The following is a 57,671-nucleotide window of genomic DNA, read 5'->3' as shown; positions in this document are numbered from 1 at the left end:
CGCCTGGTGCGCGGTGAGCCCGACCATCGAGATGCTCGTCGCGGCGCGCCTGGTTCAGGGGTTGACCGGCGCGGTCGGCATCGTCATCGCCCAGGCCGCCGGCCGGGATCTGTATTCCGGCGCCCGGCTGCTGCGCTACTACGGCCGGCTGACGATCCTCGGCGGCCTGGCCGCTATCGTCGGCCCGGTCATCGGTGGACAGCTGGCGACGGTCACCGACTGGCGGGGCACCTTCGTGTTCCTGGCCGTCGTGGGTGTGGTCATCCTCGTCGCGAGTGCCGTTGTGCTGCGTGAGACGCTGCCGTCCGGCAGCCGGCGAACCGGTGGCGTGGCCGACACCGGGCGAGTGTTCCGCCGGTTGCTGGCCGACCGGGTGTTCCTCGGCGCAGTCCTCGTCACGGGGTTCGTCAACGCCGCACTGTTCGCCTATCTCAGCGGCGCCACCTTCGTGCTCCAGGGCATCTACGGCCTGTCACCGCAGGGCTATTCGTACGCTTTCGGTCTGAACTCGTTGGGATTCATGGTCTTCGGCTTCCTCGCCGGACGCACCGCGGAGCGGTGGTCCGTCCGGGGCACCCTGGTCGCCGGTCTGATCATGGTGGTGGCCGGCGCCGGTGGGGTGTTGCTCACCGCCGCTGCGGATCTGCCCCTGACCGCGATGGTCGTCTCACTGCTCATGATGGTCAGTGGGGTGGCGGTCGCGACACCGCCGTCGACTTCCCTTGCACTGGAAAACTATCCCGACGTCGCCGGTTCGGCCGCCTCACTGCTCGGGCTGGCCCGCTTCGCATTCGGCGGCCTCACCGCACCCCTCGTCGGCCTCGCCGGTCCGGGGACCGCGGTGCCGCTGGGCGTCGTCACCGTCACCGCGGCCCTGCTCGGGGTCGGCGGCTACGTCCTGCTCCGCCGACCGGCAGCCGACGTGCCGGAACGCGCTGCGTTCACCTGACCCTTCAGCCTGCCCGGCGTCACCGCGATCCTCAGCCCGGGACTACAACCCTGTGCCGTCCCGCGACACCTGAGCGCGTACCGAGACGCACTCGAACAACCCACCTATGGAGGCCCGGTGAACACGCGCAGCCGTCGCCGGGACGTTTTCATCTTCGGGCTGGTCATCGTCATTCTCGCGGTGACGACATACCTGGACCCGCCGTACGCGTAACCGCCGGCCTATCGAGCAGGTCGGTGATCGGCACCCGAGGGCGCGACGTGAGGCGTAGGAGAATTGGAAAGCTCGGCCGCGAAAGAGTCTCGGTTGGTGCACACCAGTGTCGACTCTTTGCCTGAGCGTCACCCCGACTGACGTCAGATCCACCGCTTGTACTGCTCCACCGGCATCAACTTCGGGAAGAACTCACGTCGCAGATCCTTGATCAACGATGCATAGTTCGAGTCTTCAGTCTTTGCGGCGATGTCCAAACAGTGGAACGCGGCATTCAACGGATCAGGCTTCACCGCTGTGGAAACAACGTGCATCCCCCGTAGAGCGGCAGATACCTCGGCATTCTCGACATCATTGCCGGTGACGGTCGTGTCGATAGCCGGATCGTCGTCGAATGCCTGCCGCAGTGCCTGGGACTCGTGTTCCCCGAAAGGGTGCGGTAATGGCTCGTCCCGATCCAAGGCGGCCAGTGCCGGGCGAATCCATTCGATCTCTGCGATGCCTGCAGTGGTATATACCCGGCGTGCTGCCCAGGCCGCGATGCGACGCAGTTTCGGGGACCGAGCACGGGTGATCGCATCGGCCAGGGGGCGGTCGAGACCGGCGATGCCCATCGCGTAGTAGTTGGCGCGGAGCTTGTCCGATGGCGGCCGCCCACCCCATCGGATGGCTTCGTCCTTCGCCCACTGGGCCATCCGGTCGTATCCGTACTTGACATAGAGAGTGGCGTCGCCAGCCGGATCGGGATCCCACCAGTTGCGCTCGGGATGGGTGACGATGCTCTGGTCCCACGCGGCATCGCACTTGTGCAACCGCGCCATCTCTCGCGGTTGCGTCGTCTGCCAAACCTGAACCAGGTAGTCTTCCGTCGGTTCGGTGACGGATTGCCCGGTGTAGGAATCACGTCCGCGGCCGAAAACCCGGAATCGATGCGGACCTCGTTTGATCGGCAGTTTCCGGAAGTCCGGAGCTTTCATTCCTTCCAGGGTGAGCACGTGTGCCGAGGCGGTGAACTCGACTGTGGCTTCCTCAATGACGCCCCATCCTTCGATACCGACCGGGGCCTCGGGTTCGCTGTCGAGGACATCGACGGTCAACCGGACCGGTCCCGAGGCGATGCCGGTCATAACCGTAGCGAAATTCGGGCCAACTTCGATGACGCTGCCGGTTTCCTCCGGCAGGTACGTTTCTCCGGTGGGTGTGCCGAGCACGAATTGGTGGTGGTCCGCGATGACGATTCCGTGTTGGATCACGACGAGACCGTATCGCGGGTGGTGACGCCCACGATTCAGGCGAGGTGTACTCGTTGCACCGTATTTCGTGACGATGGATCGACCAGCCACATCCCACCTGCGACGATCCACATTCGTCCTTCGCCGTCGTACGACACCTCCGGGTACGGCGAGAAGACAGCCAGACGGCACTTCAATGCAAAGGTGACCGGGTCGAGCACCGACAGCAGGCAGTGCCAATCACTGAGGGGGTTCGGTTCGACACTCAGGTCACCCCCGGGATGCACGACCCATACCCACGGCCCGGCCGTTCCGCCCACAGATCCCCTGATCGGAACACTCTCGACCTCACCGGCTGTCAGATCCGGCCGGATCGGTACCTGTCGTCCTCGCGGGTCGACCAATCGTCGCGGATCGTTCCCGACGAAGAACGTGCCCGTCAGCCGGGTGAGCGGGGGGCCGAGTCGGGTGTGCCCGTCCGCATCGATGACGAACAGCCTCGAGAAGTCGCCGTCGGTATCGGTGTCCGTTCCGGGGTGCAGCACACCCATAAATCCGTCTCTGCCAGGGTCCACGGCGCCAATCCGGCCGTCGAGCGGCTCGAGCTCCTGATGCCGTCCACCGGGCCACTGCAGGCTCACCGAGGTGTGCTCGCCGGTGCGTCGCCATGACAGCAACACTCCGTTGTATGCGGCAGAGCCGATGATTGGTTGCTCGTCGATCCGGACGACGGATCCGTCGAGACTGCAGCGGAAGATTCCGTCCCGTCCGACCACCCAACATCCATCGTCGTCGGCATGTACCCAGCGGGGGCGGTGTGCACGCCCGGCCAGAATCGCACCCGGAAAGCGGTATTCGCGCACAGTGCTCGGTTCTCGCAGTCGGATCACGGTGGGCAGTTCGCGATCGACCACCCACACATCACGGTCATGGGCGGACACTGCGGCCGGGACGATGGTCGGCCGTACCGGTGGTGGCGGCACATCGTCGAGATCGAGGTCGACCAGCACCCCGCATTCGCGAACCGCGTCCTCCGCGGGTGACTCGGCTGCCGTCGGGTTGGTGTCGTCGCGGAACACTCCGGTCGCCGCCTCCACTTCCCGGAATGTCCGGGTGCCGGGGATCGGGATCCACCGTGGGTGACGTTTCGGTTCGGTGGGAGGTTGTTCGAGCATCTGGTAACTGTCGGAGACCACTCGTGCTCGAAGGATCCGGCCCGTGGCGGAGCCGGTGGTGGCATAGCCGAGATCCCCGAACAACCGGCCGGTCAGTCGCTGCCTGCCGACCGTGGGGCGTCGGCTGTACCAGGTGGCCGTCCACCCGTCACCGCGTAGGAACAGTCGCCATTCCCACCACCGTTCCTCATCGGGAAATGCCGGCGAGGGAGCGGGTTGTCGTAGCGGGACACCGTCGTCGAGTGGTTCGACGTCGACCTCGACGGTGACGATGCTCGGATCTCCTGCGTCCGGTGGTGTCTCGGCGAACAGCAAGCAGTACTGTCCGATCTCCCCGACTTCAGGTGGCGCGACCTCTCCATCGCAGATCGCCAGCTCTGTCACCAGCACCGACAGCGTCCGGTGCGGACGGACGGGCCCACGTGATGTCGGCATGCGGCCAGTGTGCCATCACACCCAGGGCCCGGACCGCAACGAACGAGGCGCTTCGGATCGAACTCCCTGAGCCGCAACAGCTCACTACCCCTCCACGTCGTCCTCAGTGGCAGGTTCCGCGTGTCCGGCAGGGTCGAAAATTCTCCCACTACTGAGTGTTGTCACCTACCAGTACTCAGTGTTACTTTGTACCGGTAGTCAGCGACACCAGGTACCGGGAGAGAGTGATGGGTAAGCAGGCGACCGAGATGCTCAAGGGAGTCCTCGAGGGCATCGTGCTCGCGATCCTCGCGACACGGCCCGCCTACGGGTACGAGATCACCACACAGTTACGCGAGCAGGGCTTCACGGACATCGCGGAGGGCACCGTCTACGCCCTACTCGTCCGGGTCGAGCAGCGAGACCTCGTCGACGTGGAAAAGGTTCCATCCGAGAAGGGCCCGCCGCGCAAGGTGTACACCCTCAACGCGCGGGGGCGAGACCAACTCAGCGAATTCTGGAGGAACTGGAGCTTCCTCGCAGAACGTATCGAACAGCTGCACGAAGGAGAGAAGTGATCATGGCCGCCAGATGGATCGAATTCCTCACCGGATCACTCGAGCAGAAGAAGCAGTTCAGGCGGTACAAGGCCCGGATCGAGAAGCTGCCGGAACCCTACGCAAGCACCGCGAAGGCCTTCCAGCGGTACCTCACCTACTACGGTGGCCTCACCGACGGCGGCACCCTCGTGACGATGCTCGGCGACTCCGCCGACCTGTGGGAGCGCGCCGCGGCCGACGGAACTCCGCTCCGGGAGATCGTCGGCGAAGACCCCGTCGAGTTCGCCGAGACGTTCGCGCAGGCCTACACCGGCGCGCAGTGGATCGACAAGGAGCGTGCTCGATTCACCAAGGCGATCGAGGACGCCGAACGTAAGGAGCAGCGATGACCACCGCGATCAGCGTCAAGGGCGTCGAGAAGTCGTACGAGCAGTTGCACGTGTTGCGCGGCGTCGACTTCGAGGTCGAGGCGGGCAGCATCTTCGCGTTGCTCGGCTCGAACGGCGCCGGCAAGACCACGCTCGTGAAGATCCTCGCCACGCTGCTGAAATCGGACGCCGGGCAAGCCGCCGTCGCCGGCTTCGACGTTGTCGACGACGCCGCCGACGTACGCGAATCGATCAGCCTCACCGGCCAGTTCGCCGCCGTGGACGAGATTCTCAGCGGCCGGGAAAACCTCGTGCTGATTGCCAAACTGCGCCATCTACCCGATCCGCGGGTGGTGGCCGACCAGCTGCTCGAGCGCTTCTCACTGACAGCAGCCGGGGACCGAAGGGTCTCGACGTACTCGGGAGGCATGCGCCGGCGCCTCGACATCGCGATGAGCCTCATCGGCAACCCGCCGATCGTGTTCCTCGACGAACCCACCACCGGGCTCGATCCGCAAGCGCGCATGGAGGTGTGGCAGGTCGTTCGAGACCTCGCCGCACGCGGCACGACCGTCCTCCTGACCACGCAGTACCTGGAGGAGGCCGAGCAGCTCGCCGACCGGATTGCGATCCTGCACGAGGGCCGGATCATCGTCGACGGCACCCTCCCCGAACTCAAGCGCCTGCTTCCCCCCTCGAAGGTGGAATACGTCGAGAAGCAGCCCACCCTCGAAGAGGTCTTCCTCAGCATCGTCGGTGGCGGCGCCGGCGTCGAAAATCCCAGTGCCACAGATGGAAAGGAACCGAAATGACCACCCATGTCGTCGCCGACACCGCGGCCCTCACCGGACGATCCCTGCGCCACATCACCCGCAGCCCCGACACCATCATCACGACCGCGGTCACGCCGGTGGCCATCATGTTGCTGTTCGTGTTCGTCCTCGGCGGCGCCATCGACACCGGCGCCGGAACGGGCACAGCCGCGTACGTGAGCTACCTGCTGCCCGGCATCCTGCTCATCACCGTCGCCTCGGGTGTTGCGTACACCTCGGTGCGACTGTTCAACGACCTGCAGGGCGGCATCGTGGAACGATTCCAGTCGATGCCGATCTCCCGGTCCTCGGTGTTGTGGTCACACGTCCTGACCTCACTGGTCGCCAACCTGACCGCACTGGCCATCGTCGTCGGGTTCGCCGTCCTCATGGGGTTCCGTTCCGGGGCAAACATCCTCGAATGGCTCACGGTCGCCGCAATCCTCACCCTGTTCACGCTGGCGCTGACCTGGCTCGCGGTCATCGCCGGCCTGTCGGCGAGCACCGTCGACGGCGCGGGGGCATTTGCCTACCCGCTCATCTTCCTGCCGTTCGTCAGCTCCGCCTTCGTGCCCACCGAGTCGATGCCGGGCCCGGTGCGGGCATTCGCCGACAACCAGCCCGTGACGTCGATCGTGAACGCGGTCCGCGACCTGCTCACAGGCCAGCCAGTGGCCGGCGACCTGTGGGTGGCCCTCGCCTGGTGTGCCGGCATCCTGGTCGCCTCGTACACCGCAGCGGTCATGATCTACCGACGCAAATTCTCCTGACCTTCATCACGGCGGAACAGTTGCAGCACGCCCCCCTGACCCTCTCCACCTGACGCCGCAACTCTCCAGACGGCTCGACCAGCCCAGATCGACGATCGAATCGCCGCGCTGCCCGCGGTCCAGAGAGCGGATCCGCATCTTCCGCCGCCCGCGCGCGAGGTGTTCTCGCACTCACTCAGCCTGCTCGAGGCGGAAAGGACGTGGCTCGCAGCGCGAGTCCGGGTACCCGATGACGGAGAAGACTGATTTCAAGAGGACCCTCGACGCCTATCAGGCACGACGGGGCAAGTTCCGCCTGGTCGACGTACCGACGATGCAATACCTCATGATCGATGGCCGTGGCGACCCCAATACCTCGCCCGACTTCGACCGGGCAGTCCGCGCTCTGTACCCCGTGGCGTACAAGCTGAAGTTCGCCAGCAAGCGCGATCTGGACCAGGACTACGTCGTTCCGCCACTCGAGGGATTGTGGTGGGCGGACGACATGGATGCGTTTACCGCGGCGCGGGACAAATCACGATGGGACTGGACCATGATGATAATGACGCCGGACTGGATCGACCACGCGATGTTCGCCTCGGCCGTCGAACGCGCCGGGGCCGGGAATCGCCCCCAGGGCCTCGACGACGTCCGCCTCGAGACGCTTCGCGAAGGCCGATGCGTGCAGACACTGCACGTCGGACCCTTCGACGACGAAGCTGACGTACTCGCGCAACTTCACGAAGAGTTCGTCCCGGACAACGAATTGCGCCTGACCGGAAAGCATCACGAGATCTATCTCACCGACTTCCGCAGGACCGCGCCCGACCGACTGCGCACCATACTCCGACAGCCGGTCGCCCCAATCCTCTGACACCGAACGAGAGCACGATCTCGTCGAGTCCGGTCAGCCGGCGCTGCCGCCGGTGCCACTCCGGCATCGGTCGGCGATGAACCGGAGGCGGCGCTTCCGGCCTGCACGTGGGAGGAGGTCGCCTGACGCTCGTTCGTCCACAACGATTCGGCAATAACTTGTGCGGCGTCGCGATGAGTTTCGCCCTCCGGGGCAGTCTGATCTGCATGGGCAAACTCATCTATGGCTTCAACGTGTCGGTGGACGGGTACATCGCCGATGCGCAAGGAAACATCGACTGGAGCGATCCGAGCGAAGAACTGCACCAGTACTGGAACGACTTCGAGCGGGAGACCGCCCTGTCGTTCTACGGGCGGCGGCTCTACGAACTGATGGCCGCGTACTGGCCGACTGCCGACAAGGCCCCGGACGCCACCCCTCTGATCGTCGACTTCGCCCGCATCTGGCGCGACATGCCCAAGGTCGTGTTCTCGCACACCCTGGAGTCCGTCGAGTGGAACTCCCGCCTGGAACGCGGTGACCCGGTCGAGGTGGTGACGAAGCTGAAAGCCGAAACCGACGGGACGCTGGAGGTGGCCGGCGCGACGCTGGCCGCACCGATCGTGCAGGCGGGACTGGTAGACGAATACCGGCTCGTGGTCGCCCCCACCGCCGTGGGTGGCGGCACCCCGTTCTTCCCGACACTGCCGTCATGGATCTCGCTGCGACTGTTGGAGAACCGCACCTTCCCGGGTGGCACGGTCCTGCTGCGCTACGAGGCGAAACACGACTGATCGGCCATACACCGCCAGGCGAGGTGCGGATGCACTACGCGATACACGACTCGAGCGGCCCGCAATTACTGCTGCTGGACGGCGGCCGCGCGGAGTTACGAGAACGCTCTGGCGAAGTCGTTCTTCCAGAGCCTGAAAGACCGCTACGCCAGTCCGATCGGCGAGCCTCGGCGGGCCGGTGGACGCGAGGTCAGCGGGCGAGGGTCAGATGTTCACGAGCGTCGAGTCCGCCGGCGCCTCGGCACTCGGCCGATCCATCGCCGTGGCGATCCGCAGCACGACGAGGCCGGCGGCTGTGACGACTGCACCCATCCAGATCGGGGAGGTGAAGCCCAGGCCGGCTGCGATGGTCAGTCCGCCGAGCCAGGCACCGAGGGCGTTGCCCACGTTGAAGGCGGCGATGTTGGCGCCGGAGGCCATGGTGGGGGCGGCGGAGGCGTAGTTCATGATTCGCATCTGCAGGCCGGGAACTGTCGCAAAACCGAAGGCGCCCATGAGGAACAGCGAGACGATCGTCATGGTCCGGTTGTCGGCGGTGGCGGCGAAGACGACCAGGGCGGCGGTCACCAGGACGAGGATCCAGGTCAGCGCCGGGGTGAGGGCTCGGTCGGCTGCCTTGCCGCCCAGGTAGTTTCCGACGAACAGGCCGGAGCCGAAGACGATGAGCAGCCACGGCACGCTGGACGTGGCGAAACCGCTGACCTCGGTCAGGGTGAAGGCGATGTAGGTGAAGGCGCCGAACATGCCGCCGTAGCCGAGGACGGTCAGCGCGATCGAGAACCAGACCTGCTTGTTGCGGAACGCGTGGAGCTCGCCGCGCAGGCCGCCGTTCGTGGCGGCAGGGGGAGTGGCCGGCACCAGAGCGGTGATGCCGACGAGCGCCGCCACGCCGATTGCGGTGATCGCCCAGAAGGTCGAGCGCCACCCCAGTTGCTGACCGAGCAGGGTGCCGAACGGAACTCCGAGGACGTTGGCGATGGTGAGGCCGGCGAACATGATGGCGATGGCGCCGGCGCGCTTGGAGGGTGCGACCATGTCCGCAGCCACGACCGATCCGATGCCGAAGAACGCGCCGTGGCACAGGGCCGCGACGATGCGTCCGCCCATCATGACCTCGTACGACGGAGCGAGGGCCGACAGCAGGTTGCCGACGATGAACAGCACCATCAGGGACAGCAGGGCCCGTTTCCGGTCGAAGCGGGTGAGGGCGGCGGTGAGCAGGATCGCGCCGAGGGCGACCGAGAGCGCGTACCCGGAGATGAGGTAGCCGGCGACGGACTCGCTCACGGCGAAGTCCGCAGCGACCTCCGGTAGTAATCCCATGATCACGAATTCGGTGAGGCCGATCCCGAATCCGCCCATGGCGAGGGCGATGAGGCCTGAAGGCACGTCGAGTTCCTTTCGAAGGTCTGCGCGTCAGCGCATAGAGCGCGTGTGCAGTAGTTGCAGACGCCTTATAAATAGTTGCACGCGCTCTATACATGCGCAAGCGGGTAGTATCGGGGAGGGCAGGAAGCAAGGAGGCGACGTGGGCATTGCGGACGACGCGGTGGAGATCCGCGCGCAAGGTTGGCGCACGCTGGCCGCACTGCACGGGGCACTCGACACCGAGCTCGAACGTGCCCTCCAGCAGCAGCACCAGCTCTCGGTGGTCGAGTACACCGTGCTCGACGCGCTGAGCCGGCAGGACGGCTGGCACATGCGGATGGCGCAGCTCGCCCGTGCGGCCGCGTTGAGCAGCAGTGCGACGACCCGGCTCGTCAATCGTCTCGAGAAGCGCGGGTTGCTCACGCGGATCCTGTGCGAGGACGATCGCCGCGGCATCTACACCGAACTGACCGCCGCCGGGCGCGAACTGCTCGACAGTGCGCGTCCGACGCACGATGCCACGCTCGAAGCCGCCCTCGGCGAGGCGTGCGAGATCCCGGAGCTGGCGCCGTTGGTGCGCGCATTGCACGAGCTGCCGCCGAGTCCGCGCTGATCCCGGTGCTGTAGACCCGGCACTGGGGATCCGTGCCGGTGCGCGTCGCCGGATCGAGTACACGTGTTCGGGCGCGGCAGAGAAGATTTCGGGACGGCAAAGCAGACGGAGACCCTTCGGGTCCCTGACTCGTCGGCCCCTTCCCCAAGCAAACCCACGGACCATACCCCGATACCGCGTCTCGGCCAGCACGTGTGGCCGCCTGCCGAAAAGGCAAGCGGCTGAGCTGGACCCGGTCGGACGTGTCGACCCGTGCTCGATCGGGTGCCCGGTGCCGTTCACCGGGACGAAGGATGCCGGATGCGGTTGGTTAGCGTCGGACCCGCACGGAAAACGACGTGACCGCGTGCGCCTCGGTCACCGGAACGGCCCTCGCACGCACGCAGGGAAACACCGATGGCCCCGGACCCGGCGGTCGGGTGCGGGGCGGGGTGCAGATCAGGTCGTCGGCGGGCTCGCGCAGGTCAGCGCAGCGGACGACGCCACGTCGGGGCGTGTGGCACGCGGCCACTTGCGGGGATACGCGCCGGGAATCGGCATGTGGATACAATCCACCTCACGGTGCATGACAGCTCCATCTGTCGTGTGCCCAGACCCCGGTTCGGTGTTGGCGCACCGGCCGGGGTCGCCCCGTTTTCGGGGTCGGTGCAGCGATGGTGGCACGCGGCTCGCGGGTGCGTCAACCGATCCGGTACAGACGCCAGGTCGGCTGGTTGTCGCCGTCGTTGGGGATCTCCAGATCGAGGGTTGCGATGTCGGCGCCGTTCTCGAAAACGGTGGGGTAGCGGCGGTTCACCGCATCCGACACGCCGCGGCCCTCGTTCGGCACGGTCAGCAGGTAGCGCACGCCGTTCGCCGCGGGATCGTTGAGGATGCGGGTGAAGTCGGCGTCGGAGGGGACGACGAACTGCTCGGGCCGGTCGGTGGCGGTGAGCACCGCGAACCCGTACACGGTGTCCATCACCACCGAGCCGTCGGGCAGGTCGAGGTCGTCGAGATAGTCGGCGACGCGGCGTTCCGTGCCGAACGAGGCGATGATCCGGTTCTCCTGGTCCCGCAGCTCCGACGTGTCGTCCGGGTCGGGAAACAGCACGGTGCGCAGCGCATGCTGCTCCTGCGAGAGGTTCGCATCGCCCATCGCGACGAACGTGACCGGCACCGACACCGCGAGCGCGAGCGCCCCGACCGGCGCGAGGGAGCCTCGGTCCTGCGGGCGCACGGTCGCGTGGGCGCCGAGCCGGCGCGCCCGCAGCTGCCCGCGACGGGGCGCGAGCTGCACCACCCACATCGCCGCCAGCGGCACCGCGGCCAGGTAGAACCGCAGGAACGGGAACGTCATGCCCCGGAAGTACGACAGGGCCGCGAACGCCAGCACCGCCCCCAGCATCACGAACGGCACGACCGGCTCGAAGTCCCGGCGGCGCCACGCCAGCACCGCGACGACCGGCGCGAGCAGCGGCAGCGCCGGCCCCAGCACCAGGATCTCGGCGACGGAGAACGCCAGCGCCGCCAGACCCCCGGCCGAACCGCCGCCGCTCTGCTCGAGGATCGCCGCGTTACCGTACGACGACGAGAACTGCTGCAGCGCTTCGCCGGTGATCAGCCAGCTCGTCGCCGCCCACACCAGGAACGACAACGCCACCGGCGACGCGACGAGGATCGCGTCGAGCAGCGCCGGACGCCACCCGCCCGTGCGCCACCGCGTCACCGCGACGACGAGGACGGTGACGGCCGCGCCGACGGCGAGCGCGTCGTACCGCGCCAGATACGCCAGGCCCACGGCGATCCCGGCGACGGCGAGGTCGTGCACGTCGTCGGTGCTGATCCACCGCACCAACCGGCGCGTCGCCCAGCACAGCAGCATCAGGAACGGCGCCTCGCTCATGCCGTTGGCGCCGTAGTACACGATCATCGGGTTCAGCGCGAACAGCGCCGTCACCGTCCACACCAGCCACGGCGACGCGCCGCGGTCGCGGGCGAACAGGTGCACCTGGGTGACCGCCCCGGCCATGAACGGCGCCGACAGCGCCACCGCCGTGATGCCCCACCGGGTCAGCGCGGGCCACCAGTCCGACAGCGCCACCAGCGGCAGCTGCAGCAGCGCCGTGAGGGGAGTGAACACGAACCCGATCGCCGCCAGGTGCGGGTCGCGGCTGTGCAGGGCGCTGCGCGCGGCCGCCACGCGGCTGAGCGAATCGCCTTGGAAATAGGCCACATCCAGCGCCAGGTACAGGCCCACCGCGGCGTACAGCAGGCAGGACAGCCAGAACACCCGGGCGGCGCTGCTCCTCATGAGGACAGCCCGTGGAAGGTCTTCTCCCAGTAGGAGGGATTGCGGATCAGCTGGTAGGTGCCCTTGATCGCGGCGACCGACATCATCAGCCAGTACAGCGGCACCGTCAGGCACGCGAGCCACAGCGCCGAGTTGCCGGTCTCCCGGCACGCGACCAGGTTCATGTACAGCACCGCGGAGTTACCGAACACCAGGGAGATCAGCGCGGGGAAGTACACGTACCAGGGGAAGATCTCCTCGACCAGGAACGGCTGGCCCAGCAGCCACGAGATGGTGATCAGCCAGAACACCATGTTCAGGCACGCGATGATCGGCGTCCCGGCGAGCAGGGTCGTGAACCGGAGCATCCCCACGGTGCCGATGCCCCGCCACAGTTGTACGGGCCGGCGCACGTGCACCAGCCACGTCTGCAGATAGCCCTTGTACCAGCGGGAACGCTGCCGGATCCAGTTGATCGGATCGCTGTTGGCCTCCTCGAGCGTCGTCGAGTCCAATACGGCCGTACGGTAGCCCGACTCGGCGATGCGCACCCCCAGGTCGGCGTCCTCGGTGACGTTGTACGGATCCCACGCGCCGATCTCGTCGAACACGCTGCACCGGATGTGGTTCGACGTACCGCCCAGCGGAATCGGCGAATTCGAGCGCATGAGCCCGGGCAGCACGAAGTTGAACCACAGCGCGTAGTCGGCGGTGAACCACCCGGTGAGCATGTTCTGGGTGCCGTTGTGGAACGCCAGCTTCGCCTGCACGCACGCGACGTCGTCGCCGAGCCGGTCGAACGCCACCGCCACCCGCCGCAACTGCAACGGATCGGGCAGATCCTCGGCGTCGAAGATGGTGACGACGTCGCCGGTGGCGAAGTGCAGCCCGTAGTTGCACGCCTTCGGCTTGGTCCGGGGATCCGCCGCCGGCACCAGCAGGATCTCCACGATCTCGCCGAGGCCCGCCTCCCGCGCCGCGGCGATGGTGACGGCGTCGTCCTCCTCGAGCAGCAGCAGCACCTGCAGCTTCCCGGCCGGATAGTCGATCGCGGTCATCGCCGCGATCAGATCGCCCACCACCTCCGGCTCGTTGTAGGCCGGCACCAGCACCGTGTACGTCGGCAGGTCCTGCTCGGGCACGGCCCGGGCCTCGTCGTCGTCGACGGTGAAGATCGCGTCGCGCGCCAGGCCGCGGGAGAACAGCAGCAGCCGGTCGGCGAGGGTGGCGATGTACCCGGCCGTGCACACCGCCGTGAGCACGGTCAGCGTCGGGATCGTCGCGAACACCAGCGCCAGGATCACCACCGCGACCAGGCCCAGCGTCAGCCACTTCTGCCACGGCACGAACGCCACCGACGCCGACGACAGCGGCCGCTTCTCCCGCAGCCCGTACACCGCGTCGTGCAGCGCCGCGGCCTTGAACTCGTCGTCGACTAGATGCCGCGCCACTGCGCCTCCACCAGTTCACGGCCCACCTCGGTGAGCATGTCCAGGTCCTTGTACTCGGGGTCGGAATCCTCCACCGACGCCCGGCCGCGCAGGAACACCGACAGCAACGCGCTCGCGTTCGACGCCATGTTCGGGGTGGGCTGGGGGAACGGGGCGTCGAGCTCGTGATTGTCGACGGTCAGCAGGCTCACCCGCTGCGCGAGGGCGTCGCCGCGCGTCCACACGAAACTCATCAGGCTCCACGTCAGCAGCAGCTCGTCGTCGACGACGGTGAAGAAGTCGGCCTGCACCCCCCGGCCGAGGTCCACCCGGATCTTCGGGCTCACCCGCGCCTGCCCGAGGTCGTAACTGGTGTGGACCGGATACACCTCGAACACCCCCACCCGCCGCACCTGCAGGGTCTGCACCGCGACGGTCCGCGGGCGCGAGAGCCGGTCCCAGTCGGCGCGCGGCTCGACGGCGCGGATCATCTGCCGGCGCAGCTGCGCCGTCGACCCGAAATACCGTCGCGGCCAGTCGTAGTCGACGGACCCGATCTGATACCAGCCGACGGGGACGACCTGGCTGACAGTGCCGCTCGGCGGCGGACCCACGGACACGGGCGTGAGCTGCTGATCGGGCAGCGGCGCCGCGGCCAGCACGACGGTCGCGGGCACGATGAGCAGCAGCGTGCGGGCCGCCTCCCGCGGCGACACCGGGTTCGGCGGCAGGGTCCGCGGCGCGAGGCCCCGGTACCGGTACAGGTAGAACGCGGCGCCGACGACGACCGCGGCCACCGCCGACGGCACGATCTGCGCGACGGCGACCCGCGCATCCGGGTAGCGGGTGGTCACCACGACCAGCAGCGCCAGGCCGAGCAGCATCGTCGCGCCGAAGCCGATCAGCGCGCGGCGCCGGGTGCGGCCGACCGCGACGGCGATCGCGACCGAACCCAGCAGCACCATCAGGAACCCGGCGGCAAACTTGCTGCCCCCGAGCTGCACGAGCATCGCCCGGTAGGCCAGCGGCGAGGTGCCCACCAGCAGCAGCCACACCGGCCAGTAGCGGGAGGTCACCCGCAGCCCGAACAGCAGCACACACATGCCGATCACGAACAGCCACGCGGACAGCACGTCCAGGTGCATCATCTGGTAGTTCGGCCCGTACCGCGGCAGCAGCAGCCACTTGACGGCGATCGCGATGAGCAGGACGGCACCGCCGACGATCCGGTCGGTCTGCCGGTCGTGGATCGGCAGCTCGCCGCGCCGGCGCCGGGTGACGCCCTCGGCGGCCAGCACCGCGAACGGCGGCACCAGCGCCACGTAGCCGCCGCCGGTGCCGCGGGCGACCTCCTCGGACAGCGCCAGCCACGTGGTCCGGTAGCCGATCAGGGTCGCGGCGACGATGATCGCCCAGCGGGCGCTGGTGTGCGCGAACAGTGCGGCGCGCTCGGTGGTCGTCACGGTGCTCATGGCGGGTCCGATCAGTGCGGGCGCGGCCGGCCGCGACGCCATCGCAGCGCGCCGATCACAGCCGCGGCGAGGCCGGCGGCAAGGACGATGCCACCCCCGACGAGCACCCACGTCGTCGAGACGCCGAGGGACTGCTGCGAGGTGGACTCGGTGGCCGGGTCGGTGAGCGCGAGTTCGACGGGGTCGCGGTCCGCGGTGGTGAACAGCACGTCGCCGTCGAGCTCGGCCCAGCGTTGCGGTTGCGCGGCGAGCCAGCCGAGGGTGCGGTCGAGTTCGGCGGGCACGTCGGTGGCGGCGGCGACGAGGACGGCGCGCTCGCCGTCGCGCGCCACCTGCAGCGACGCGAACTCGACATCGGTCGGGAAGGTGACGGAGGTGGCGTCGCCGGTGGCCGGGTCGACGAGGTCGAGGGTGCGGCCCTGCGTGCCGGCCAGCGGCAGCTCGAGCTGCTCGGGGACGCGGCCGTCCGCGGCGACGACGATCGCGGGGGTGCTGCCGGTGGCGGCCTCGTCGAGGCTCACCCACTCGGGGTCGAGCGGCACCGACGTCAGACCCTGCAGGCCGGCCACGAGCGCGACGGCCCGGGCGGTGTCGGCGATCCCGGCCTCGGTGGCGGCGACGTTCACCTTCGGCAGCAGCGCCTGCGGCAGCGACCGGAACCCGCCGGGCTGCGGCGGATCGGCGGGTTCGGTGGTGACGCGGCTGCCGGCGTCGACGGTCAGCGTCATCGGCTGCTGCAGGCCGCACTGGTGGGTGCCGCCGGTGGAGCGCAGCGACACCACCACGTCGGTGACCCGGCCGAGCACGGTGTCGGGCACGGTGATCCACCGATCCAGCCGGCCCGTCGCGTCGGCGGGCCACGAGTCGACGACCGTGTCGCCGACCGTCACCGACACCAGGCCGCCCTCGGTCGTGGGCAGCGGGGTGTAGGAGCCCTGCAGGTTGATCCGCAGATTGTGGGACGGCCGTCCCAGACGGGTCTGGTCGATGCCGAGCGGTACCTCCACCACGCCGACGCCGGTGTCGGTGAGGCCCCCGAGACCCAGTTCGGCGAGGGTCGTCGCGTCGGGGGACAGCCGCGGCGGCAGACCCAGCGTGCCGACGGTGGCGGCCGAGGCCACCGCGACCGACGAGATGTCGCTCGTGACGAGGCGGGCCTGGTTGCGCAGCGCGTCGGCGTTGCCCGTCACCGCCAGGGCGGGGACGCCGCCGGGCACGTCGACGAGGGCGGCGGCACCGGCGCCGTCGGTTTCGACGATCGCGATCTGCCGGGTGAACGGCCCGGCCGGGGCGGGTGGCACCGCGTCGTCGCCGGGCAGGGTCTGCACCGTCACCCGCAGCGGCCGGCCCGTGTACTGGGCGGTGACGGCCGCGGTGAGATCGAGCGCGGTGGCCGACTCGGCGGGGGTGGGGTCGGCGGGCAGCGACAGTTCCAGCGACTCGAGGATCGGCGGCAGGAAGTCGGCGACCACGGCCGGCGGGGTCGGGGCCCCGGTGTAGCGGACGCGCCCGTCGCGCAGCACCACCGACCGATCCGTCCAGTCCTCGGGGCAGATGCCGTCGAACGGCAGCAGGTGGACGGTGAGGGTGACGGTGACGGCCCGGTCCACGACCGGCGCCGCCTCCAGGGGCAGCGAGACCGGCACCAGGGTTCCGGCGGCGGGCAGGTCGATGCGGGCCAGCAGCAGGCCCTGCGACTGGACGTCGATCCAGCCGCGGGAGACGTTGGCGGGCATCTGCACCGTCGTGTCGAACGCGGCGGGCCGCAGCCCGTCCGGCACCGGGACGGTGAGGGTCGCGGTGTCGCTGTGGCCGCGGAAGGCGACGGTGTCGCCGAATCCCAGGGTCTGCGTGCCGAAGACGACGTCGCCGGGCGGGTCGACGGGGTCCTGCGCGGCGGCAGGAGCTGCGGCCAGCACGGTCAGCGCGGCGAGGGCGGGAACGAGGAGTGCGTGTCCGGCACGGCGAATTGTCTGGGTCGGCACGTCGGGGACTTTACGGTTGATCGGTACGAAATGTGGGACAAGTGGAGCAACATCGCGCTTGGGCGTGTTTCTGACGGAGACCTACGACAGCAGGTCTCGTGTCTTCTTGCGGAGGCATTCGTAAGGTGCTCGACCGGCCAGGGCACGGTGGACTCGATCGTAGTTGTAGTGGCCCCACACTGTTGGAGGCGCTCGGCGACCAGGTTCGCGTCATAGATGACCTCACCCCCGAGGAGTCGGTAGAACTCGTCGGAATCGACGCGGTGAGAACTCTTGACCGTCTCATTTGAGACTGGGTGGCAACATTTCGGCTAGTCTCACCGAAATGAAGTGGGGTCGAACCGGTTTCCGGGCAGTATTGGGCGCCGCGCTGTGTTCGTTTCTCGTGATCTCCGGTTGCTCGGGCAAACCCGAGGTCGAGAAGATCGAGGTCTCGCCGGAACAGCAGACGACGTGGCGTTCTGTCGATGGCGGCGTGACGGTCGAAATTCCAGGCTCCTCGGTCGACTCGGACGGCGAGCTGCGCATCGACGCGGCCACCACGCCGGACGGCCGCAGCGGTTGGTCGATCGAACTCGACGGGGCCGAGCTGACCGGTGACGCTACCCTGCGTTTTCCGGTGGGCGAACTCGAACCAGGTGAACCGGTTCCGACGGTCACCTATGCCGAGAGCCCGGAGTCCGAACCGACCGTGGCTACCGCCGTGCGCTATGAAAACGGCGAAATCATCGTCACGACCGATCATTTCTCGTTCTGGCTGGTCGACCGCTGGAACGACGTGCGCGCGTCGGCGGCTACGTGGCTGCGCGGACGATTCGACGACATCGCGAGCCTCGGATACGGGTCACCGCCCACATGCCCCGGCGAGAACGAGGTCCGTAAGGCAGGCTTCGATGTGACCAGCGATCAGGGCAAGCGCGTGTACTGGTGTCTCGGCCAGGACAAGGAGTCGCCGCTGTTGAAGGCGGTGAATGCGCGCGGTTACGGCGTCTCGGTGGAATACACTCCCGGCCTGGAGTTCACCGGCACGGACCGTAAGGACTGGATCGGGCACGCCGCCGACTTGCTACGTCCCGCACCGAGCCGATTGGGCAATCGCGTCGAGCTGCTACCCGCGGGCAGTGAGATCGAGTTCGACCTCGTCGGGCGCCGGGCATCCGACGGGGTGATGATCAAGCCGGACCCGGCGAGCTACCTGCTGACTGCGCTCGACTTCGGCGTCGGCACCTACGCGATGGCGATCGAGCGGGTGGGCGGGCGCGCCGGCGCCGAGAAGTTCCTCGAGGCGATGAAGGGCGCTACCTGCTTGAGCTCGTTCAGCAAACTGGCGGCCTCGGATCCCGCCGGTGCGGGCGAGCTGACGCAGTTCTTCGCCACCGCATTGAACATGGCGCTGGACTGTGCCGAACTTGCACTCGAGGAAGCGGATCTGGGCCCGATCCTGTCGACCATCGTAGCCCCGGTCCTGTGGGTGGTGGACGGGGTGCGCACCGTCATCGATGGCATTGTCGGCGCGGTGGAAGGCATAGATCACAACGGCTACCAAATCATCGTGAGCCGTCCGGTGGCAGACACGGAGGTCATCGATGTCGTTGCCGTCGACCGCACCGGTACCCCACTGCCCGGGTGGAGCGCGCGCAACCCGCGACGGACGGTCATCGACTGCCAGTACCCCTATCCGTCGGTATCCTCGCGCGGCGCCGATATCGTGTCCTGCGGTTCCACTGCAGACAGCGCACACACCTGCTGGATCCATCCAGACCGCAGATCTCTGACCTGCGGGATCGACGTATGGAAGCAGGAGTTCTTACAGTACCGGCTCGAAGAGCCCCTCGGCCCAGTGCCTGCCGCGACAGATGTGGCGCCCGAGTGGATCGAACTCGACGACGGCACCCACTGCTTCCGCAGACACGGCGGCGCGTGGGGCGGGCGAGCCGACGGTATGGTCGGCGCGTATCACTGCGAAGGCGCGGATTATTACGTCCTCGCCGCAGATGGCCCCGCGGTCGACACCGGAACCCGGCAGTGGACCGTCAAGGTAGGGGGACTAGGCAACCCCGACGAGGTTTTCCCCGCACCGAACGTGGTCGGGGTCGTGCGGGCATACTTCACCACCTCGCCTTAGGCGACGCAATATCGGTCACACTTGCGTCCGCGTTACCCATCGGCGACGAACTTCGTACACACTGGGTGTATGTGGTGGTGGGTTGCGGCGATCCTCGTCGCCTGGCTGATCGTCTCGGTGGCGATCGGCCTGGTGCTGGGCAAGGTGCTGCGCGTGGCCGACACCGAGGAATCCCTCGTCGAGATCCAGCGCGCCGAGCGCGAACGCGACCGTCACAGCGCCCAGTCCTGACCCGCGGAACGGCCCCGACCGGCACAAGATCATTTGTACTCGCGAGTAACTATCTATCGGACTAGTGTCTCTGTGTCGCCTTCCTGTCCCCCCTGCGAAGGCGACAACTCGCGAGCCGGTTACCCCCCATCACCGGCTCGCGTCGAGGCCCCGCCGATTCGCCACCACGGTCGGCGGGGCCTCACCTTCTTCGAGCGGCCGGCCGATACGCTCGGGCGGTGACCGAGCCGCGCACCGCCCCCCGCATCACCATCACCTACTGCACGCAGTGCAACTGGCTGCTGCGCGCCGGGTGGATGGCGCAGGAACTGCTCAACACCTTCGGTACCGATCTCGGCGAGGTCGCGCTCGTGCCCGGCACCGGCGGGATCTTCGTCGTCACCGCCGGCGACCGGACGGTGTGGGACCGCAAGACCGACGGCGGCTTCCCCGACATCGTCACGCTCAAGCAGCGGGTGCGCGACGTCGTCGATCCCGAGCGGGATCTCGGGCACGCGGACCGGGGGAGTGGACAGTAGCGCAGCGCCGTCAGCCTGCAGACCGCTGCCGGAAGGGATGCTACGAGACGGGTCAATTGGGACCTATGCGCATCACACGTAGCAGTTAGTCGGCACGTCGGATTGCTTCTGGTCGCCGACCCTCGAGAAGGCTCTATCGGTCTACCCGTTTGGCTGGCGGACCATATCTGTTGTGTTGGTAGTGAGCGATTACGGCGGGTCAGCACCGGTCGGCCCCTAAGGGGCTAGGGGTCCCGCCGGTACGTCCTCCGACGGGACCTTGCTATCCACGCACCGGAGGAGGGTGCTGCGGGAGGGCGAGCACCGCCTAGGGGAAAACCGGACCACCGATGGATCTATCGAGACTTAAGGTCCCCATGTCGCAAGAGAATCTCCAGTATCCGGACTTACATTCCTCGCCGGTAACATGCCGCCCCACCTGCGGTGGTGCAAGATGGCTTAGTTCAAACAACTATTCCCGGGGGGGAATCTTGACGCTGCAGCAACGCTTCGACCCGCGCCTCAATGCGCTCAACGCGATACGTCTCGCGATGGCCCTCGGGGTCATCGTCTGGCATTCGTTCCCGCTCACCGGTCGCGACATCGCGTTCCATCCGCTGCGACAGTTCATCGCCGAAGTCTGGGTCGACGGGTTCTTCGCGATCTCCGGCTTCTTGATCACCGCAAGCTGGATGCGGCGTCCCCAGGTCCGGGGTTATCTCGTCGCTCGCGCGCTGCGCATCCTCCCGGCCTTCTGGATTTGCCTACTTATCGTCGGCTTCATCGTCGCTCCCATCGGCGTGGCAATGCAGGGAGGCGACGGCCGCGGCCTTCTGCTCTCCACCGCCCCGATCGAGTATGTGCTGTCGAACTCGGCGGTCTGGATCTTCGAACGTGGAGTCGACGGCACTCCGACCGGCGTTCCCTACCCTGGGACATGGAACGGATCGCTATGGACACTCGGGTGGGAAGTCCTCTGCTACCTGGGCGTGCTCGCCCTCGGCATCACCGGGCTACTAAAACGCCGCTGGACTCTGCCGATCGCCTTCGCTGCTTCCTGGGCGCTGCTCGCGGCCACGACCCTCGCCGACATTGGGGGGCACCCTGGGGCGGCCGCACGGTTCTCGATCATGTTCCTTGCAGGCGCCCTCATCTACCAGTTCCAAGGGTTGATCCGGTGCACCTGGCTTCTCACTGCAGCGGCGTTTGGCGTCACGGCGGCCACGATGTTTCTGCCGGACTACCGGCTCCTGGGCGCAGTGTTCTGGGCGTACGTTGTCATTGCCACTGGCGCACTGACCCAACGTGAACGCCTGGTCCTGAAGAACGACATCTCGTACGGCGTCTACATCTACGCCTTTCCGTTCCAGCAGTTGCTCTACATCAAGTTCGGTGCCATACCCACCTTGGCGTTCGCTGTCTTGGCTGCTGTCCCAACCCTGCTTGCAGCGTCGGCCAGCTGGTTCGCGATCGAGAAGCCCGTGATGCGACTGCGGGCTCGTCTCGATCCGGCACCGGCCAAGGTGCCGGCCGCCGCGCTGTAGCGCACCCAGACACGGCTCGGCGCACAGCCACACGAAGGGAAACAATGAAGCAGGCCCTCAGCTGGGTGGCGCTGGTCGCCACAGCATCGATCATAGGACTTCTGACCCCGACCTACGGGTTCTCCATCGTTGCGTGCATCCTCACACTTGGCGTGCTTGTGCTCGCCTACAGGAAGCCCGAACTTGCGCTGATCCTATGGGTATTGACCGTGGTGTTCGTGCCCTCGTGGACCAGCGTGTACGTCGGCGGCATAGGTCTTCCCCCTGCGGCACTCGGTGTACCCATCCTGTTGGGCATTGGCTTGTCACGCGTGTTCGGACACGAGCCGGTCCGGATCAACCGCATGGACATCGCGATAGGTCTCGCCACCCTTATGGTGCTGTTCCTGTCCTTCACCGACGAACTACGCGGCATCGTGTTTGTGCGGGACCTGCTCGTCCTATGGGTGCTCGGATACCTGCTGGGGCGCAACGTCACCGTCAAGGTCACCCAGGCCTACGTGATCATGATGGCCGCCGTTGCCGCATGGGGCGTCGTCGAATTTTTCTTCGGGATACACCTGTTCGCCGAGTGGATGCCGTCGTCCAACCACACCTTGAACCTGATCCAGGAACGCGCCGGGGTTTCCCGGTCGGAGGTCTCCTTCGGGCACGGCATCGCCTACGGTGCGGCGCTCGCGATGGCAATCCCATTCGCCCACCAGTTCCGCAAGAACGTCGTGCTCGTCCAGGCATTGCTCGCTGCCGGCATTCTCGTGTCCCTGAGCCGTGGCCCAATGCTCGCCCTAGCCCTCACCCTCATCCTCACCGCATGGGTGTTCTCCTCCAGCGGCAAGGCACGACTGCGATACACCGTGCTCGCCATCGCCGTGGGCGGCGCGGTATACACCGTCATGTCGGGTCTGTACTCCGGCGTCTACTCGGGCGAAGTCGCCGGCTCCGGTAACGCTCGTCTCGACCAGTACGCGCTCGTACGCGACAGCCTGCACTGGATGTCATCCGCGTTGACCTTCGCTGGTCAGGAAGCAAGCCCCTTGGTCAACGGTGTTCAGCTCATCGATAGCACACCGCTCCGCTTCGCGGTCAACTTCGGGATCATCACCGCGGTGCTGTTCCTTGTTCCGGTGTTGGTTGCCGGCGTCCGGTGCCTCAAGCGGACAGCGGGACCGGCGTCCGTGGCACTCGCCGGCCAGATCCCGGTCCTGCTGGTGACCTCACCGATCACCCAGTGGCAGGTGCTGCTGTTCTTCATGATGGGGGCGGTCGCGGCGGAGGTGACGTCACGATCGGCGACCGTATCGGAACAGGCCGACGAGAAGGATCCTGTGCTTGTGTAGCAACCGAAAACGTGCCTCGGCCCGCGAATGAGGGTGGAGGCACGTTCGGATAGATCCGCTGCGCTCAGGCTGCCGGAAACAGCGCCGGGTACTGCGCCCTCGCGTACGCATACAGTGTCGCCATCTGCGTGTCGGTCACTCCTGTCGCGAACACCATCAACTCCACGATCGCTATGTTGCCGAAGGTGTTGTTGCGCTGACCGAGTAGCAGCGACGTCACGGGTTGCGTTGGCCGCTTTGGTATTAGTGACTGCCATCTTGTCGACTCATCCGGGCGTCTCCGTCGTTGCTGCGGAGCACCAGAGTCTTTTGATGTCATTTGGTGCCGTGACCGTACCGGACCACACCGAACGTCCAGTGCCGGCGAAGAACACGTTTGTGCGGTACTGCGGTGCGCTCGTGCCGCGTGATACACCCATCGCATCCATCGAGGGAGAATGGACCAGGTGAGGTGTGCATGTGCGCGATCTGGCGGTGTCCCGGGAACCGCTGACAGTCCTCAACTATGAGGAGGCGGATGATCCTGCCGGTCGGCACTCCGGTCGGTTCTGCCCGCAACTATGCTGGATACTCCGGCGCCGATCGGCTACGAGGCCGGCTCACCCTGGACTACCCCGGTGTCGGTCCGGTCGATCAGTGCACCCTGCCGGCAGGCTTGCTGCGTTTCGCAGCCGCGCCCGCGGACCGAGTCGGGCACGGATAGGAACCCGCCGACTGCACCGCGGGACCGCTCTTGAGTAGCGCTGTTCTTTGCATACGTAACGTTTCGGGGATTTGCCCGATTCAACCGACCGTCAGGTCTTTTCCTCTTCGAATCGAGGTCTTCGTGAAGCGTCTTCTCGCCGGCATCCTGGGCTGTGCCGCCATCACCGTCGCCGTGCCGGCCACCGCAAGTGCGGCCACCGGAAGTACCGATCTGCTTCCCTACATCCTTCCCGCCGTGATCTGCTCTCTCACGTCCGGGTCCAGCCAGTGCGCGCTGGTTCCGCTTCCCGCGCCGGGCGGCGTGATCGGCGCTGCCGACCCGGCGCCCCTCGCCGTGGCGGAATAGGACCAGACGCAGCTGCCGCGGACGTGCTCAGACCCTGACCGGGGCCCGGACGATCGTTTCGGGCTTGGTCGGCGCGGCGGGCGCTTCCGCGGCGCGCGTCGGGCGGGACCGTTCCTCCCGGAGCCGGACGGCGTCACCGGCCACGACCGCGACCAGCACCGACAGTGCTGCCCACAGAACCAACAGGCACAAGACGATGTCCATGCGTCGAACCCTAAACGATGCCAGCCGAGTCCATCGTTTCGTCCGCGGCGACGGGCGCGGGCTGGAATAGTCCGCTGAAACGACACCGAGAGTGCAGATTGGAGGCGGGCGTGCGGGCGCGCGGGGCGCCGCCGGAAACAGACCGACCGACTCGCATGTGAGGCCGCCTCGGGTTACGGTGTCCCAGAACATTCCGACCGGGGGGTCGAAGTGGACGCCGCGACTTCTCGCGGAGACGCCGTACTCGAGGGAGCTTTGATGCAATCCGTTCTGAAGAAGACTGCCGTGACCGTGGCCGGGGTGGGAGCACTGGCGCTGTGCGTGCCGGGGACCGCGTCCGCCGCAGGCAATCCGAACGTCTCGGCCTCGGGCACGCCGGGCTCGATCACCGTCGACTTCGACTTCGCCGGGGTCGACGTGTCCGCCGGCGTCACCTGCGTGTCGTACGTGTCGACCAAGCAGAGCGGCCTCGACGCCGCCGACCCGTCGGGCCGCGCGGACGCGCAGGCCCCGGGCTCGAAGTTCTCCATCGAGAACACCAGCACCTCCGCGATCACCTTCGTGCAGGACGGGCAGCCCGTCTCGCAGGGCCCGCAGCCCATCGCCGCCGGCACCTACTACGTGTACTGGGGTTGCCAGGACGCCGCCGGCACCCAGTGGGACAACGTCGGCCTCCGCTCCGGAGCGCCGTTCCAGGATCCGATCGTCGTGAACATCGCCGGCGACGGCGCTGCGCCGGCACCCGCGGCCCCGGCCGCCCAGTCCGCGCCGACCAAGTCGGAGGGCACCGTGCCGCAGGCCGAGACCGAGGACGGGCCGAGCACCGACGACATCATCGACACCCCCGAGGAGTTGATCGGTCTCGTGATCGATCTCTTCGGCGGACTGCCGGACCTCTCGCAGAGCTGATCCCGAGCGCCCGCTGGCGGCATCCCCGACGGGATGTCGCCACGGCGTGCTTCCGGGACGACGACTTCGTGCGCGCACGCCTCGCTCGTGCGTCGCACCGGGGGAATCATGAATGCAGAACACGCACCGGATGCGGTGATCCTGGTCGGAGGCAAGGGAACACGACTGCATCCCCTCACCCTGTCGGCTCCCAAGCCCATGCTGCCCACCGCCGGCGTGCCGTTCCTGACCCACCTGCTGGCTCGGATCAGGGCGGCCGGCATCACGCACGTGGTGCTCAGCACCTCGTTCAGGGCCGAGGTCTTCGAGGAGCACTTCGGTGACGGCACGAGCCTGGGCCTCGAGATCGAGTACGTCACCGAGACCGAACCGCTCGGCACCGGCGGCGGAATCCGGAACGTGCTCCCGCAGCTGCGCGCCGACAACGTCATGGTGTTCAACGGCGACGTGCTCGGCGGCAGCGACCTGCGCGAGATCCTGTACACCCACGAGACCAACGACGCCGACGTGACGCTGCACCTGGTGCGCGTCGCCGATCCGCGCGCCTTCGGGTGCGTGCCCACCGATTCGGAAGGACGGGTCACGGCGTTCCTGGAGAAGACGCAGGATCCGCCGACCGATCAGATCAATGCGGGCTGCTACGTGTTCCGCCGCGAATGGATCGAGAAGATCCCGGCCGGACGTCCCGTCTCGGTGGAGCGCGAGGTGTTCCCGTCGCTGCTCGTGGACGGCGCACGCGTGTTCGGCCACGTCGACACCGGCTACTGGCGGGATATGGGCACACCCGGTGACTTCGTGCAGGGCTCGTCCGACCTGGTGCGCGGCATCGCGCCGTCGCCGGCGCTCGCGGGGGAGTGCGGCGAGTCCCGCGTGCACCCCACCGCTCGGGTCGCGCCCGGCGCGATGCTGATCGGTGGGACCGTGATCGGCCGCGACGTCGTGGTCGGCGGCGGTGCCCGCCTGGACGGTGTCGCGGTGTTCGACGGCGCGCGCATCGACGCCGGGGCGGTGGTGGAGCGCTCGATCGTGGGGTTCGGGACCCGCATCGGGCCGCGCGCACTCGTCCGCGACGCGGTGATCGGCGACGGCGCCGAGGTCGGTGCCCGCTGCGAGCTGCTGCGCGGGGCCCGGGTATGGCCGGGAGTCGTGCTGCCGGACGGCGGCGTCCGGTTCTCCACCGACGTGTAGTGACGTGCAGGACAAGCTGATCCGGTTCCGGGGAGGAGTTCGATGTATCCGCTTCGCGGGACCGTTCGACACTATTCGTGGGGTTCGCACACCGCGCTGGCCGAGCTGACCGGCCGGCCCGCGCCGACCCAGGAGCCGGAGGCCGAGCTGTGGCTCGGCGCCCATCCGGTGGCCCCGGCGACGGTGGACGCCGGGGATGCCACGGTGCCGCTGTGTGATCTCATCGCGCGCGACCCCGAAGGTCAGCTCGGGCCGGACTGTGCTCGGCAGTTCGACGGCCGGATGCCGTTCCTGCTGAAGGTCCTCGCCGCCGAGCAGCCGCTCTCGTTGCAGGCGCACCCGAGCCGGGCTCAGGCCCGGGAGGGGTTCGCGCGCGAGAACGCGGCAGGAATTCCGCTCGACGCCCCGCACCGCAACTACCGCGACGACAACCACAAACCCGAGATGGTCGTCGCGCTGAGCCGATTCGAGGCGCTGGCCGGCTTCCGGCCACCGGCCGAGACGGTCGAGTTCCTCCGCGACCTCGGGGTGTCGGAGGTGACGCCGTACGCCTCCGAACTCGGGGACAACCTTGATGCGACAGGACTGCGCGCCCTGTTCACCGCATGGATGACACTGCCGACCAAATCGCTCGTTGGGCTGACGGACGCCGTCCTCACGGGCTGTGGGCGCTACCTCGAGGCCCGGTCCGGGTCGGAGGACGAGTTCACCGCCGCGGCGCGGACCGCCCTCGAGCTCGGTCTCGCCTATCCGGAGGACCCGGGCGTCCTCGCCTCCCTCCTGCTCAACCGGGTCAGCATGGAACCGGGCGACGCCCTGTTCCTCCCCGCGGGCAACCTGCACGCGTACCTGCGGGGCACCGCTGTGGAGATCATGGCGAGCTCGGACAACGTGCTCCGCGGCGGGCTCACGTCCAAACACGTGGACATACCGGAACTGCTGCGCGTGCTCGACTTCGACTCGGTCGGTGTGCCGTGGGTGCGCGCCCGCCGCGACGGACACGAACGCCTGTACGCACCGCCCGTGCGCGAGTTCGAGTTGTGGCGGGTGGCGCTGGACGAGGCGGGAACGTCGGGACCCGCCACCACCCGGATCGGTGGTTCGACCCCGCGGATCCTGCTGTGCGTGCAGGGAACAGTACAGCTGCGGTGCGGCCACCGGGTGCTGAACCTCCAGCGGGGGGAAGCGGCATGGGTTGCGGCCTCGGACCCCGAACTCGTCGTGCAGGCCGCGAGTTCTGACGCGACGGTGTTCGTGGCGACTCCGCCGGCTCGGACCTGGTCGGTCTGAACCGGCCGACAGCGCCAACTCTTCATGCACTGTTGGTTCAGCCCTCAGCGTGCATCGGTGTGCTGAACACCCGTACTGGGTACCTCTGGGAGCATGCGCTGCACAGTCTTCGGCACGGGATACCTGGGCGCCACTCATGCCGCCTGCATGGCAGAACTGGGGCATGACGTCCTGGGCGTCGACATCGACGCCGGGAAGATCGCGAAGCTGACGGCGGGGGAGGTGCCCTTCTTCGAGCCCGGACTCGACGAGGTGCTGCGGCGCAGCCTCGAGAGCGGACGGTTGCGTTTCACGACGTCCTACGCCGAAGCCGCCGACTTTGCGGACCTGCACTTCATCGGCGTCGGCACCCCGCAGAAGAGCGGCGAGTTCGCCGCGGATCTGTCTCAGCTGCATGCGGTCGTCGACGCGCTTGCCCCGCTTTTGACCCGTCCGTCGTTGATCGTCGGGAAGTCGACCGTGCCGGTGGGCACGGCCGAGCAACTGGCGGAGCGTGCCCGGAGCGCCGCACCGGCCGGCGACGACGTCGAGGTGGCGTGGAACCCCGAGTTCCTGCGCGAGGGGTACGCCGTGCGCGACACCCTCACCCCGGACCGGTTGGTCGTCGGGGTCGACCGCAGTCGCGGCGGGCAAGCCGAAGCGACGCTGCGCGACTTCTACGCGTGCCAGATCGCCGACGGCGTGCCCTTCCTGGTCACGAACATCGCCACCGCCGAACTCGTGAAGGCCGCCGCGAACGCGTTCCTGGCCACGAAGATCTCCTTCATCAACGCCGTCGCCGAGGTATGCGACGCGAGTGGCGCGGATGTAGTCGAACTGGCCGACGCGCTCGGCTACGACGCCCGGATCGGACGACGATTCCTCAATGCGGGACTCGGATTCGGGGGTGGGTGCCTACCGAAGGACATTCGGGCGTTCATGGCGCGGGCCGGCGAGCTCGGCGCCAACAACGTTCTCCACCTACTCCGGGAGGTGGACGGCATCAACATGGGGCGCCGCAGCACCATGGTGGAGATGACGAGGGAAGCGTGCGGCGGATCCCTCCTGGGCACCCGCATCGCAGTTCTGGGCGCGGCCTTCAAACCCGACTCCGACGACGTCCGGGATTCCCCGGCGCTCAACGTGGCCGGCCAGCTCCAGTTGCAGGGCGCAGCCGTGACGGTCTTCGATCCGAAGGCAATGGAGAACTCTCGACGGCTGTTCCCCACTCTCGCCTATGCGGCCGACATCCCCGAAGCGTGCAAGGGTGCCGACGCGGTGCTGGTGCTCACCGAATGGCAGGACTTCAAGGACCTGGATCCGGAGCAGATCGGCGCAGTTGTCCGGGCGCGCACCGTGCTGGACGGGCGCAACTGCCTCGACGCCCAGCGCTGGCGCTCCCACGGCTGGCGCTACCACGGCATGGGCCGGTAGGAGGGACCGAGAGGTCCGGCGGTGGCCGACCCTTACTGCAGGGCATCGGCCCCGGCGTCGGGATCGATCTGCTTGAGCCGGTCCGTCAGCCATGACCGCAGCATCCGGCCGTACTCCGGGCTGGCAAGGGCGGAGTCGACACAGGCACGTAGATAGCCACCGGGATTGCCGAGGTCGTGCCGCGAACCACGGTGGACGACGACGTGGACGGGGTGGCCCTCGTCGATCAGCAGTGCGATGGCGTCGGTGAGCTGGAGTTCCCCGCCCACTCCGGGCGTCACGCGACGCAACGCATCGAAGATCGCGCGATCGAGAAGATAGCGCCCGGCCGCGGCGAGGGTGGAGGGCGCGTCCTCGAGCTTCGGCTTCTCGACCATGCCGAGCACCTTCATCACATCGGGGTTTGCGACACCGGGCACCTCCTGGACTTCGAAGATGCCGTACGAGCTGACCTGAGACTTGGGCACGTCGATGGCGCAGAGGACGGTACCGCCGCGCTTGGCACGCACCCGGGCCATCACCTCGAGGACGCCGCAGGGCTGGACGAGGTCGTCGGGAAGGAGGACTGCGATGGCATCCTCGTCGTCGTCGAGGGCCTGTTCGGCGCACCCGACGGCGTGCCCGAGTCCGAGCGGCTCGGCCTGCACGACGGACTCGACGTCGAGCAACCTCGGTGCCTTGCGAACCTTTTCGAGCAGGTGGTGCTTGCCCTTCGCCGCCAGGTGATTCTCGAGGACCAGGTCTTCGACGAAGTGCGCGACCACGCCGGCCTTGCCCGGCGCGGTGACGATCACCAGGCGGCCCGCACCCGACTCGGCGGCCTCCGACGCGACCAGTTCGATACCGGGAGTGTCCACGACGGGCAGGAGTTCCTTGGGGACCGTCTTGGTGGCGGGCAGGAACCGCGTGCCCATACCGGCAGCCGGCACCACCGCGGTCTTGAATACGCACGGATTCTCGGCGATCAATTCGCCCATGGCGACACCTCGTCTCTCGAATGGGACAAATCGGATATTCGTCTGCGGGAGGTACTCATGTCATAAAGAATGTCGCTCGGAATAGGCACGCACCGAGCCGTTGCGGGGTGGGGGAGTCACCGCAGGAATGCGCGATTGCGCGAAGTTTAACCCATCGGGCGAAATTCGCGACTTCGCTCGTGCGGCTCAGTGGGGCGCCCGGGCTGACGCTCACGCTCCGTCGAAGGTTGCTCCGGGTCAAGGCAAGTCGGACGTGCCAGCCGGCGTTCGCGAAGTCGCCTCGCGCGGCCGTGCCCGGGAATGGGCCAGGACCATCCGCTGAAAGATCCGAAATCCTGCACGACCAGTACCAGTTCTGTATCAGATTTTGACCCTACCGTCTGTACGTTCTTGCGAATTGGTCGTGCGTCCAACTCGTCGTCCGCCCGGCGGTGCGGAATAGCTGTGTGTGATATTTCACACTGTAACGAAGAATTGGTTGCGGTCGAACGGCCGACCCGCCTCGGCAGAGAACATACCGTCTGACCTGGTATTTGCTGAGAAGTTACTGAGAAGTAGCAGGTTCTCGCAGGTCAACGGTCGACAACACTGGTCCCACTCGTGTCCTGATCGAGATGCACGCCGCTGCCGAATGCCCCAAGATGTTCCATACCGAGGGCGATACAGGTTTGCGATGCGTGCGGTACGGGGAGGTACTCGCACGCCATCGATGCCGAATGTGTGTTCCGCCCGAGGTGATCGCACCAGTACGGGCACCTCGCCCGTGTGGGGCTCGGGGAGGGAACGGAATGAAATCAGCAGTGGACCAGTCGGACCGGGTGCAGACCACCACGGCCGGCGCCGCAAGGGAAGCGCCGGCCAGGCGCACTCCCTACCTGGTCGGAGACCGCTCCGGCAACACCCGGTGGTCGTGGCAGAGCGCGTACGTCCGCCGACTCTTCTGGACCGACAACGTCATCGTCGTCTTGGCAGTCGTCCTGGCACACGTCGTGCGCTTCGGGCACGCCGATCTGCTCGCGGCGACCTCGTTCAGCGAGTTGAACTACGCCGTCGTGTCGGTGTGCCTGGCTGCTGCGTGGATCGGGACTCTCGCACTCTTCCGCACCCGGTCGCGCCGCGTCATCGGCAGCGGGTACGAGGAGTACCAACGCGTAATCTCCGGAACGCTGCGGCTTTTCGGTGCCATCGCGATCGTATCGCTGGTCTTCAAGCTCGACTTGGCCCGCGGCTACCTCGCCATTGCACTGCCCGCCGGACTCATGATGCTCATCTTCAGCCGATGGATGTGGCGGCGCGTCGTGGCACGAAAGCGGAGCCGCGGCGAGTTCCAGACCTCGGTCCTCGTCGTCGGTGGAGAGCACGCGGTACGCCTCATGACGCGGACATTCCAGCGCGAAGCTTCCGACGGCTACCGAGTCGTCGGTGTCTGCGTTCCGCGCTATGCCGGCGCGCGCGGTGAGTCCATCGAGGTGGACGGAAGCCGGATCGCCATCTACGGCGACGAACGATCGGTCGTCGACGCACTGGCCGAGTCGGGCGCAGACACAGTTGTAGTGACGGCCACCGAAACCCTCGGCCACGAGGGCATCCGCGACCTGGTCTGGGAACTCGAACCGTACGAGGCCGATCTCGTCGTCGCCACCGGCGTCGTGGACGTTGCGGGGCCGCGCATGGAGATGCGACCCGTTGCCGGCCTGCCGCTCATACATGTCGAGAAGCCCAGCTACCACGGCGCCAAGCGAAGCGGAAAGCGCGCGTTCGACTTGGTCTTCTCGCTCACGGCTCTCTTGCTGTTGGCTCCCGTGTTCGCTCTCGTGGCGCTCGCCATCAAGCTGGACAGCAAGGGCCCGGTGTTCTATCGCTCCGAACGCATCGGTCTCGACGGCGAACCCTTCGGCATGATCAAGTTCCGGTCGATGGTGACCGACGCCGACAAGCAGATGACCGCGCTCCTTGATCGAAACGAGGGTGCTGGGCTCTTGTTCAAGATGCGCGAGGATCCGCGAATCACTCGCGTCGGCAAGTTCATTCGCCGATACAGCATCGACGAACTCCCGCAGTTCATCAACGTCGTCCGCCGGGAGATGAGCGTCGTCGGACCGCGTCCGCCGCTGCGCCGCGAGGTCGAGAACTACGACGGCATGATCCGTCGCCGGCTGCTGGTCCGACCGGGCGTCACAGGGCTCTGGCAGGTCAGTGGACGTTCGGACCTGTCGTGGGACGAGTCCGTTCGTCTGGACCTGTCGTACGTCGAGAACTGGTCGATGGTCAGCGATGTGCTGATCATTGCGAAAACTGTCAAGGCTGTTGCTGCCAGCGATGGCGCGTACTAAGGACGGGGGCGCAGCGCACTCCTCCGAGGGCCAAACAGTCGGCGCCGTAAATGCTGCAGCATCTGGCCCCCAGTGTCTTGATGAAGGTGCACATGCCCGAGTATGCCGAAGAAAGGCTCAAGCAGTGGCAACAGTTTGGCCACCACTAGCGCGATTACGCATCAAAGGTACATACGTGCCATTCGATCTTCGGTCCTTGCGCGAGATTACGGAGCATCTCGTCTCCGACGTTCCATCACGCTGGGAGATCGTCGTTACGCCAAATCTGCATCACATTCAGCTAATCCGCGAGAACGATGGCTTGATCGAAATTTACCGCAATGCGAGCATCGTGCTGCCGGATGGCTGGCCCGTCGCGCACTTGCTGGCTCGTGCCACCGGAACCGACGTCGACCGAGTCCCGGGATCCGATCTATTAGAGAGCATCCTGAATGCCGACGGCGGCGGGCGACCACTCGTCCTCGCCGGAGGGGAGGACTCCGACGTATTGTCCGCCCTGGCGGTGCGAGCCGGCGGAAATGCATGGACTGTTATGACCGAACCGGCTCCTGCGGAGGAGGTCGAAGATCCCGATGCACGACGCCAGCTGCTCGACCGGATCGCTTCCAGCGGCTCCGGCGGCTTGGTCGTTCTTGGATTCGGCGCACCGAAGCAGGAGCTGTTCGCTACTGACCTGGCCAGATGCCAGGGTTCCGGCCACATCCTTTGCCTAGGGATGTCTCTGAACTTCTCCGCTGGAAGATATCCGCGAGCTCCACAGTGGGCACAGCGCACGAACCTCGAATGGGCACACCGGATGCTCACCGAACCCCGGAGGCTTGTTCCCCGGTACGCGCGTGATGCACGCGCATTCATTCCCACGTTGATCGAGAATCCGCGGAGTAGACGATGACTTTGATTGTCGTAACGCCTATCCACAACGAAGCCAACAATATTGGCATTCTCGCTCATCAGCTGGCGGACTCAACTCGACAGCCCGATCTCTGGATTGTCGTCGACGACGGTAGCACTGACGATGGACCCGCCATCGTTCGCGGGATGAACCTGCCGATGGAAATAGTTGTCTTGAGTCGTGAGAACGGGGGCGGGCTCATCGGGGGGTCTGCATTCACCGCATGGCAGTACGGCGTCGATGAAGCCGTTCGCCGTTGTCCCGAGTTCGACTATGTCATGAAGCTCGACGCCGACGTGGATTTGCCTGCAAAGTACTTGGAGCTGGTGCTCGAAGAGTTCGCAGGCGATCAGAGCCTCGGTCTGGTAGGCGGGGTACTGGTCGGCAAACGTGATCGCGAACAGACGGTGCACGTGCCGGGTCCAGTCAAGTTGTACTCACGGAGTGCTTATGAGGCGATGTCGAACGTTCCCCGGCGCGTCGGTTTCGACGTCATGGATGAACTCGCCATTAAGTCGGTTGGGTTGCAGGTTCGGGTACGAAAGGACCTGCACTTCTCGGTCCGACGAGCGATCGGAGCCAGCCAAGGTCTGGTCCACGGACGGCGCCGCAACGGCCAGGTGTGCCGGTGGACCGGTTACTGGCTTCCCTACTTCATGCTTCACGCAATCCGCTATGTCTTCCGGAGGCCGTACGTGGTTGGCTCGGTGGCGATGGCGTATGGATTCGCCCGAGCTGGGGCCGGCCCATATCCAAAGGAGTTGAAGGCAGCTCATGCCCTGGAGCAGCGGATGAAGCTGCGGGCGGCCATCAGGAGTCCTCGCCGATGGATCCACGAAACGTACGGGATATCCGAATGAATTCTATCAACAGCGTCGTCTTCGTAATCGTCGCATTCAGGAATCCAGTCGACCACCTTCTACAGCTGTCCGGTGCGTTGACGAAGGCTGCGCGCGACGTCGGGTACGAAGCTCGCGTCAACCTCGTGGTAAACGATGGGACGGTTGTTCCGTCATCCAATGACGTGCGCGTCGTCGATGGTCACGGGAACATCGGTTTTGCAGCAGGGGTCGCAGAGGGGGTCCGGTGCTCGGTAGAGGACTACATCGTCGTGGTCAACCCTGACTGCGGTATCGACTACGAGGAGTTTCGGACCTTCATGGAAGAGGTCCGTCCAGGCCGAGGAATTCTCATGCCGATGTTGCATAAGCCGAATGGTTCTTTCGACTACATGCCGTATGAGAACTGGACGTACTCGATCGGGCGCAAGGTTTCCGAGCTGCTCTGCAGACGGCTTGAGCGCCGCTCCGGATCGACAATTCCCAGGTATGCAAAGCTGTCAGGAGCATTCCTGGGAATGGAGCGCGCTACTGCGTTCGAACTCGACCTCCCGTTTGACCGGAGCTACTTTCTGTATGCAGAAGACCGCGATATGACGGATCGGGCGCGCAGGATCGGAGTTCCTTTGGTCCTCCTGAGGGACGTGAAGATCACCCATGCTGGTGGTGAAAGTGGTCGGACGGTGTCCGAACTCGTGGAGAAGTGTAAGGCCGACGGATCCCTGAGGGTGGCCTACCGCAGATACGGTCGGCTAGGCGCGGCACTGTACGACGCTGATCTGTGCCTTGTCGACATTGCCAAGCGCGCCTTCGGGAAGCCATCCGCAGTAGCAGCCCACCGGTGGTCTGCGACCAGGTGGCGAAATGCGGGCTATTGCGATCCTGGCCCGCTGACAGAGGAGATCTTGCGTGAGAAGCAGATGGCGTAGCCGCCAGGCGTCTGCCTTCGTTGACGAGAGCGGGGTGCCGGAGGTGAATGAAGGCTCCAAGGAGATACGGGTACTGGTGCTGTGGTGTGATAGTCGCGCTGCAAACTTCGGCCTTCGCGTACTGGCCAGTGGTAATGCTGAGCTCGTCAGGCGTGCGCTCGGTGACGGAGAAGTCGTGATCGACTTTCAGGACTTCGGACCAGGTGATTCGGATGTGTCGTTTGGAACCCGGTCGATCTTGCGGGATCTCTTCCGATCGCGCGGCCCTATCAAGAGCAAGCTCCGTCAGTACGACCTGATTGTGGACTCTGGAGCCGGTGACAGCTTCACCGACATATATGGCCTCAAGCGGTTGGCGTTCATTGCGTACGCGCACCGCGCGATATCGAGGCTCGGGATACCTCTCGTTCTTGCTCCCCAGACGATTGGACCGTTCAACTCGTGGATCGGACGTATGGTCGGGAGGCGAAGTCTCCGCCAGGCGCGCCTCGTCATGAGTCGCGATAGTGAAAGTTCCGCATACAGCGCCAAACTCGGACGTCAGGCAGATGTCACTGCCACGGATGTTGTGTTCTGCCTCCCCTCCGCGGCGGTTGCATCAGTCCCGGTGTACGACGTGCTGGTCAACGTTTCGGGGTTGCTCTGGTTCGCGGATGACCATGTCGATTCTGAGAAGTACCGCCGACAAGTCACTCGTCTCGTAGTTGATCTACGGGAGCGTGGAAGGCGACCCGCTCTTTTAGCACACGTAATCTTCAGCCCCAGCGGCCATGACGATGCGGACGCGTGTCGGGATCTCGCACATCGGATCCGGCACGAGCACGGATTCGACATCGACGTCGTCGTTCCAGCCGACCTGATCGAGATGCGACAAGTGCTTGCCGGCGCATCCGTCGTGGTCGGCGCTCGTATGCACGCATGCCTGAACGCGATGTCGATGGGAACACCAGCCGTTCCGTGGGCATACTCTCGGAAGTTCATTCCCCTGATGAGGGACCTCGGTTGGACTCATGCCGTAGATCTGAGGGCAGATGCCGAACCCGTAGCCAAGACAATCGCTCTCATCTCCGAAGCACCGTTGGAGGCGGAGTTGGAGTGCGTTCGGCATGCGGCACAAGAGCGGTTGGACGATGCGGTTCGAGCGCTCGCTGGGGCAATTCCTGTGGAGCAGGCGCGATGAATCGCGGCCTGGTTCCGGCGTCCACGGAGAAAGCAATCTACGAGATCGCCCCGTTCGGAATTGCGTTGGAACCGTTTCGTGAAGGGAGGAGTGTTCTGCAATTCGATACGGACGAACCTTCACGTTCACCGATCGATAATCGGAGTCGAGACCTCCTGGAGAACGTGAAATGAGCGGGTCGACGAACGTCATGAAACGCATTCGTGCAACCTTGCCGAGGCCTGTGGTGCGATTCCTCAAGTCGGCGATAGTCACGACACGTCTTGCACGGGCGTTCACGTACGACATGGTCCGGTACCGGCGCTACTCGTCATCCATCGACGAAACCAAGGATCGACACAATTTGCAGGCTGTTATCACCGAGCGGTATCACAGCCTTGAGAAGGGTATGTCCTTACCGGCGCCACGTCCTGCATTTGGCGCGCGACCGTTGGGCGATGTTGTCCGGTATCTGTCGCTGTACATCGATCGTTACGGTGTCGATGATTTCGCCAAACGCGTCGGGGCGGTACTGCGTTCCTACCTCGAGTTCAACACGCTCCTTGCTGTCGAAACGGCCGATATTCCGGAGTATGTCGGAATTTGCCGATTGCTGAGGATGGTCGGTGGCGAGGACTCTGCTGCCGGTACGCGGAAGGTTCGGCGAGAGCACGTCCTGAACACAGTTGCGCCCGTCGGATTGGATTTCTTCACGAGCCGAAATTCGGTGCGGCAGTTCACCACCCAGCCGGTCAGTCTCGATGAAGTGCAGTTCGCTGCGACAGCGGCTCTCCATGCACCGGCTGTCTGCAATCGACAGTTCGGGCGCATTCACTGCTACCTGGATAGGGCCTCGATCGCGCGGATTCTGCAAGTACAGGGTGGGGCGAACGGCTTCGCGGACCAGTTGTCCGGCCTTGCGATTATCACCACCAACCTGCGTAGCTACTGGAACGACACCCAGCGAAATCAAGCGTGGGTCGATGGCGGCTTGTTTGCAATGAATTTCATTCTTGGGCTGCACGCTCAAGGTCTCGGTAGCGTTTCGCTGAACTGGAGCAAGGGGCCCACCACCGACCAAGAGCTTCGCAGAGTGACCGGAATTCGTCAGGAGGAGGCCGTCGTGATGCTGGTCGGGTTCGGACACCTGCGGACGGAGTACCGCGTCGCGAGTTCGCCGCGGCAGGCGCTGGAATCCGTACTCGTTGTGGATACTCCCGTATCAGTGTGCGACTGATGGATACGCTTGCAGCCAACGCGCCCCGAGGAGCGCTGACGAAGGTGCTGGCGAAGATCGGCGGATTCAGCCTGTCTGTCGCGTTAACCGGCTTCGCGAATCTGCTCACCGTGCCGTTTGTAATTGTCAACGCCGGTGGGGCGGGGTGGGCGTCGGTAGCAGTGGGACAAAGCATCGGTGCACTCGTCGGCGTCTTCACGCTCCTCGGTTGGGTTCAATCGGGTCCTACCGCGGTAGCTAGAGCATCGGATGCAGCGCGGGGCCGGTACTACATGGACAGTGTGTACGTGCGGAGCCTTACATTGGTGGCGACGGTACCTGCGGTTGCATTGGCTAGTGCTGCCCTGGGTACCGCGCACCCGACCGCCACCACCCTGTCCGCCGTGGCTTTGCTTGTGGTCAACATCGGGGCGAATTGGTTCTATGTCGGTGAAGCGAATCCGAGAGGCTTATTTGTCTTCGACACGGTTCCGAGGACCATCGGAATCGTGGTGGCGACGGCGGCAATTGCATGTGGGTTTCCGATCGAAGGTTACTCGGCGATTGTGCTGGCCGGTGCAGTCGTTGCGGCAATCATGTCGCTGTTTGACGTGGGCAGACGGTACGGTTCCGGTGGGTTTCGGCCCTTCGGCCTTCGACCATACTGGAGCCTTGTCGCCGCTCAAAAGCATGGGATTGGTACCGCGCTGCTCTCTTCGTTCTACCTCTCCATGCCGATACTGGTGGTACAGCATTTCGCTCCGAGCGCGGTGCCTCAGTACGCCCTGATCGACAAGATCAAGCAGCAGGCACTGACTGCGTACCGTCCGATATCGCAAGCCTTACAGGGTTGGACGCCTCGGGGGGGAACAGCGTCGGTCCTCCGTCGCACGCAGAGAGCGTCACAAATCGCGTGGACCCTGGGAATGCTTGGTGGAATTGTCCTTGTGGCCGGTGCAATTCCGCTTGGTCATGTCCTGAGTGGTGGAGAACTCGTTATCGGGTGGGATCTCGCGGTTCCCGTCAGCGTCGCGTTCGCAGCGAACATCATCTCGGTAACGCTAGGGGTGGCGTGTCTTCTGCCTTTGGGACTGGAGAAGCACGTGACGGCAAGTGCCGCACTGGGCGTCGTTGTCATGCTCCCGCTGCTCTTTCCGCTTATCAAAGTGGCCGGTGGTGTGGGTTCTGCGTGGTCGGTGGCATTCGGCCAACTTGCAGTGGCGGGCTATCAGTCGGTCATCCTGTTCCGGAACTTGCGCATACGAACGGCGGAGCACCATGTCAGTAGTAGGTAATCCCGTCTCCGGTCCGGTCGTCACCGGCGGTAGCGCGGTTCCGAGGTTCGCCCACATCGATGCCATGCGGGCAGCCGCCGTTATTTTGGTGGTATTGGCCCATGGGGGTCTCGGTGATGTCATACCGGGCGGCTCTGGAGTGACGGTATTTTTCACCATTTCGGGATTCATCATCACATTTCTAGTGCTGCGCGAGCGTGACAAGACGTCGGCCTTCGCCATCGGACCGTTCTACTACCGTCGCGTCCTCAAGATTGTCCCGCCGCTGCTTATTGCGATAGTGGTTCCTACTCTCGTATACGCACTATGGAATCCGGTCGACTGGCGCGCGTTCGCCGGCCAGCTCTTCTTCTACTACAACTGGTACAAGGCCGCCGGCGGTGCCGAGGTGCTTCCTGGCACGGGAGTTGTGTGGAGTCTCTCGATCGAAGAGCAGTTCTACATTGTTTTCGCGCTGCTGTGGTTGGTTTTCGTCCGCAGTCGGTTCTGGCGACCGCTGCTCGTGGCAACGGCGGTTATTGCAGTCGCCGGCTCAACGTCTGCTCGGATCCTTCTCGCCATTGGAGGGTCGTCATCCTCGCGGATCTACTACGGCTCGGATACGAGGCTCGACGGAATCGCATGGGGCGTGCTTGTCGCGGTGGCCTACCACTCGTGGGTTACAGATGGGGAACGTGAAACGAAAGTGACTCGGCTCCTAGCTAGCCCAGTGTCACTCATTTCCGCATTGTTGTTGTACCTGGTAAGTGTCGCGATTCGAGACGACACTTTCAGAGATACCGCGCGATACTCGGTGCAGAGTCTCTGTGCTGCATTGGTCATCGTCTACGGATTCATGTGCGGCAGGGGGCGGGTTGGTAAATTATTCGATCGGGTTGTTTCCAACAGGTTCGTTGCGCTGATAGGGCTGGCCAGCTATAGCATCTATTTGGTCCACTTGGTTCTGATGTTGGGCTCGCGGTCGTTTACGGACACATGGCCAGAAGGAATCGCACTTCCTGTCCTTGTTGTTGTAGGTGTAGGGGCTGGAATCCTTGTTTACCAGTTCGTAGAGGTGCCGGTGCTGAGATGGCGCAAGATGCGCGAGGCACGTAACCGGTCCGAACGGCGGCACCGAGCCGCGGATGCGGCAATGTGAAGAGTGTGTAGGGCTTGGTGTTCGGTTGATATACCGATCTCGGAAAGTTGAGGGAGAACGATGCGGATAGCGGTCTTCGGAACGGGGTACCTTGGTGCTACGCACGCAGCGTGTATGGCAGAACTCGGACATGAGGTACTCGGCGTCGACATCGACGAATCGAAGCTCGAGAAGCTGTCGAGTGGGGAAGTCCCGTTTTATGAACCTGGACTTAGTGAAGTGCTTACTCGTAACGTGGAGTCGGGACGTCTTCGATTCACGTCGTCATACAGTGAGGCCGCAGAATTCGCGGAAGCCCACTTCATCGCGGTGGGGACGCCACAGAGGAAGGGTGAGTACGGTGCCGACGTGAGTTTCGTCGACGCGGTGGTCGATACCCTGGTTCCCCGACTGAATCGGTCCGCTGTGATCTTCGGAAAGTCGACCGTTCCCGTGGGGACGGCAACTCGCCTTTCGGAGCTAGCTCGCAGTCTCGCGCTACCCGGGGTGGAGGTCGAGATTTCCTGGAATCCGGAATTCCTGCGGGAAGGGTTTGCTGTTCAGGACACTCTTCATCCGGATCGGATCGTATTGGGAGTCGGACCGCAGTCGTCCAATGCCGTGCAGTGCGCAAAGGAAATTTATGCCTCGCTTTTGGGCGACGGTGTGCCCTTCCTTGTCACCGACTTGGCGACGGCGGAGTTGGTTAAGGCGTCTGCAAATGCCTTTCTCGCGACAAAGATCTCTTTCATCAACGCCATCGCCGAAGTGTGCGACGCGGCCGGTGCCGACGTTACAGTCCTCGCCGACGCGATCGGGTACGACGAGCGAATCGGTCGAAAGTTTCTGAACGCAGGTGTCGGATTCGGTGGAGGATGTCTACCCAAGGACATCCGGGCGTTCATGGCCAGGGCCGGTGAGCTAGGTGCAGACGAGGCGCTGACGTTCCTTCGGGAAGTCGATGCCATCAATATGCGCAGGCGCATTCGAATGGTTGAGATGGCGCGAGAGGCATGTGGTGGTTCGCTGCTCGGGTCTCGAGTTGCGGTCCTTGGTGCGGCATTCAAGCCGAATTCCGACGATGTTCGAGACTCCCCGGCCCTCAATGTCGCCGGACAAATTCAGCTCCAGGGTGCAGCTGTCACAGTGTTCGATCCCAAGGCTATGGAGAACTCGCGGGTCCTGTTCCCCACCCTCAACTATGCGACCTCGATAGAGGACGCCTGTGCGGGCGCCGATGTGCTTCTCGTGCTGACGGAGTGGTCCGAGTTCCGGAGGATCGACCCAGCATCGCTTGCAAGTGTTGTGCGAAGGAAGGTCATCATCGATGGTCGGAACTGTCTCGACGTGGCCGCATGGGTCGACGGGGGCTGGAAATACCGTGGTATGGGGCGAGCTCGTTGACCGGAGTGTTGACTTGCATTGCGCAGCTATAGGTAAACCGCCACCGCAAACCGGTCTCACGAACGAAACGGACGATGCCTTTCATGACACCCGAGCGACTTTGGATCTTCAGTACACGACTACACCAGCGTAATTTCCGCCGCGCCGCTCGCTTTGTGAAGGCGGTTAATGCACTCTTGTACAGCAATGCTCTACCCGCCGAAGCGACTGTTGCAGGTGACGTGAAGCTCTGGCATCACGGACTCGGCGTCGTCATCCACCCCGACACGACCATCGGGCGAGGGGTGCAAATCGGTCACCATGTCACCATCGGTGCCGGCTCGCCGGACTCCGGAACGCCTTATGGCGTAGTCATTGAGGACGGGGTGATCCTTGCAACTGGTGCAGTTGTCGCTCCGAAGGTCGGTCACCGCCTCACTATCGGGGCTGGGGCGAGAATCGGCGCCAACACCGTGGTGACGAAAGATGTCCCCTCTGGTGCCACTGCAATTGGTGGAGCCGTCCGAATCATTGAAGCCGAGAACACAGCTCCGTGATCGCTGCTGCAGTGTCCTCGGTTTCTCGGCCCTTTGTCTCTGGATGGCACACTGCTTCAGTGACACTTCATGAAGCGGTGGCACTGCCCGAGCTGAATTGACGTCACCGCGTTCGTAGATGCCGCGTTCGGGTGGCCGCAGGGCCCCGCGCTTGGGGCAACCTGAGCGCTATCGTCGCTGAACACCTCGTCTCTGTTCCTCCTTACCGCTCACCCGAGGTACCGCGGCAGCGACCCGGCGGCGACGGCGTCGGCCAGCGACGGTGCGGCCTTGTCCTTGGCGGAGAGTTCGTAGTGCAGGGGTGTGCCGTCGCGGCCGGTGGTGGGCCAGTCGATGCCGATCTGCGGGTCGAGGGGGTCGATCTCGTGTTCGCGGTCGGGGTTGTAGGTGGTCGAGCACAGGTAGACGACGGTGGAGCCGTCGGCGAGGGAGCAGAAGGCGTGGCCGAGGCCGTCGGGGAGGTAGATGGCGCGGCGGTCGACGTCGTCGAGCAGGATCGCGTCCCACTGTCCGAAGGTGGGGGAGCCGACGCGCAGGTCGACGGCGACGTCGAGGACCGCGCCGGCGACGCAGGTGACGTACTTGGCCTGCCCGGGCGGGACGTCGGCGTAGTGGATGCCGCGCAGCACCCCGGCGGCGGAGACCGAGCAGTTGGCCTGGGCCAGGTCGAGCGGGCGGCCGGCGGCGTCGGCGAAGGTGGGTTGTTTGAACCATTCGTAGAACACGCCGCGGTCGTCGCCGAACTGGCGGGGGGTGATCTCGAAGGCGCCGGGGATCTTCAGTTCGCGGTAGTGCACCGTCAGTGTCCTTCCCGGTCGAGCAGGTCGAGCAGGTAGCTGCCGTAGCCGGATTTGACCAGCGGCGCGGCCAGGGCACGCAGTTCGTCGTCGGTGATGAAGCCGCGCCGCCACGCGACCTCCTCGGGGGCGCCGATCTTCAGGCCCTGGCGTTGTTCGATGGTACGGACGTAGTTGCAGGCGTCGAGCAGCGAGTCGAAGGTGCCGGTGTCGAGCCAGGCGGTGCCGCGGGGGAGGACTTCGACCTGGAGGCGGCCGGCCTCGAGGTAGGTGCGGTTGATGTCGGTGATCTCGTATTCGCCGCGGTCCGACGGGCGCAGGTCGCGGGCGATGGCGACGACGTCGTTGTCGTAGAAGTACAGTCCGGGCACCGCGTACGGGGATTTGGGAGTCGCGGGCTTTTCCTCCAAGGAGATTGCACGTCCAGTGTCATCGAATTCGATCACCCCGTAGGCGCTGGGGTCGGAGACCCGGTAGGCGAATACCGCTCCACCCTCGATGTTGCTGAATCGACTCAGCGTAGAGCCGATTCCGGGTCCGTAGAAAATATTGTCCCCCAACACGAGCGCCGCGGATTCGCTGCCGATGTGCTCGGCGCCGAGGACGAACGCCTGGGCGAGGCCGTTCGGTTCCGGCTGGACCCGGTAGGTTAGGTTCACCCCGTAGCGCGACCCGTCGCCGAGCAGGCGTTGAAACTGGTCCGAATCGTGTGGGGTGGTGATGATCAGGATGTCGCGGATCCCGGCGAGCATGAGCGTCGACAGCGGGTAGTAGATCATCGGCTTGTCGTAGACCGGCACGAGTTGCTTACTGGGGCCGAGAGTGATCGGATGTAGTCGCGAGCCGGTCCCCCCGGCGAGAATGATTCCGCGCATGGGGCACAGTCTTTCATTGTCATTCGCTACCGGCGAGTCGAGGTATCACGGAGGGATCATTCAATGCGGTTGCTTGTCACCGGCGGTGCCGGTTTCATCGGTGCGAACTTCGTGCATCGGACCGTCGCCGACCGCCCCGAGGCGCAGGTGACGGTGCTCGACAAGCTCACCTACGCCGGCAACCTCGCCTCCCTCGACCCGGTCGCCGAGCGGATCCGCTTCGTCCGCGGCGACGTCGCCGACGCCGCCCTGGTGGACGCGCTGGTGGCCGAGTCGGATCTGGTGGTGCACTTTGCCGCCGAATCGCACAACGACAACTCCCTGGCCGATCCGTCGCCGTTCGTGCAGACCAACCTGATGGGCACGTTCACCCTGCTCGAGGCGGTGCGCCGGCATGCGGTGCGCTACCACCACATCTCCACCGACGAGGTGTACGGCGATCTCGACCTCGACGATCCGGCGCGGTTCACCGAGGCCACCGCCTACAACCCGTCGAGCCCGTACTCCTCGACCAAGGCCGGCTCGGATCTGCTGGTGCGGGCGTGGGTGCGCTCGTTCGGGGTGGCGGCGACGATCTCGAACTGCTCGAACAACTACGGGCCGTACCAGCACGTGGAGAAGTTCATCCCGCGGCAGATCACCAACGTCCTCGACGGGGTGCGGCCCAGGCTGTACGGCACCGGGGCGAACGTGCGGGACTGGATCCACGTCGACGACCACAACCGGGCGGTGTGGACGATCATCGACAAGGGCGAGATCGGGCAGACCTACCTGATCGGCGCGGACGGGGAGACCGACAACCGCACCGTCGTCGAGACCGTCCTCGAGTTGTGCGGCAGGGACCGCGGCGACTTCGACTTCGTCACCGACCGGCCGGGCCACGACCTGCGCTACGCGATCGACGCGACCCGGCTGCGCACCGAACTCGGCTGGCAGCCCCGCTACCGGGACTTCCGGGAGGGGCTGGCCGCGACGATCGAGTGGTACCGCACCCACGAGCACTGGTGGCGACCCCAGAAGGACGCCACCGAACAGGCGTATCGCGAAGCAGGAGAATCGGTGCTCGGGAAGTGACCGAGCGAGCCCGTCCGAGAACGTAATCCCAGGCACAGAACAGGCGCTGGCCGCGAGGTTCTTCCTCGCGGCCAGTACCGTTGAAGCGCATCGAATCGGCTGCCACGTGAGATCAGGGGTGCAAGATCGTCAGTCCGGAAATCTTCCATGCCCTGGTCTTCATGTGCTCGCTCTTCGCGGCGGCTGCATGGTGTCTGGCTCGCCCGAACACCTTGTCGAGCACGGCCGTCGCGGTGGCGTCGTTTCTGTGGCTCGCGCTGAGCGGCCCCCTCGAGGGCCGGGTGCTGTACGTGTTCAATCCTGGCCACGGTCTCACCGAATCCGACCTTCTGTCCTTGGTCGGATTCGGTATCGCGGCATGGGGCTTCTGGGCGTCCTACCGCCGCTACAAGCGCGGCGGTCCGGGCCGGTGGCTGTAGGACGCCGAGTCGGCCTCAGCCGCAGGCCGGCACGTCGATGCTGAGTTCGGGCTCGTCGACGAGCGGTTGCACCGGGATACGGGCCTCACCCTCGACGACGGGTTCCGTCAGCTCGAAAACGATCTCGGCCGTCTCGCCGCGGGGAACCGGGAACTGGACGCTGTACACCGGGTGGCCCAGTTCCTTGCCGGTGAAGCTCATGGCCGCAGTCCCGTTCACCGTCACCTTGTCGAGCCTGGCGCCCTGGGTGGCCACAAGCGACAAGTCCGTGAGATTGGAACCGAACGGCGCGCCGACCGGGTTGTCGAACATGCCCGCCACGTAGTTGGTGTAGTCGCCGGTAGGCAGGTCGTTGGTCAGCCGCACCGTGACCTTCGAGGTCCGGGTATCGCCGTCGCAGGAGCTGGCGGTGTACTCGATCTCGCGTCGCAGGTAGTAGTCCAGCTTGTTGCCGCCCAGGTTGTTGACGACCACGCCCGCATACGGGGCGGAATCCTCGGGAACGGTGTGGCCGAGCGGGGTTCCCGCAAGAACGGCCTGCTCGTCCGGGTTGGCGCTCCACACCGCGAGTCGTCCTTCGCTTGCCGCACGGCCGAGGGCTTCGAGCAGGGCCTGCGGCCGGCTGATGCTGCCCGTCATCCTCTGGACGACCGCCGACGCGACGGTTTCCAGATACCGCTTGCGGGCAGCCTGATCGTCGCCGAAGCGCGAATACGCCGTGGATTCGGTCAGTTCGACGACGTTGTCGGCCGTGATCTTCTCGCCGCCCGGCAACGTCACCGGGCCGACCACCTCGAGGACGTAACTGAGCGCCACCGGATCCGTCGCGACGGCCCCGTCGACGCGTTCGCCCGACTCCTGCTGCCAGATGGACTGCCAGATCTGCGCAGCATACGGGAAGTGCGAGCTGACGTTGCTGTTGCGGAAGTCCACCGTCGGCCGGCTGTGCCCGTAGGTGCGGGCGAAGTCCGGGCCGAGATCGAGAGGTTGGTAGTTGGTTCGCAGCTCCCGGTTGCTCGCCAGGTCGTCGACCCGTACCGCGCCGTCGGCGGCGCGCACGATTCCGAACCCGCCGAGCAGCCCGCCCGTGCCTCGCGCCTCGGCGTTCGTCTGGAAGCCGATGAAGTAGCTGCGCGGCCCCTCGGCGCCCAGCATGGCCGGTGCGATCTCGGCCGCGAGGGAAGTGTTGTGGAACAAACCGGACAATTCGCCTGTCTGGTCCTGCAATTGGGCGCGTGCGTCGTCGATCAGGCCCAGGTAGGTGCCGTCGATGTCCTGCGCCCGGGCGTCCAGCTCGGCGGCCGCGGTCGCGGTGGTCTCGAGGACCGGCGCGGCGTCGCGCAAGGCAGCGAGGTTGATGCGGGCGCCGTCGAGAATCAGCTGATCGGGGGAGACGGCCGAGCCGGCGTCCACGGCGGGCACCAGAACGTCGGATGTGAGACCCGTCACAACGTCGCTCATCTGCTGACTCGACGCGAACGGGCTGCCGAGCCACGGGATCGCCGCGGCGATGCTCCACGGCAGCGAGTGGGTGGAGTCCTGCGCCTGCTTCGCGTACTTGTCGGCGTCGCCAGCGGTGCGCAGGGCCGTCTCGGTATCACCCGCCAGCAGGGCACTTTTCGAGCTCGTCGCGTACTCCCGGGCCTGCTCGAGACTCGACTTGGCCTGCAGCCCTTCGTAAGCCAGCCAGACGCCCATCCCGACGACGACGACCGCTCCTGCGGTGCAACCGATCGCGATGTTCCGGCGCTTGCGGCGCTCCTGTGCGATCTGCTCGTCGGTCTTGCGCCGGCGCACCTTGCGTCGGCCTGGTTCCGGCGAAAGTGACTCGTCGGTAACATCGTTCACGCGGTCCTGCCCCCTTCGATTCCTCCGGGGTGACCATAACCGAGAAACGGGTCAGCTGGTCGGTTCGAGTGGTGAGTAACGCCGGGGATCGTTAGGGTCGATGTATTCGACGGTGATGGATGCAGGGAGGCGTCCACGTCGTTGTCGATCGATGGGTCCCCACTGCACGCCCGTCGATCTCGAGGGAAACACGAGGGGGTGCGGTGCCGTCTTTTGCCATGTCCACGAGTCAGCGTGGACTGTGGTTCGCTCAGCAGCTCACCCCGGACGTCCCGTTCACCATCGCCCAGTACCTGGACCTGCACGGCCCGCTCGACGCCGACCTGATCCGCGCCGCCTGCAACCAGGCCGCCCGCGAGGTCGAATCCGGAACCCTGTTCCTCGAGCTGGTCGACGGCGAGCCCCGCCAGCGGGTGATCCCCGACGTCGACGACTACCCCGGCTACCTGGACCTGCGCGGCCACGACAATCCCGAGGCCGAGGCGCGACGGTGGATGGACGAGACATACACCCGTCCGCTCGACCCGCTGCGCGACCGGCTCATCGCCACCACCCTGATCCAGCTGGCCGACGAGCACTTCTACCTGTTCACCTACATCCACCACCTCGCCCTCGACGGGCACGGCGGCATGGTGATGCTCGGCCGCAGCGCCGAGCTGTACACGGCGTGGGCGCGCGGGGAGGAACCGCCGCCGATCCGGGCGCTGAGCCTCGAGCAGATCGCCGAGCACGAGGGCGCCTACGTCGGCAGCACGCGGCAGGCCGCCGACCGCGAGCACTGGGCGCGGCGTCTGGTGGACCTGCCGCCGCCCGTCACGCTCGCCCCCGGATCCGCCGCGCCCACGATGCCGTGCCGGCACGTCGGCGCGGAACTCACCGCCGAGGTGACCGCCGCCGTGGCCGACCTGGCGGGCAGCGCCAACTCCACCGACGTGCCGATCGTCGTCGCCGCCTTCGCGGCGTACCTGGCCCGCATGAACGCCGCCACGGACGTCGCGCTGAGCCTGCCGGTCTCGGCCCGCACCACCGCGCCGCTGCGCCGCTCGGCCGGCTCGATCTCGAACATCGTGCCGCTGCGGGTGCGCGTGGAACCCGACGTCACCGTCGCCGACCTGGTGCGGCGCGTGCAGGTGGAGCTGACCGGGGCGTTGCGGCACCAGCGGTACCGGTACGAGGACATGCTGCGCGACCTGCACGCCGTCGGCGATCACCGGGAGACGCGCAGCGCGTTCGGGCCCGTGGTGAACCTGATGATGTTCAACCCGGCATACGCGTACGGCGACATCTCCGGCGAGTACAACCTGCTCTCCACCGGCCCGGTCGACGACCTGTCGGTGAACGTGTACGCCGGGATCGCCGGGCGCAGCGTGCGGGTGGACTTCGAGGCCAACCCGCGGCTGTACGGCGACGAGACGCTCACCCGGCACCACCGCCGCTTCCTGGACTTCCTCGGCGCGTTCGCGCGGTCGGCCGAGCACGCCGTCGGGGATCTGCCGCTCGCGACGCCCGACGAACTCGCCGGCCTCGTGCCCGCGCGCGGCCCGCAGGCCGAGGGCGGGTGCCTGCTGGCCGACGTGCTCACCGCGCACGCCGGCTCGGACCGCGTCGCCGTGCGCGACGGCGCCGTCCCGCTCACCTACCGGGAACTGGACGAGCGTTCAACTGCGCTCGCGCGCAAGCTCATTGCCATCGGCGTCGGACCCGACGACCGGGTCGCGGTGCTGCTGCCGCGCTCGGCCGCCTCGGTGATCGCGCTGTGGGCCGTCGCCAAGGCCGGCGCCGCCTACACCCCGATCGACCCGGGCACCCCGGCGCTGCGGCTCGCCGGACTGCTGCGTGACGTGCCCGTCGCGGTGTGCGGCGACGACGTCGCCCTGCCCGACGGCGTCACCCGCGTCGATCCGGGCGACGGCGAGACGTCGTCGGCGCCGTTCGAGGTGGGGGAGCGGGTGCGTCCGCTGCACCCCGAGCACCTCGCGTGGGTGATCCACACGTCGGGCTCCACCGGCACCCCCAAGGCCGTCGCCGTCAGCCACCGCGGACTCGCCGGACTCGTCGCGACGCTGCGCGCGCGGTATGCGGCCGACGCCGACTCGCGCGTGCTGCACCTGGCCGCACCGAGTTTCGACGCGTCGCTGCAGGAACTGCTGCTGGCCTTCGACGCCGGCGCCACCCTGGTGATCTGCCCGCCCGACGTCGTCGGCGGACCGGACCTGGCCGCGCTGCTGCGTGAGCAGGCCGTCACCCACGCCATCACCGCGCCCGCCGTCCTGGCCGTCACGCCCGAGAACGACCTGCCGGCGTTGCGGATGCTCGACGCGGGCGGGGAGGCGCTGCCGGTCGACGTCGCCGACCGGTGGTCGCGCGGGCGCACCATGCTCAACGCGTACGGGCCCACCGAGACCACCGTCCTCGCCACGCTCAGCGACCCGCTGCGCCCGGGTGGGGGCGTGCCCATCGGTGCACCCGTCCACGGCGTGACGGCGCTCGTGCTCGACGCGCGGCTGCGGCCCGTGCCCGTCGGCGCGGTCGGCGAGCTGTATCTGGGCGGGCCGGCCGTCGCGCGCGGCTACCTCGGAGACCCGGCGCTGACCGCGGCCCGGTTCGTCGCGTCGCCGTTCGGCCGCGTGTACCGCACGGGAGACCTGGTGCGCTGGAGCCGTGCGCGTTTCTGGTCGTCGGAGCTACCAGAAACGCGCACGGGCGGCGGGGGTGCGCTGGAGTTCGTCGGGCGCGCCGACCGGCAGGTCAAGATCCGCGGCTACCGCATCGAACCCGGCGAGGTCGAGGCGGCGCTCACCGGGCTCGACGGGGTCGCGAGCGCGGCCGTCGTCGTCCACGGCGACACCCTCGCGGCCTACGTCGTCGGCGACGCCCTGCCCGACGACGTGCACGCCCGGCTCGCCGAACGCCTGCCCGCCTACCTGCGGCCCGCGACGATCACCGTGCTCGACGCGCTGCCGCTCACCCCGGGCGGCAAGATCGACCGTCGCGCCCTGCCCGCCCCCGCCGTCGACACGGCCACCGGCTCGCGGGCGCCCGCCGGACCCACCGAGACCCTCGTCGCGCGGCTGATGTGCGAGATCGTCGGCGTCGAGACGGTCGGCGCCGACGCGAACTTCTTCGCCCTCGGCGGACATTCGCTCGGCGCAGCCCAGCTCGCCGCGCGGCTCGGCGCCGCCCTCGGCCGCGACGTGCACCTGCGCGACGTGTTCGACCATCCCACCGTCGCCGCGCTCGCCGCCTCCGTCGACGCCGGACCGGCGGCGACCGTGCCGGCCCCGTCGCGCTCGGCCGACGACACGCCCGCCCCGCTCGCCCCCGCGCAGCACCGGCTGTGGCTGCTCGCCCACGGCGACACCGCCGCCTACCACCTGCCGTTCGCGCTGCACCTCGACGGCACCCTCGACACGGACGCGCTGCGCGCCGCGCTCGGCGACGTCCTCGACCGGCACGAGATCCTGCGGACGGTGTTCACCGAACCCGGCCCCCGCCAACACGTCCGGCCCGTCGCCGAGGTGCTGCCCGACCTCGACGCCGAACCCGTCGACCCCGCCGACGTGGACGCCCTGATCGCCGAGTGGGCCGCCGCGCCGTTCGACCTCACCACCGACATCCCGCTGCGGGCGCGCCTGCTGCGGGTGGGACCGGACCGGCACGTGCTCGCCGTCGTCGCCCACCACATCGCCATGGACGGCGCGTCGTTCGTGCCGCTGACCCTCGACGTCGCCGCCGCCTACACCGCCCGCGCCGCCGGGCACGGGCCGCGATGGGAGCCGCTGCCGCTGCAGTACGCCGACTACGCCCGCTGGCACCGCGCCCTGCTCGGCGACGAGGACGACCCCGACAGCCTCGCCGCCCGCGAACTCGCGCACTGGACCACCGCGCTCGCCGGACTCGGCGAGGCCCCCACCCTGCCCACCGACCGTCCCCGCACCGGCAGCCCCGGACCGGCCGAGTCCCTCGAATTCGCCGTCCCCGCCGCGCGGTTCGAGGCGCTGCGCCGCCTGGCTGCCGCGCACGACGCCACCGCGTTCATGGCCGTGCACGCCGCCGTCGCCGTGTGGCTGTCCACGTGGACCGGCGGGCGCGACGTCGCCGTCGGCTCCGGCACCGCCGGCCGCGAACACCCCGACCTCGACGCCCTCGTCGGCATGTTCGTCGGAACCGTCGCGCTGCGGCTCGACGTGGACCCGGCCGCGTCGTTCACCGACCTGCTCGCCGCCGCCCGTCGCACCGACCTCGACGCGTACGCGCACGCGACGGTGCCGTTCGACCGCGTCGTCGACACGCTCGGCTTCGCCCCGTTCCAGGTGATGCTCGCCTACGACAACGTCGCCGTGCCCGACCTCGACCTGCCCGGCCTGCGGGTGCGCGCCGAGGAGATCCCGTCCGGCCGTGCCCGATTCGACGTCGAGCTCGCGGTGCGGGAGCTGCCCGACGGCGCGCTCGCCGGTCGGGTGATCTACGACGGCGGGCTGTTCGAACGCGCGACGGTCGCCGCCGCGGTGGCCCGGCTGCACGCGGTGCTCGACGCGGCCGTCGCCGCGCCGGATGCACCCGTCGGCGATCTCGACGTCGGGGCCCCCGAGATCGTCGTGGCCCCGGCCGGGCCGGTCGCGACGCTGCCGGAACTGCTCGCCGCGCACCCGGTGCACGTCGTCGCGCCGGGCGGTGCGCCGATCGAGTTGATCCCGGCCGCAACACCGTTGGCGTGGCACCTGCTCGAGCGCGGGCTCGGGCCGGAGGACCGCGTCGCGATCCTGCTGCCGCGGTCGGTGGAGTCGGTGCGCGCGGTGGCGGCCGTCGCGCTGACCGGGGCGGCGTTCGTGCCCGTCGACCCCGCCCAGCCCGCCGCGCGCATCGCTCGCCTGCTCGCCGACGCCGAGGTGCGGCACGCCGTCGCCCGGCCCGGCACGTCGCTGCCCGACGGCGTCGCCCGGATCGACCCGGACGCCGGAGCCGCGCGGTCGGGGGCGATCACCGACGCCGACCGGGTGCGTCCGCTGCGGCCCGACCACGCCGCGTACGTCGTCTACACCTCCGGCTCGACCGGCGCGCCGAAGGGCGTCGTCGTCACCCATCGGGGGCTCGCGCCGCTCGGCGCGGCGCTGCGTCGTCGCATGGACCTCGACCCGCAGGCGCGGGTGCTGCACTTCGCGTCGCCCGCGTTCGACGCGTCGGTGCTCGAATACCTCCTGGCTGCCGCGGCCGGCGGCACCCTCGTCGTCGCGCCGGCCGACGTGTACGGCGGCGACGAACTGCTGGAACTGCTGCGCGCCGAACGCATCACGCACTGGTTCTCCACCCCCGCGGTGCCGGCCCTGCTGGACCCGGCGGGGCTGGACGCGCTGCGGGTGCTCGCCGTCGGTGGGGAGGCGTGGCCGGCCGAGACCGCCGCCCGCTGGGCGCCCGGTCGCACCATGCTCAACGTGTACGGGCCCACCGAGACCACCGTCCTCGCCACCGCCAGCGCGCCGCTGGTGCCGGGGGAGCGGCTGACCATCGGCACCGGCCTCGACGGTGTGACCGCCCTCGTCCTCGGCCCGCGGCTGCGGCCCGTGCCCGTCGGCGTGGTCGGGGAGCTGTACCTGCTCGGGCCGGGCGTCGCGCGCGGCTATCTCGGCATGCCCGGGCAGACCGCGAGCCGGTTCGTCGCGTCGCCGTTCGGCGGTGGTCGCATGTACCGCACGGGCGACCTGGTGCGCTGGAGCGGTGCGTCCTTTGGGTTGCCAGGGCAGCCCAAAAGACGCACCGGCGGCGGAGCCGCCCTGGAGTTCGTCGGGCGGGTGGACCATCAGGTCAAGCTGCGCGGGTTCCGGATCGAGCTCGGCGAGATCGACGCCACCCTCACCGGGCACCCGGCGGTCGCCGCCGCGGTCACCGTCGTGCGGGGGGACGCGCTCGCCGCGTACGTGCACGGACCCGACACCGCCCGCCTCGACCCGGCCGAGCTGCGGGAGTTCGCGGCCGCGCGGCTGCCGCGGCACATGGTGCCCGCCACCGTCACCGTCCTCGACGCGCTGCCGATGACGAGCACCGGCAAGATCGACCGCGCCGCGCTGCCCGCGCCCGTCGTCGCGCCCGGCGCCCCGGCCGGATACCGCAGCGCCGCCGAGGAACTCGTCGCCGGGGTCGTCGCCGACCTGCTCGGCCTGCCCGCCGTCGCCGCCGACGACGACTTCTTCGCGCTCGGCGGAAACTCGCTGCTCGCCACCCAGCTCGCCGCGCGGCTCGGCACCGTCGCCGGCCACCGCGTCGGCGTGCGGGAGATCTTCGAGCACCCCACCGTCGCCGGTCTCGCCGCCGCCGTCGCCGATCCGCTCAGCGGCGAACGCCTGCCGCTGCTGCCGACCGGCGACACCGGCCCGGTGCCGCTAGCCCCCGCCCAGCAGCGGATGTGGCTCGCCAACCGGTTCGACGTCGCCGACGCCGCCCCCGGCGACCACATCGCGTTCGTCGTCGACCTCGACGCCGGCACCGACCTCGACGCCCTCGCGGACGCCGCCGCGGACGTGCTCGCCCGGCACGCCGTGCTGCGCACCGTGCACCCCGACGGCCCGGACGGCCCGGCGCAGCAGGTGCTGCCCCGCATCGACCTCGACCTCGAGCCGCACGCGGCGCCCACCGATCTCGACGCCACCGACCTCGACGTCGCCGACTTCGCCCGCGCCGGTTTCGATCTCACCGTCGACCCGCCGCTGCGCACCCGCCTGTACCGCACCGCCGCCGGCTACACCCTCGCGGTGGTGCTGCACCACGTCGCCGTCGACGGCCTGTCGCTGCTGCCGCTCGGCCGCGACCTCGCCGTCGCCTACGCCGCCCGGCGCGACGGACGCAGCCCCGCGTGGCCGCCGCTGCCGGTCACCTACCGCGACTTCGCCCGCTGGCAGCACACCCTGCTCGGCGACCCCGCCGACCCCGACAGCCTCGCCGCCCGGCAACTCGCCCACTGGACCCGCACCCTCGCCGGCGCCCCGCCGCTGCTCGCCCTGCCCACCGACCGGCCCCGCGGCGACGGCGACTCCACCGCCGGGCGCGTGACCTTCTCGGTGCCCGCCGAACTGCACGCCGCCGTCGACAAGCTCGCCCGCGCCCACGACGCGACGACGTTCATGGTCGTGCACGCCGCGCTGTCCGTGCTGCTCGCGACGCTCGCCGCCACCGAGGACGTCACCGTCGGCACCCCCGTCTCCGGGCGCATCGACCCCATGCTCGACGACGTGGTCGGCATGTTCGTCGGCACCGTCGCGCTACGGCTGCCCGTACCCGCCCGCGCGACGTTCGCGGAACTGCTCGCCGACGCCCGCCGCGTCGACCTCGACGCATTCGCCCACGCCGACGTGCCGTTCGACCGGGTCGTCGACGCGCTCGGCGCCTCCACCGCCGGCCACCACCCGATCTTCCAGGTGATGCTCGCCTACGAGAGCTTCGCGCTGGACGGCCTCGACGTGCCCGACGTCACCGGTGTGCGCGAGCTGTCCACCGGCACCGCCCGATTCGACCTCGAGGTGACCGTCCGCGAGAACCGCTCCGACGCGGGCACCCCCACCGGGCTCGACGGCGTGCTGACCTACGACCGCGGCCTGTTCGACCACGACACCGTCGCGGGGTGGGCGCCGTTCCTGCTGCGCATCCTCGACGCCGTCACCGCAGACCCGGCCGCCGCCGTCGGCGACATCGACCTGCTCGGCCCCGACGGCGACACCTCCGTACCATCGGCGGACCCGGCGACGGCCACGCTGCCCGCGCTCGTCGCCGAGCAGGCGCGGCGCCGGCCCGACGCGATCGCGCTCACCCACGGCGACGACACCCTGACCTACGGGCAGCTGCACGCCCGCTCCGGGGCGCTCGCCGCGCTGCTCGCCGAGCGCGGACTCGGCGTCGAGGACGTCGTCGCCGTCGCGCTGCCCCGCTCCCTCGACCTGGTGGTGGCGATCCTCGCCGTCGCCCGCGCCGGCGCGGTGTACCTGCCGCTGGACGTCACGCACCCGCCGGCGCGGCTGCGTGCCCTGCTCGACGACGCCGCCCCCGTTGCGGTGCTGTGCGACACAGACTTCGCGGTCGATGTGGAAGTACCTGCGCTGCAGATCGATTCGACGGAGATCCGGGAACGCCTGGACGCCGGCGGCGAATGCGACGCGGCAGTCCCGGCCGGGGCGGGCGCGTACCTGATCTACACCTCCGGCTCCACCGGCACCCCCAAGGGCGTGCTCGTCAGCCACGAGGCCGCCGCCGCGGTGTTCGCCGCCACCGCCGACTTCGGGTTCGGGCCGCGCGACGTGTGGACGCTGTTCCACTCCCCGGCCTTCGACTTCTCCGTGTGGGAGATGTGGGGTGCACTCACCACCGGCGGCCGGCTCGTCGTCGTCGACCACTACACCGCCCGCGACCCCGGCGCCTTCGCCGCGCTGCTCGACGGGGAGGGTGTCACCGTCCTCAACCAGACCCCCACCGCGTTCCACCAGCTCGCCACCGTCGACACCCCACTGGACACGGTGCGGCTGCTGATCTTCGGCGGCGAGGCCCTCGACCCCGAACAGGCCCGGCCGTGGCTCGCGGACCGGCCGCACGTGCGCGCGGTGAACATGTTCGGCATCACCGAGACCACCGTGCACGTCACCCGCGGACCCGCCGACCAGCCCGGCGTCGGCCGGCCCCTGCCCGGGCTGGACGTGCAGATCCTCGACCGGTCGCTGCGCCGCACCCCACCCGGCACCGTCGGCGAACTCTACGTCGCCGGAACGCAACTCGCCCGCGGCTACCGCGACCGCCCCGCCCTGACCGCTGCGCGGTTCGTCGCCGCGCCCGGCGGCGTCCGCCGCTACCGCACCGGCGATCTCGGCCGCCGCGGCCGCGACGGCGTGCTGCACCACCGGGGCCGCGCGGACGACCAGCTCGAACTGCGCGGCTACCGCATCGAACCGGGCGAGATCGAGGCCGCGCTGCTGCGCTGCGACGGCGTCACCCAGGCCGCCGTGGTGCTGCGCGACGCCCGGCTCGTCGCCTACCTCGTCGGCGGCACCCCCACCGCGGCGCTGCGCGAGCTGCGCCGCACCCTGCCCGACTACCTCGTGCCTGCCGCCGCCGTCGCGCTGGAGGCGCTGCCGCGCACCGCCAACGGCAAACTCGACCGGTCGGCGCTGCCCGCGCCCACCGTCGCACCCAGTGGCGGCCTCGCCCCGCACGGGCCGCTCGAGGAACTCGTCGCCGAGGTGTACCAGGAACTGCTCGCCGCCGGACCCGTCGGCGCCGACGACGACTTCTTCGACCTCGGCGGCAACTCGCTGCTCGCGACCCGCCTCGCCGGGCGCCTCGCCGACATCGCCGACGTCGACGTCACCGTCCGCGACGTGTTCGTCGCCCCCACCGTCACCGACCTCGCCGCCCTGCTCGCCGCCCGCGCCGGCACACCCCGCCGCCGCGCCCCGCTCGTCGCGGCCGGCGACGACACCCCCGCGCCGCTGTCCCCGGCGCAGCAGCGGCTGTGGTTCGTCAACCGCCTCGACCCCGAATCCGGCAGCTACAACCTGCCGTTCGCGGTGCGTCTCGACGGCCGGCTCGACGTCGCGGCACTGACCACCGCCGTCGCCGACGTCTTCGGCCGGCACCGCACCCTGCGCACCGTCTACCCCGACCCCACCGCGCAGGTGGTACGGCCCGTCGCGCGACCCGTCCTCGAACCCGTCGCCGTGCCCGCCGAGGGGCTCGACGAGTTCGTCCGCGAGTTCGCCGCCCCCGGGTTCGACCTCACCGACGAGCCGCCCGTGCGGATGCGGCTGTACCGGCTCGGGCCGCAGCGGCACGTGCTCGCCGTGGTCGTGCACCACATCGCCGCCGACGAGTGGTCGCTCACCCCGCTGCTGCGCGACATCGTCGACGCCTACACCGCCCGGCTCGCCGGGCACGAGCCACGGTGGGCGCCGCTGCCCGTGCAGTACACCGACTTCAGCCGCTGGCAGCGCGCCGGCGCCGACGCGCAGCTCGAACACTGGACGGGCGTGCTCGCCGGCCTGCCCGACGAGGTGACCCTGCCCGGTGACCGGCCACGGCCCGCCCGCCCCACCGGGCGCGGCGCCACCCACCGCACGAGCGTGGAGCCCGTCGTCGCCGAGGGTGTGTCGCGGCTCGCGCGGGAAGGTCGCGCGACGACGTTCATGGTGCTGCACGCGGCGCTGGCCGTGCTGCTGGCCCGGCACGGCGCCGGCGCCGACATCGCCGTCGGCACCGTCGTCGCCGGGCGCGGCGACCCGCAGCTCGACGACCTCGTCGGCATGTTCGCCGGCACCCTCGTGCTGCGCACCCCCGTCGACCCGGACGCCGCGTTCGCCGACCTGCTCGCCGACGTCCACGCCCGGGACCTGGCCGCCTACACCCACCCGGACGCGCCGTTCGAGACCCTCGTCGAGCGCCTCAACCCGGCCCGCAACCCGGCGCGGCACCCGCTGTTCCAGGTCGCGCTGTCGCTGCGGCGCCCCACCGTCGACGCGTTCGAGCTGCCCGGCCTGACCGCGCGGGTGCTGCCGGTGGCCGACGAACACGCCAACTTCGACCTCCAGCTCGTCGTCACCGAGACCGGCACCGACGTCGACCTCGAATTCGTCTACGCCACCGACCTGTACGACGCCGGCACCGTCGTCGCGTTCGCGGACCGGTACGTCGCGATCCTGCGCGCCGCCGTCGCCGACCCGGCCGTGCGGATCGGCGACATCGACCTGCTCACCGAGCCGGAACGGGCCGCGCTCGTCCCCGCCGCCGGACCCGAGCCCGCCCCGGCGCGGACGCTGTGGCAGTGGCTGGCCGACGGTGCCTCCCGCGGCGGCGACGGTATCGCCGTGCGCGCCGGCGACGTGGAACTGACGTATCCGCAACTCCTCTCGCGCGCCGAGGAGCTCGCCGCTCGGCTGCATGCC

The 57,671-nt window shown here is 67.6% G+C and carries 44 protein-coding genes (2 of these 44 cut by a window edge); 31 read left to right on the top strand and 13 right to left on the bottom strand.

Annotated elements, in window-relative coordinates:
* Window positions 1-949 carry the 3' portion of a multidrug effflux MFS transporter gene (locus tag ACWPQI_RS19515; protein WP_474738452.1) on the top strand. Its footprint begins 332 nt before the window's first position, so only the last 949 of its 1,281 coding nucleotides appear in the window; its start codon lies beyond the left edge, outside the window; its stop codon occupies window positions 947-949.
* 356 nt (window positions 950-1,305) lie between these two features.
* Here ACWPQI_RS19515 and ACWPQI_RS19510 read toward each other — a convergent pair whose 3' ends face one another.
* Together ACWPQI_RS19510 and ACWPQI_RS19505 are read right to left on the bottom strand one after the other, a co-directional pair.
* Window positions 1,306-2,415, bottom strand: a complete 1,110-nt coding sequence (locus ACWPQI_RS19510) for a transposase (protein WP_474738451.1) — start codon at window positions 2,413-2,415, stop codon at window positions 1,306-1,308.
* A 35-nt stretch (window positions 2,416-2,450) separates the two neighbouring features.
* Window positions 2,451-4,004: a hypothetical protein gene (locus ACWPQI_RS19505; protein WP_474738450.1), complete on the bottom strand. Its 1,554-nt coding sequence runs from the start codon at window positions 4,002-4,004 to the stop codon at window positions 2,451-2,453.
* Between the two features lie 227 nt (window positions 4,005-4,231).
* On the opposite strand from ACWPQI_RS19505, the gene ACWPQI_RS19500 reads away from it, so the two are divergent.
* The 6 genes from ACWPQI_RS19500 to ACWPQI_RS19475 all read left to right on the top strand — a co-directional run bounded on the left by ACWPQI_RS19500 (window position 4,232) and on the right by ACWPQI_RS19475 (window position 8,119).
* Window positions 4,232-4,561 carry a PadR family transcriptional regulator gene (locus ACWPQI_RS19500; protein WP_040270325.1) on the top strand — a complete coding sequence of 110 codons (330 nt, stop codon included), beginning with the start codon at window positions 4,232-4,234 and terminating at the stop codon, window positions 4,559-4,561.
* Between the two features lie 2 nt (window positions 4,562-4,563).
* Window positions 4,564-4,932, top strand: a complete 369-nt coding sequence (locus ACWPQI_RS19495) for a DUF1048 domain-containing protein (protein ID WP_040270327.1) — start codon at window positions 4,564-4,566, stop codon at window positions 4,930-4,932.
* Window positions 4,929-5,723: an ABC transporter ATP-binding protein gene (locus tag ACWPQI_RS19490; RefSeq protein ID WP_059174981.1), complete on the top strand. Its 795-nt coding sequence runs from the start codon at window positions 4,929-4,931 to the stop codon at window positions 5,721-5,723. Before ACWPQI_RS19495 ends, ACWPQI_RS19490 begins: the two co-directional genes overlap by 4 nt.
* A complete protein-coding gene (locus ACWPQI_RS19485) occupies window positions 5,720-6,493 on the top strand; it encodes an ABC transporter permease (protein WP_059174982.1) in 774 nt (257 codons plus the stop codon). Before ACWPQI_RS19490 ends, ACWPQI_RS19485 begins: the two co-directional genes overlap by 4 nt.
* Before the next feature lie 229 nt (window positions 6,494-6,722).
* On the top strand, window positions 6,723-7,346 hold the full coding sequence (locus tag ACWPQI_RS19480; RefSeq protein WP_474738449.1) for a GyrI-like domain-containing protein: 624 nt from the start codon (window positions 6,723-6,725) through the stop codon (window positions 7,344-7,346).
* Window positions 7,347-7,552: 206 nt separating this feature from the next.
* Window positions 7,553-8,119: a dihydrofolate reductase family protein gene (locus ACWPQI_RS19475; RefSeq protein ID WP_474738859.1), complete on the top strand. Its 567-nt coding sequence runs from the start codon at window positions 7,553-7,555 to the stop codon at window positions 8,117-8,119.
* Between the two features lie 204 nt (window positions 8,120-8,323).
* Here ACWPQI_RS19475 and ACWPQI_RS19470 read toward each other — a convergent pair whose 3' ends face one another.
* A complete protein-coding gene (locus ACWPQI_RS19470; protein ID WP_059174983.1) occupies window positions 8,324-9,508 on the bottom strand; it encodes an MFS transporter in 1,185 nt (394 codons plus the stop codon).
* A 139-nt stretch (window positions 9,509-9,647) separates the two neighbouring features.
* Here ACWPQI_RS19470 and ACWPQI_RS19465 point away from each other — a divergent pair, with 139 nt between their 5' ends.
* Window positions 9,648-10,100 carry a MarR family winged helix-turn-helix transcriptional regulator gene (locus ACWPQI_RS19465; protein ID WP_040270333.1) on the top strand — a complete coding sequence of 151 codons (453 nt, stop codon included), beginning with the start codon at window positions 9,648-9,650 and terminating at the stop codon, window positions 10,098-10,100.
* Window positions 10,101-10,779: 679 nt separating this feature from the next.
* Here ACWPQI_RS19465 and ACWPQI_RS19460 read toward each other — a convergent pair.
* From ACWPQI_RS19460 to ACWPQI_RS19445, 4 genes are read right to left on the bottom strand one after another with little or no spacing between them, the layout of a single operon-like run.
* Entirely contained in the window at window positions 10,780-12,393 is a 1,614-nt protein-coding gene (locus ACWPQI_RS19460; RefSeq protein ID WP_458602880.1) for an ArnT family glycosyltransferase, read from the bottom strand.
* Window positions 12,390-13,823 carry a glycosyltransferase gene (locus ACWPQI_RS19455; RefSeq protein ID WP_059174984.1) on the bottom strand — a complete coding sequence of 478 codons (1,434 nt, stop codon included), beginning with the start codon at window positions 13,821-13,823 and terminating at the stop codon, window positions 12,390-12,392. Before ACWPQI_RS19455 ends, ACWPQI_RS19460 begins: the two co-directional genes overlap by 4 nt.
* Window positions 13,808-15,316 (bottom strand): hypothetical protein, encoded by a 1,509-nt coding sequence (locus ACWPQI_RS19450; RefSeq protein WP_474738448.1) that lies wholly within the window; start codon window positions 15,314-15,316, stop codon window positions 13,808-13,810. The genes ACWPQI_RS19455 and ACWPQI_RS19450 overlap by 16 nt, the downstream gene beginning before the upstream one ends.
* The gene (locus ACWPQI_RS19445) at window positions 15,286-17,259 is read right to left on the bottom strand and encodes a hypothetical protein (RefSeq protein WP_474738447.1); all 1,974 of its coding nucleotides are present in this window, start codon (window positions 17,257-17,259) and stop codon (window positions 15,286-15,288) included. The genes ACWPQI_RS19450 and ACWPQI_RS19445 overlap by 31 nt, the downstream gene beginning before the upstream one ends.
* Window positions 17,260-17,584: 325 nt before the next feature.
* Between ACWPQI_RS19445 and ACWPQI_RS19440 the strand changes: the two genes are divergently transcribed.
* The 5 genes from ACWPQI_RS19440 to ACWPQI_RS19420 all read left to right on the top strand — a co-directional run bounded on the left by ACWPQI_RS19440 (window position 17,585) and on the right by ACWPQI_RS19420 (window position 22,993).
* Window positions 17,585-19,384 (top strand): hypothetical protein, encoded by a 1,800-nt coding sequence (locus ACWPQI_RS19440; RefSeq protein ID WP_234420107.1) that lies wholly within the window; start codon window positions 17,585-17,587, stop codon window positions 19,382-19,384.
* A gap of 69 nt (window positions 19,385-19,453) precedes the next feature.
* Window positions 19,454-19,615, top strand: coding sequence for a hypothetical protein (locus ACWPQI_RS19435; protein ID WP_017681462.1), 162 nt, complete (start codon window positions 19,454-19,456; stop codon window positions 19,613-19,615).
* A gap of 218 nt (window positions 19,616-19,833) precedes the next feature.
* Window positions 19,834-20,133, top strand: a complete 300-nt coding sequence (locus ACWPQI_RS19430) for an Rdx family protein (protein ID WP_040270341.1) — start codon at window positions 19,834-19,836, stop codon at window positions 20,131-20,133.
* Between the two features lie 470 nt (window positions 20,134-20,603).
* Window positions 20,604-21,656: an acyltransferase family protein gene (locus ACWPQI_RS19425; RefSeq protein ID WP_040270391.1), complete on the top strand. Its 1,053-nt coding sequence runs from the start codon at window positions 20,604-20,606 to the stop codon at window positions 21,654-21,656.
* Between the two features lie 44 nt (window positions 21,657-21,700).
* Complete coding sequence (locus tag ACWPQI_RS19420; RefSeq protein ID WP_040270397.1) at window positions 21,701-22,993, top strand: hypothetical protein; 1,293 nt, start codon at window positions 21,701-21,703, stop codon at window positions 22,991-22,993.
* A 64-nt stretch (window positions 22,994-23,057) separates the two neighbouring features.
* Here the strand turns inward: ACWPQI_RS19420 and ACWPQI_RS19415 are convergent, their stop codons facing one another.
* Window positions 23,058-23,213 carry a hypothetical protein gene (locus ACWPQI_RS19415; RefSeq protein ID WP_210062989.1) on the bottom strand — a complete coding sequence of 52 codons (156 nt, stop codon included), beginning with the start codon at window positions 23,211-23,213 and terminating at the stop codon, window positions 23,058-23,060.
* Between the two features lie 606 nt (window positions 23,214-23,819).
* On the opposite strand from ACWPQI_RS19415, the gene ACWPQI_RS19410 reads away from it, so the two are divergent.
* Window positions 23,820-24,044, top strand: a complete 225-nt coding sequence (locus tag ACWPQI_RS19410; RefSeq protein WP_017681461.1) for a hypothetical protein — start codon at window positions 23,820-23,822, stop codon at window positions 24,042-24,044.
* 27 nt (window positions 24,045-24,071) lie between these two features.
* Here ACWPQI_RS19410 and ACWPQI_RS19405 read toward each other — a convergent pair whose 3' ends face one another.
* On the bottom strand, window positions 24,072-24,248 hold the full coding sequence (locus ACWPQI_RS19405) for a hypothetical protein (RefSeq protein WP_017681460.1): 177 nt from the start codon (window positions 24,246-24,248) through the stop codon (window positions 24,072-24,074).
* Between the two features lie 258 nt (window positions 24,249-24,506).
* Here ACWPQI_RS19405 and ACWPQI_RS19400 point away from each other — a divergent pair, with 258 nt between their 5' ends.
* The 4 genes from ACWPQI_RS19400 to ACWPQI_RS19385 all read left to right on the top strand — a co-directional run bounded on the left by ACWPQI_RS19400 (window position 24,507) and on the right by ACWPQI_RS19385 (window position 29,048).
* Window positions 24,507-25,157, top strand: coding sequence for a hypothetical protein (locus tag ACWPQI_RS19400; RefSeq protein ID WP_017681459.1), 651 nt, complete (start codon window positions 24,507-24,509; stop codon window positions 25,155-25,157).
* 108 nt (window positions 25,158-25,265) lie between these two features.
* A complete protein-coding gene (gene manB, locus ACWPQI_RS19395; protein ID WP_474738446.1) occupies window positions 25,266-26,345 on the top strand; it encodes a mannose-1-phosphate guanylyltransferase in 1,080 nt (359 codons plus the stop codon).
* A gap of 42 nt (window positions 26,346-26,387) precedes the next feature.
* The gene (manA, locus tag ACWPQI_RS19390) at window positions 26,388-27,635 is read left to right on the top strand and encodes a mannose-6-phosphate isomerase, class I (RefSeq protein WP_119700001.1); all 1,248 of its coding nucleotides are present in this window, start codon (window positions 26,388-26,390) and stop codon (window positions 27,633-27,635) included.
* A 93-nt stretch (window positions 27,636-27,728) separates the two neighbouring features.
* Complete coding sequence (locus ACWPQI_RS19385) at window positions 27,729-29,048, top strand: UDP-glucose dehydrogenase family protein (RefSeq protein ID WP_210062986.1); 1,320 nt, start codon at window positions 27,729-27,731, stop codon at window positions 29,046-29,048.
* A 32-nt stretch (window positions 29,049-29,080) separates the two neighbouring features.
* On the opposite strand, the gene ACWPQI_RS19380 is transcribed toward ACWPQI_RS19385, so the two are convergent.
* Window positions 29,081-30,025, bottom strand: a complete 945-nt coding sequence (locus tag ACWPQI_RS19380) for a UTP--glucose-1-phosphate uridylyltransferase (protein WP_474738445.1) — start codon at window positions 30,023-30,025, stop codon at window positions 29,081-29,083.
* 788 nt (window positions 30,026-30,813) lie between these two features.
* Between ACWPQI_RS19380 and ACWPQI_RS19375 the strand changes: the two genes are divergently transcribed.
* From ACWPQI_RS19375 to ACWPQI_RS19330, 10 genes are all read left to right on the top strand, one after another.
* Entirely contained in the window at window positions 30,814-32,358 is a 1,545-nt protein-coding gene (locus tag ACWPQI_RS19375; protein ID WP_245340152.1) for a sugar transferase, read from the top strand.
* Between the two features lie 175 nt (window positions 32,359-32,533).
* On the top strand, window positions 32,534-33,250 hold the full coding sequence (locus ACWPQI_RS19370) for a WecB/TagA/CpsF family glycosyltransferase (protein WP_474738444.1): 717 nt from the start codon (window positions 32,534-32,536) through the stop codon (window positions 33,248-33,250).
* Window positions 33,247-34,110 carry a glycosyltransferase family 2 protein gene (locus tag ACWPQI_RS19365; protein WP_082061220.1) on the top strand — a complete coding sequence of 288 codons (864 nt, stop codon included), beginning with the start codon at window positions 33,247-33,249 and terminating at the stop codon, window positions 34,108-34,110. The genes ACWPQI_RS19370 and ACWPQI_RS19365 overlap by 4 nt, the downstream gene beginning before the upstream one ends.
* Window positions 34,107-35,018, top strand: coding sequence for a glycosyltransferase family 2 protein (locus tag ACWPQI_RS19360; protein ID WP_210062983.1), 912 nt, complete (start codon window positions 34,107-34,109; stop codon window positions 35,016-35,018). Before ACWPQI_RS19365 ends, ACWPQI_RS19360 begins: the two co-directional genes overlap by 4 nt.
* The gene (locus ACWPQI_RS19355) at window positions 34,999-36,198 is read left to right on the top strand and encodes a polysaccharide pyruvyl transferase family protein (protein WP_230831868.1); all 1,200 of its coding nucleotides are present in this window, start codon (window positions 34,999-35,001) and stop codon (window positions 36,196-36,198) included. The genes ACWPQI_RS19360 and ACWPQI_RS19355 overlap by 20 nt, the downstream gene beginning before the upstream one ends.
* A 169-nt stretch (window positions 36,199-36,367) precedes the next feature.
* Complete coding sequence (locus ACWPQI_RS19350) at window positions 36,368-37,414, top strand: nitroreductase family protein (protein ID WP_082061221.1); 1,047 nt, start codon at window positions 36,368-36,370, stop codon at window positions 37,412-37,414.
* Window positions 37,414-38,688, top strand: a complete 1,275-nt coding sequence (locus tag ACWPQI_RS19345) for a lipopolysaccharide biosynthesis protein (RefSeq protein WP_210062982.1) — start codon at window positions 37,414-37,416, stop codon at window positions 38,686-38,688. The genes ACWPQI_RS19350 and ACWPQI_RS19345 overlap by 1 nt, the downstream gene beginning before the upstream one ends.
* Window positions 38,672-39,826, top strand: coding sequence for an acyltransferase family protein (locus ACWPQI_RS19340; RefSeq protein ID WP_082061222.1), 1,155 nt, complete (start codon window positions 38,672-38,674; stop codon window positions 39,824-39,826). The genes ACWPQI_RS19345 and ACWPQI_RS19340 overlap by 17 nt, the downstream gene beginning before the upstream one ends.
* A gap of 60 nt (window positions 39,827-39,886) precedes the next feature.
* On the top strand, window positions 39,887-41,209 hold the full coding sequence (locus tag ACWPQI_RS19335; RefSeq protein WP_102031444.1) for a UDP-glucose dehydrogenase family protein: 1,323 nt from the start codon (window positions 39,887-39,889) through the stop codon (window positions 41,207-41,209).
* 83 nt (window positions 41,210-41,292) lie between these two features.
* On the top strand, window positions 41,293-41,745 hold the full coding sequence (locus ACWPQI_RS19330; protein ID WP_190242321.1) for an LbetaH domain-containing protein: 453 nt from the start codon (window positions 41,293-41,295) through the stop codon (window positions 41,743-41,745).
* 209 nt (window positions 41,746-41,954) lie between these two features.
* Here ACWPQI_RS19330 and rfbC read toward each other — a convergent pair whose 3' ends face one another.
* Together rfbC and rfbA are read right to left on the bottom strand one after the other, a co-directional pair.
* The gene (gene rfbC, locus ACWPQI_RS19325; protein ID WP_474738443.1) at window positions 41,955-42,542 is read right to left on the bottom strand and encodes a dTDP-4-dehydrorhamnose 3,5-epimerase; all 588 of its coding nucleotides are present in this window, start codon (window positions 42,540-42,542) and stop codon (window positions 41,955-41,957) included.
* Between the two features lie 2 nt (window positions 42,543-42,544).
* Entirely contained in the window at window positions 42,545-43,417 is an 873-nt protein-coding gene (rfbA, locus tag ACWPQI_RS19320) for a glucose-1-phosphate thymidylyltransferase RfbA (protein WP_102031443.1), read from the bottom strand.
* Window positions 43,418-43,480: 63 nt separating this feature from the next.
* Here rfbA and rfbB point away from each other — a divergent pair, with 63 nt between their 5' ends.
* Both rfbB and ACWPQI_RS19310 read left to right on the top strand, forming a co-directional pair.
* Window positions 43,481-44,491, top strand: a complete 1,011-nt coding sequence (rfbB, locus tag ACWPQI_RS19315) for a dTDP-glucose 4,6-dehydratase (RefSeq protein ID WP_474738442.1) — start codon at window positions 43,481-43,483, stop codon at window positions 44,489-44,491.
* Window positions 44,492-44,724: 233 nt separating this feature from the next.
* Window positions 44,725-44,910, top strand: a complete 186-nt coding sequence (locus ACWPQI_RS19310; protein ID WP_230831683.1) for a hypothetical protein — start codon at window positions 44,725-44,727, stop codon at window positions 44,908-44,910.
* A 15-nt stretch (window positions 44,911-44,925) separates the two neighbouring features.
* Here ACWPQI_RS19310 and ACWPQI_RS19305 read toward each other — a convergent pair whose 3' ends face one another.
* A complete protein-coding gene (locus ACWPQI_RS19305) occupies window positions 44,926-46,707 on the bottom strand; it encodes a DUF4012 domain-containing protein (protein ID WP_474738858.1) in 1,782 nt (593 codons plus the stop codon).
* Window positions 46,708-46,976: 269 nt separating this feature from the next.
* Between ACWPQI_RS19305 and ACWPQI_RS19300 the strand changes: the two genes are divergently transcribed.
* A protein-coding gene (locus ACWPQI_RS19300; protein WP_474738441.1) for an amino acid adenylation domain-containing protein crosses the window boundary here: on the top strand, window positions 46,977-57,671 show its 5' portion. It continues 8,175 nt past the right edge of the window; the window shows 10,695 of its 18,870 coding nt (coding positions 1-10,695); its start codon is at window positions 46,977-46,979; its stop codon lies beyond the right edge, outside the window.

Source organism: Rhodococcus sp. LMD, from assembly GCF_056108245.1.
Note: the sequence above shows the minus strand (reverse complement) of the source record. Positions and strands in the feature narration are given on the sequence as shown.

Coding starts and splice junctions, on each gene's coding strand:
- ACWPQI_RS19450 (WP_474738448.1), bottom strand. CDS start 15,316: ATGGCGTCGCGGCCGGCCGCGCCCGCACTGATCGGACCCGCCATGAGC.
- ACWPQI_RS19330 (WP_190242321.1), top strand. CDS start 41,293: ATGACACCCGAGCGACTTTGGATCTTCAGTACACGACTACACCAGCGT.
- ACWPQI_RS19490 (WP_059174981.1), top strand. CDS start 4,929: ATGACCACCGCGATCAGCGTCAAGGGCGTCGAGAAGTCGTACGAGCAG.
- ACWPQI_RS19380 (WP_474738445.1), bottom strand. CDS start 30,025: ATGGGCGAATTGATCGCCGAGAATCCGTGCGTATTCAAGACCGCGGTG.
- ACWPQI_RS19480 (WP_474738449.1), top strand. CDS start 6,723: ATGACGGAGAAGACTGATTTCAAGAGGACCCTCGACGCCTATCAGGCA.
- ACWPQI_RS19360 (WP_210062983.1), top strand. CDS start 34,107: ATGAATTCTATCAACAGCGTCGTCTTCGTAATCGTCGCATTCAGGAAT.
- ACWPQI_RS19495 (WP_040270327.1), top strand. CDS start 4,564: ATGGCCGCCAGATGGATCGAATTCCTCACCGGATCACTCGAGCAGAAG.
- ACWPQI_RS19475 (WP_474738859.1), top strand. CDS start 7,553: ATGGGCAAACTCATCTATGGCTTCAACGTGTCGGTGGACGGGTACATC.
- ACWPQI_RS19440 (WP_234420107.1), top strand. CDS start 17,585: ATGAAGTGGGGTCGAACCGGTTTCCGGGCAGTATTGGGCGCCGCGCTG.
- ACWPQI_RS19435 (WP_017681462.1), top strand. CDS start 19,454: ATGTGGTGGTGGGTTGCGGCGATCCTCGTCGCCTGGCTGATCGTCTCG.
- ACWPQI_RS19485 (WP_059174982.1), top strand. CDS start 5,720: ATGACCACCCATGTCGTCGCCGACACCGCGGCCCTCACCGGACGATCC.
- rfbA (WP_102031443.1), bottom strand. CDS start 43,417: ATGCGCGGAATCATTCTCGCCGGGGGGACCGGCTCGCGACTACATCCG.
- ACWPQI_RS19405 (WP_017681460.1), bottom strand. CDS start 24,248: ATGGACATCGTCTTGTGCCTGTTGGTTCTGTGGGCAGCACTGTCGGTG.
- manB (WP_474738446.1), top strand. CDS start 25,266: ATGAATGCAGAACACGCACCGGATGCGGTGATCCTGGTCGGAGGCAAG.
- ACWPQI_RS19340 (WP_082061222.1), top strand. CDS start 38,672: ATGTCAGTAGTAGGTAATCCCGTCTCCGGTCCGGTCGTCACCGGCGGT.
- ACWPQI_RS19460 (WP_458602880.1), bottom strand. CDS start 12,393: ATGAGGAGCAGCGCCGCCCGGGTGTTCTGGCTGTCCTGCCTGCTGTAC.
- ACWPQI_RS19345 (WP_210062982.1), top strand. CDS start 37,414: ATGGATACGCTTGCAGCCAACGCGCCCCGAGGAGCGCTGACGAAGGTG.
- ACWPQI_RS19420 (WP_040270397.1), top strand. CDS start 21,701: ATGAAGCAGGCCCTCAGCTGGGTGGCGCTGGTCGCCACAGCATCGATC.
- ACWPQI_RS19385 (WP_210062986.1), top strand. CDS start 27,729: ATGCGCTGCACAGTCTTCGGCACGGGATACCTGGGCGCCACTCATGCC.
- ACWPQI_RS19335 (WP_102031444.1), top strand. CDS start 39,887: ATGCGGATAGCGGTCTTCGGAACGGGGTACCTTGGTGCTACGCACGCA.
- ACWPQI_RS19400 (WP_017681459.1), top strand. CDS start 24,507: ATGCAATCCGTTCTGAAGAAGACTGCCGTGACCGTGGCCGGGGTGGGA.
- manA (WP_119700001.1), top strand. CDS start 26,388: ATGTATCCGCTTCGCGGGACCGTTCGACACTATTCGTGGGGTTCGCAC.
- ACWPQI_RS19375 (WP_245340152.1), top strand. CDS start 30,814: ATGAAATCAGCAGTGGACCAGTCGGACCGGGTGCAGACCACCACGGCC.
- ACWPQI_RS19505 (WP_474738450.1), bottom strand. CDS start 4,004: ATGCCGACATCACGTGGGCCCGTCCGTCCGCACCGGACGCTGTCGGTG.
- ACWPQI_RS19500 (WP_040270325.1), top strand. CDS start 4,232: ATGGGTAAGCAGGCGACCGAGATGCTCAAGGGAGTCCTCGAGGGCATC.
- rfbB (WP_474738442.1), top strand. CDS start 43,481: ATGCGGTTGCTTGTCACCGGCGGTGCCGGTTTCATCGGTGCGAACTTC.
- ACWPQI_RS19365 (WP_082061220.1), top strand. CDS start 33,247: ATGACTTTGATTGTCGTAACGCCTATCCACAACGAAGCCAACAATATT.
- ACWPQI_RS19350 (WP_082061221.1), top strand. CDS start 36,368: ATGAGCGGGTCGACGAACGTCATGAAACGCATTCGTGCAACCTTGCCG.